This window comes from Streptomyces sp. NPDC043853 (assembly GCF_056436025.1).
Window position 1 is genome coordinate 1 of the sequence record NZ_JBWKDJ010000013.1, and the last position, 56,113, is coordinate 56,113.

The following is a 56,113-nucleotide window of genomic DNA, read 5'->3' on the forward strand; positions in this document are numbered from 1 at the left end:
GTCGAGCAGGGCGAGTTTCCCCGAGCGGTGCGGGATGCGGGGCCGGTCCTCCTTCAGGAACTGCGCGGGATGGTTGCAGATCTGCTTCAGCGAGGTGAGCAGCCTGACCACCAGGCCGCGCCGCTCCATGCCGTCCGCCGCCGCGATCGCGTCGAGGGTCTCGCGGACCACCGCCTCGTAGAGCGAGACCTGCTCCGGGGTGAGGGAGACCGGGTGGTCCGTCTCGGTCTTCGGCGGGAGCTCGGGGACGATGCCGGGGTCGGACTTCCTGCGGCGCAGCAGGAACGGCCGGACCAGCGCGGCCAGACGGGCCGCCGCCCGCGGATCGCGGCCGGATTCCGCGGCGTCGGCGTAGCGGGCACGGAAGGCGCCGAGCGGCCCGAGCAGGCCCGGAGTGGTCCAGTCGAGCACGGCCCACAGCTCGGTCAGGTTGTTCTCGACCGGGGTGCCCGTCAGCGCGATCCGGGCCGGGGCCGGGACGGCGCGCAGCGCCCGGGCGGTGCTCGACCGCGGGTTCTTGATGTGCTGCGCCTCGTCCGCGACGACCATGCCCCAGTCGGTGGCGGCGAGGGCGGGCACGTCCAGGCGCACGGTGCCGTACGTGGTGAGTACGACGGCTCCGGCGGGCAGCCCGGCCAGGTCGCGGCCGGGGCCGTGGAACCGCCGTACGGGGGTGCCCGGCGCGAACTTCCCGATCTCCCGCTGCCAGTTGCCGAGCAGCGAGGCGGGGCAGACGACGAGGGTGGGCCGCGCCGTCGCCGGGTCCTGCTGCCGGTGCAGGTGGAGGGCGATCAGGGTGACGGTCTTGCCCAGGCCCATGTCGTCGGCGAGACAGCCGCCGAGGCCGAGCGAGGTCATCCGGTCCAGCCAGGCCAGGCCGCGCAGCTGGTAGTCGCGCAGGGTGGCGGCGAGCGCGGCGGGCTGGACGAACGGCCGGGCTCCCGTCGCGGGTCCGGCCGGCTCCGGGCCCGCGGTGAGTACGGCCCGGAGCCGCTCCAGCGCGCCGGTCGCCGTGACCCCGATCCGCCGGCCGTCCACCTCCGCCGACCCGGTGAGTACGGCGGCCAGCGCGTCGGCGGCGGTGACCTTGTGATCCTGCCGGGCGCGCGCCCGGCGGGCCTCGGCGGGGTCGACCAGGACCCACCGGTCGCGGAGCCGCACCAGGGGGCGGGCGGCCTCGGCGAGGCGGTCGAGTTCGGCCGGGGTCAGGTCGGCTTCGGGGCCGGGGCGGGCGCCCGCCCCGGCGGTGTCGCCCTTCCCGCCTGTGTCCCCCGTCCCGCCCGTGTCGTCTGTGTCGCCAGTCCCGCCCGCGCCGCCAGTCCCGCCCGCGCCGCCTGTCCCGCCCGCGCCGCCTGTCCCGCCCGCGCCGCCTGTCCCGCCCGTGTCCTCCGTAACGTCATCGGCTGTCGGGCCGGCCTGGCCGCCCAGGGTGTGCCGCCAGTCGAAGGAGAGCAGGGCACCGGGGGAGAGCAGCCCCGGTTCCCCCGGTTGCCCGGGTGAGGACCCGGAGGAGCGGGCGCTGCCGCCGATCACGGCCCGCGGGGTCAGGCCCAGGGCCAGGTCGCGCGGCCAGTGCACCCGTACGCCGTCGGCGGCCAGCGCCCGGCCGGGTTCGCCGAGCAGCTCGACCACCTCTTCGTCGGCCAGGTCGACGGCGTGCGGCACGGCGGCCGTGAGCAGCGGTGTCAGCGGCGGCCACAGGCGGGCGGCCCGGCGCAGCGCGAGCAGCGCGTCCATCCGGGCGCGCGGGGTGAATCCGGCTGCTCCGGGCCCGGTCCCGGCCCACACCGCGGCGGCGCCGGCGACCAGCGCCGGGTCGGCCACGCCGTGCAGCTGGAGCACGGCGCGGAATCCCGGGGCCCCGGGTGCGCCGGGCCGGTCGGTCAGTTCCACGCGCAGGGAGATCCGTACGCCGGCGTCGTGGCCAGCGGCGACCTCGGCGGCCCAGTTCCGCAGGGCGGGATACCGGGCCGGCTCCTCGGCGGCGAAGGCGGGTCCGCCCGCGGCGGTAGGTGCGGCGGGGGTGCGGGGGAGGACGTCGGCCACGGCGTCCAGGAAGCGGCGCAGCAGGGCTTCGGGGTCGGGCAGCCGCAGGGGTTCCCCGTCCACCGGTACGCAGTGCGCGGCCGGCGGCATCGCGGCGGCCAGGGCGCGCACCCGGTCGAGGTCGGCCGCGTCGAGCGGGCCGATCCGCCAGGCGTCGTGGCCGTCGGCGGTCAGGCCGGGCAGCAGCAGGCCGCGGGCGGCGAGCTGGAGTGCCAGGAGGGCGGCGGCACCCCAGAAGGCGGCCGCGGGGGAGGGCGAGGGGGTGCCGTCCGGGCCGGTTGCCCGCGCGGTGGCCGGCGCGGGACCGGGGGCGTGCGCCCCCGCCGGGTGCGGTCCGTCACCACACCGGACCCGGGCCCGGACCAGCACCGGCAGCGCGTCGCGGAGGGGCAGCACCAGGGCGGTGACCGGGACCGGCCGGAGACCGGGGCCCACCACGACCAGCAGCTCGGGCGAACCGGCCCCGCCGGGGAGGGACAGCGGCCCGTCCTCCGGAGGCCCGTCCTCTGTCTGCAGGAAGGCCACCCGACCGGTCCGTCCGGGGTCGGCGGGCAGGAAGACGGCGGGGCGGCGGACAAGGTCGTCGATCTTGGGGAGCACGCATTCCTCAAATTTGACTACCGGAGACTGGGCGGCCGAGGGTACTCCACGATCGGGCCCCGCGGGCGGGCCCCGACTGTGACCCGAGTCACTTTCCGAAGCCGGGAACGACGGACCCGCCGGGTACGTTGGAGGAAGTGCCGTCCGGCGCTGCGGGACGGCGACGGGCGCCGCAGGACGGTCCAGGAGGAGGTGCCGAGGCATGTCGACGAGCGGAAAGGTCGCCACCGCGGGTGTGGTGGCGGCGATCGTGTTGTTCTGGACGGTCGGGTTCTGGCCGGGTCTGCTGGTGCTCATCGGAGTTCCCGCGGCCGCCTACCTGTTGCTGGACTCCTCGCAACGGCGTCGGCTCAGGCACGTCACGCGCAAGCAGATAGGCCGCTGAGCGCGGCCTCGGACAGGCCGTCGGCGGCGGCCTCGGACGGGCCGCCAGGGGCGGCCGGGGGAAGGGCATGGGCATGGCGATCGTGGCTGCGGTCAGCAGCAACGCGGAGTACTCCTTCAGCAAGCCCAACCGGGACAGCATCACGCTGCTCGCCGGACTGGGGGTGGCGGGCGACGTGCACGCCGGGGTCACGGTCAAACACCGCTCCCGGGTGGCCGTGGACCCGACGCAGCCCAACCTCCGCCAGGTCCACCTGATCCACCGGGAGCTCTTCGACGAGGTGGCGCGGGCGGGCTTCGAGGTCAGTGCGGGCCGGCTCGGGGAGAACGTGACCACGGAGGGCATCGACCTGCACGCCCTGCCCCGGGGAGCCGTGCTGCGGCTGGGTGACGAGGCGGAGGTCGAGATCACCGGTCTGCGCAACCCCTGCCTGCAGATCGACCACTTCCAGGACGGACTGCTCAAGCAGGTGGTCGGCCGGGACGCCGACGGCGCCATCGTGCGGAAGGCCGGGATCATGGGCGTCGTCCGGCGGGGCGGCACCGTCCGCCCGGGCGACACCATCACGGTCACCCTGCCCGCCGAGCCGCACGAGCCGCTCGAACGGGTCTGACCCGGGCCGGTCTGACCTGGGCAGGTCTGACCCGGGCCGGTCTGACCTGGGCAGGTCTGACCCGGGCCGGCCCCGGCCACCCGGAGTCCGTGGCTCCGGGAGCCGCCGCCGGCCGGGTCGTCGGGCTACACCGTCCCCGGCGGCAGGTCAGTAGTACTCGCGCATCAGGACCGTGGCCCAGTCCGGCTGCCGGAGCGGGCCGCGCGGCCCGAACTCGGCCAGGTACGGCTTGAGGTCCAGCACCGGAGTGCCGTCCACTGCGTCCAGCCCCTCCACGTGGACGTCCAGCCCGTCCACCTCCAGCAGCTGGCAGCGTGACACCCCCAGCCGGTTCGGCCGGTTCTTGCCGCGCTGCGCGAAGATCCCGACCAGCGGCCAGTCCGGGTTGCCCCGGGGGTGCCGGGCGCCCGTCTCGATCCGCTCCACCGGCACCCGGTCGAAGTGGAAGACGACCTCCAGGTGGGAGAAGTCCTCCAGTCCGTACAGCGACTCCGGCCCGAACCGGGAGGCGTCCAGCCGGATCACCGCCCGCTCGGGACCCCACTCGTCGTCCCGGACCTCCGCCCGGCCGCCCACCACCGTGCCGACCGGCTCGATCTCCACCCGCATGCGTTCCCCCTCGACGCCGTTCCGTTCTGTTCTGTTCCGTTCCGTTCCGGTTTTCCGCCCGTTCGTTCAGGACGGCCGTACGGCCACCCGGTCCAGGCCCTCCAGCAGCCCGGGCAGTTCCGCGTCGCGGGGCACCGGAATGACCCCGCTCGGTTCCTCGTCCAGCAGCACGAAGGCGATGTCGTCGGTCCGGGCCACCAGCGACCAGCCGGGCCCGTCCGCCCGGAGCATCCGGGCCTCGCCGGCCGCGAAGGAGGACCGCACCCGTCCGGGCGGCGGCGGGCTCTCGGCGTAGCCGCGCGCCTCGGTCAGGGCCCGGTCCAGCCCCTTGTGCGCCACCCGGTTCTCCCCGCCGGACTGGAACCTCTCCCGCCAGTCCGCCCACTGCAGCGCGATCTGGTCCGCGCCCATCCGCCGCTGCGCCGGACCCCACACCTCCGCGGACGGTGGGGCCAGCGGCACCCGCCCGGTGCCGTCCGCGCCCTGCTCCGGGTCGTGCGGGTCCGGCAGCCCCGGCGCCGCCACCGCCAGGTCCAGCGGCCAGCCGGCCAGCGAGACCACGATGGTGCGCTCGTCGGGGGACAGGTCGTACTCCATCCCGCAGTCCCAGGAGGCGATGGCCGTCGCCACCAGCGACACGTCGTCGACGACCACGGTCCACCGGGCGCCGTCCTCGTCCTGGCCGAGCACCAGCCCGTACCCGTCCACCACCGGCGCGACCCCGAGCAGTGCGCACGCCTGCGGGTAGTCGTCGCCCAGGATGCTCGGGAACTGCGCCGGGGTCAGCAACACGGCGGTCAGTACGTACAGCGACCCGCCACCGGTGTCCTCGGCCTCCGCCGGCACCGCAGACTCCTCCGACACATCGCCTCCCGGTCGCTCTCTCGTCGGCGCACCCTAACTACTCGGTAACCCGCGCGTCGAGAGCCCGCGGGCGGCGATTTCCAAGGCCGCTACCTGCACGTAGAGTTGGACCTCCGCCACAGAAAGGCAGACCCCGGTGCAGCGTTACGACCGGCTGAAGGAGATCCTCCGCCTGGATGCCGACCAGGATTTCCTCGCCATCTACCGGATGACCGCCACCTACGAGTTCCCCTGGGACTTCACCCGGGCCCTGGAGCTCGCCCTCTACCGCACCTACGCGGTCCCCGGCATCGGCCGCCTGCTCGCCGAGACCGCCGAGTTCACCGACCGGCCGCAGCGCCGCTACGACGACACCGCGCTGCTGCTCGACGCGGTGGTGGAGCACGGCTTCGAGAGCGACACCGGGCGCACCGCGATCCGCCGCATCAACCAGATGCACCGCAGCTACGACATCAGCAACGAGGACATGCGCTACGTCCTGTGCACCTTTGTCGTGATTCCCAAGCGCTGGCTGGACGAGTACGGTTGGCGCCCGCTGACCGCCCACGAGCGGCGGGCCTCCGCGAACTACTACACCGCGCTCGGCCGCCACATGGGCATCACGGACATTCCGGGCTCCTACGAGGAGTTCGAAGCCACCCTGGACGCCTACGAGAAGGAGCACTTCGGCTGGGACGAGGGCGGCCGCGCCGTGGCCGACGCCACCCTCGACCTGATGGCCTCCTGGTACCCGGCCCCGCTCGCCCCGCTGCTGCGCACCGCGAGCCTGGCCCTGCTCGACGAACCGCTGCTGCACGCCTTCCGGTACGAGCAGCCGGGTCCGGCGGTCCGGAAGCTGGTCCGCGGCGCCCTGAAGCTGCGCGGCCGGGCCGTCCGGCTGCTGCCGCCGCGCAGCGCCCCGCACTACGCCCGCCAGAATCCGGAGATCAAGAGCTACGCGAGCGGCTACGACGTCGGTGAGCTGGGCACCCACCCGGTGCCGGGCCGGGGAGGCTGCCCGGTCCCGCACCAGCGCCGAGCCACGGGCGCCGACGCACAGCCGCCCGCCGGGGGCTGAACCCCCGCGTACGGCCCCGGCCGCGTGTCAGAGAGCCCTACGGCCTGCCTCGCGCGTCAGGACGACCGTACGGCCAGCGCGAGGAAGCGGGCGTCCTCGTCGGCGTACGAGGTCATCCGCCATCCCGAACCGGCCAGCAGCGGGCCGAGGTTCCGTTCGGCCCTCAGGTCCTCGGGGGACGGCTCACGGCCGTGCCGGGCCGCCAGGGCCGCTCGCCCGATCGGGTGAAAAAGGGCGAGCCGGCCGCCGGGCCGCACCACCCGGGCCAGCTCGCGCAGGTTCTCCGCCGGATCGGGCAGGTGCGCGATCAGGCCCGCCGCGAACACCGCGTCCAGGCAACCGTCGCGCAGTGGCAGCCGCGCCACGTCGGCGCGCAGCAGCACCCCTTCCGCGTCCCGCCCGGCACGGGCCGCCTCGGCCAGCATCTCGGGGGTCAGGTCCGCCCCGATGACCGTCCCGGACGGACCGACGGCGGCCCGCAGCGCGGGCAGGGCGCGCCCGGTGCCGCAGCCGGCGTCCAGCACCCGGTCCCCGGACCGCAGCCCGAACTCGGCGACGGCGGTGGCGAAGGCCGGCCCGTCGCCGGGGAACTTCGCGTCCCAGCCGGCGGCGCGCACGCCGAAGAACTCCTGCACGTGTGTGTGGTCCTCGCTCATGCGCACATGATCCCGCACCGTTCCGGGCCGTTGCGCGCCGTTGCGCGCCGTCCCGCGCCCGAGACGCCGGCCGCGCGGTCCGCTGTGCGCGGACCGTGCTCAGAGTGACACCCGGCACGGTCCGAGGTGAACGTATCTCTGTCATATTCCGGCAGTTCCAGCAGCTTTTGAAATGCTCCCCTTGTTCGTGCCGTCACCCGGACTAGCGTCCCCGGGTCATGGGACACCTGGACCACGCCGCCTACGGCTGGCTGACCCCCGTTCTCTCCTATGCGATGGCCTCGCTCGGCGCGGCCCTCGGGCTCCGCTGCACCGTCCGCGCGCTCGCCGCCACCGGACGTTCCCGCCGCAACTGGCTGCTCACCGCGGCCTCCGCCATCGGCACCGGCATCTGGACCATGCACTTCGTGGCGATGCTCGGTTTCAGCGTCACCGGCACCGAGATCCACTACAACGTGCCGCTGACCGTCCTCAGCCTGCTCGTGGCCGTGGCCGTGGTGGGCGCCGGGGTCTTCGCCGTCGGCTACGGGCAGGGCCGCAGCCGCGCCCTCGTCCTGGGCGGCCTCACCACCGGCCTCGGCGTCGCCAGCATGCACTACCTCGGCATGGCCGCCCTGCGCCTGCACGGCAGCATCGGCTACGACCCGGTCACCGTCGGCCTCTCCGTCGCCATCGCGGTCGTCGCCGCCACCGCCGCCCTGTGGGCCGCCCTCAACATCAAGTCCCCGGCGGCCGTCGCCGTCGCCTCCCTGGTCATGGGAGCCGCCGTCAGCAGCATGCACTACACCGGCATGGCGGCCGTCTCCGTCACCGTCGCCCCCTCCGACACGGCCCTTCCCGGCGCCACCGCCATGCAGTTCATCTTCCCCCTCGCGGTCGGCCTCGGTTCCTACCTCTTCCTCACCTCCGCCTTCGTCGCGCTCTCCCCGACCGCCGGCGAACGCGCCGCGTCCGCCCACGCCCGGAGCCTGGGCGGGCAGGCGCCCGCCCACTGACACCGTCCCCTCCCGTCGGCGCAGCCCCCTCGCGTCGGCGCCTCCCCTCTCCCTCCCGCTGACACCGGCCGCCGCCGCAACCGGCACCGCGACCGACGCCACCACCGGGCCCACCGACACCACGACCGGACCGACCGGAACGAGGAGCCCATGCGCAGACCCCGCAGGACACCGGACGCGGAACGGGCGTCCCGGCTGCCCGCGCCCCCGGCGCGCGGGCGCCGGGCCCACGCCGGGCCGCCCGCCGACGAGCAGTCGGCCGGGCGGTACCGGGCCGGCTCGTACCAGGCCGGGGCGTACGAGGAGGGGGAACGGCCCTCGGGCGGCCTCCCGCCGACGGGCCGCCCGGCCGGCCGCGGCGCCGTCGCGCGGCTGCGACTGCGGCTGCGCACCGGGACGGTCCGCGCGAAGATCATCGCGCTGCTGATGGTGCCCGTCCTGTCCCTCCTCGCCCTCTGGGCCTTCGCCACCGTCAACACCGCCCAGGACATCGCCCGGCTGAGCCGCGTCCAGCGAGTGGACGAGCAGATCAGCACCCCGCTCGCCCGGGCCGTCACCGAACTCCAGGCCGAGCGCCGCACGGCCGTCCGCTTCCTCGCCGAGGCCGGAGCGGGCACCGGCGGCGGAAACGGCGGCGGGCAGAGCGGCGCCGACAGCACAGGCGCCGGCAGCACAGGCACCGGCAGCACCGACCCCGCCCGGGCCGCCGACCTCGAACAGCAGGGCCGCCGCACCGAGACCGCTGTCCGAGCGCTCCGCCTCGGCGACCGCCACACCGTCGCCGACTCCGGCGACCACCCGGCGGACACGGCCCGGCGGCTGCGCTCCTTCGTCGAGGCCGCCGAGGCCCTCGGCCCCGCCCGCGCCGACATCGCCGCCCGCAGGACCACCCCGGACGCGGCCTACACGGGGTACACCGAGGTCATCGACCTGGCCCTGAGCGCCGACGGAGCGGCCACCGCCCTCCCGGACGCCGGGCACGGCGCCGACGCCCGCGTCCTGCTCGAATTCACCCGCGCCGCCGAGTTCCTGGCCCGCGAGGACGCCCTGCTCGCCGTCCCCGGCCAGCGCAGCGCCGAAACCCTGCGCCGGTTCGCCGGTACGGTGGAGGCCCGCCGCACCCTCACCGCTGCCGCGGCCCGCGACCTCCCCGCCGCGCAGGCCGCCGCATGGCAGGCCGTCCTGGGAGGCTCCGCGCACGCCGGCCTCACCGCCGCCGAGGACCGGGTGTTCGCCGCCGGCACCGGCCGCGAGGCCCACGGCGCCCCCGCCGGCTGGGAGACCGCCCACGCCGAAGTCGCCGCGGCGATGCGGGACATCGGCACCGCCGCCCGGCACGGTGCCGCCGACCGCGCCGACCCCTTCGCCCAGGGCGTCCTCAGCCCCGCCGGTGCCGCCGTCCTGCTCGGCCTCGCCGCCGTCGCCGCCTCGCTGTTCATCTCCGTCCGGATCGGCCGCGCCCTGGTCGTCGAACTGGTCTCGCTGCGCAACGGCGCCCTGGAGATCGCCCACCGCAAACTCCCGCACGCCATGGACCGCCTGCGGGCCGGCCAGGACATCGACGTCCTCGCCGAAGCCCCGCCCGGCACCCCCGCCGATGACGAGATCGCGCAGGTCAGCGAGGCCCTGTCCACCGTCCACCGGGCCGCGCTCAGTGCCGCCGTGGAACGTGCCGAACTCGCCGACGGGATCTCCGGAGTCTTCGTCAACCTCGCCCGCCGAAGCCAGGTCCTCGTCCACCGCCAGCTCTCCCTGCTCGACTCCATGGAACGCCGCGCCGACGACCCCGGGGAACTCGGCGACCTGTTCCGCCTCGACCACCTCACTACCCGTATGCGCCGCCACGCCGAGAGCCTGATCATCCTGTCCGGCGCCGCCCCCGGCCGCGCCTGGCGGACACCCGTCCCGCTCACCAACGTCGTCCGCGCCGCCGTCTCCGAGATCGAGGACTATCCGCGGGTCGAGGTCGGCCGGCTCGCCGAGGCAGCGGTGACCGGCGCCGCCGTCGCCGACCTCACCCATCTGATGGCCGAACTCATCGAGAACGCCACCCAGTTCTCCCCGCCCCACACCAAGGTCCGGGTCACCGGCGAACCCGTCGGCACCGGATACGTCCTGGAGGTCGAGGACCGCGGCCTCGGCATGGGCCGCGAGACCCTCGCCCGGGCCAACCGCCGCATCGAGCAGTCCGAGGCCCTCGACCTGTTCGACAGCGACCGGCTCGGACTCTTCGTGGTCAGCCGGCTCGCCGCCCGCCACGGGGTCAAGGTGCACCTGCGCACCTCGCCGTACGGCGGGACGACCGCCGTGGTGCTGCTGCCCAGCGCCCTGCTGCAGAGCGCGATACCCGCGGGTCCGGCCGGCCGCCCGCAGGAGGCCGCGTCCCCCGCCCCGGCGCCGGTTCCGGTCCCCGAGCCGGAGCCGGAGCCGGCCCGTGCCCCCGGGCGCGGCTCCGGTGGGTCCGTACGCCGGGCCGACCCGCGCCCGCGCCCCGTCCCGACTCCGGCCCGCGTCCCCACTCCAGCCCCCGTATCCACTCCGGCCCCCGTACCCCGGACGGTACGGCCCGCGCCGGTGGCCGCCCTCCGGTTGCGCGGACCCGCCGCCGTCCCGGACACCCCCCGTACCCCCGCCGGCCCTGGCACTCCCCCCGCACCCGGGGCGAAGGCCGTCCTCGCGGAGGTGACCGAACTGCCGCGGCGGGTCCGGCAGGCCAGTCTCGTGCCGCAGCTCCGCCAAGCCCCCTCCGAGACCGCCGCGGGTCAGGGCTCCGCGGGCCCTCGTACTCCGCAACACCCGCCCGGCCGCAGCCCCGAGGAGGCCCGGGACCGGATGACGGCCTATCGCGCCGGCTGGGTCCGGGGCACGGAAGACGCCACACACGCCGCACGGGCAGATCAGGCAGGCCCGGTGAGCCCGGCCCGCCCGGCCGGCTCCGCAGGCAGCAGCGAAGGAGGACAGCGATGATCGACCAGAACAGATTCGACCAGAACAGATTCGACCGGAGCGGATTCGACCAGAACGGATACGGATTCGACCAGCACGGATTCGGCCCCGGCGACGACGAAGCCCGCCGCACGGGCGAACTGGACTGGCTGCTGGACGACCTGGTGCACCGGGTGCGCGAGGTCCGGCACGCCGTCGTGCTCTCCACCGACGGGCTCGCCGTCGGGTCCTCCAGTGCTCTCAGCCGCGAGGACGCCGAGCACCTGGCGGCCGTGGCCTCCGGCTTCCACAGCCTCGCCAAGGGCGCGGGACGGCACTTCCACGCCGGGGGCGTACGCCAGACCATGGTGGAGATGGACGACGGGTTCCTGTTCGTCGCGGCCGCCGGGGACGGTTCCTGCCTGGCCGTGCTCAGTTCCGCCGCCGCCGACATCGGCCTGATCGCCTACGAGATGGCCCGGCTGGTCAAGCGGGTCGGCGAGCACCTGTACACCCCGCCGCGGTCCGCGGCGCGTCCCCCGGCCGCGGGCTGAGGGCGGCCCGGCGGATGAACGGTCTGTGGTACGACGCCGAGGCGGGCCCGCTCGTCCGTCCGTACGCGATGACCGGCGGGCGTACCCGGCCGGGACCCCACGGGGTGCGCTTCGACCTGATCGCCCTGGTCGCCGTGGAACCCGGCGGCACGGACGCCGACGAAGCGCTCCTGGGGCCCGAACACCGGGCCCTGCTCGGCCTGTGCCGGGCCGAAACCCAGTCGGTCGCGGAGCTCGCCGCCGACGCCGACCTGCCCGTCGGCGTGGTGCGCGTCCTCCTGGGCGATCTGCTGGAGTCCGGACACGTCCGGGTCAGCCGCCCCGTACCGCCGGCCCAGCTGCCGGACGAGCGGATTCTGCGGGAAGTCATCGAGGGATTGCGAGCGTTGTGATGGGACTGGACGAGGGGCGGCTCGGCGGGGGCGACACCGAACTGGCCTCGCTCGCGCTGAAGATCCTGGTGGCGGGAGGCTTCGGGGTCGGCAAGACGACCATGGTCGGAGCGGTCAGCGAGATCCGCCCGCTGCGCACCGAGGAACTGCTGAGCGAGGCGGGCGAACGGATCGACGACACGGGCGGGGTGGACCAGAAGACCACCACGACCGTGGCCATGGACTTCGGGCGGATCACCATCCGGTCGGGCCTCTCCCTGTACCTGTTCGGCACCCCGGGCCAGGACCGGTTCTGGTTCCTGTGGGACGAGCTGTCGCAGGGAGCGCTCGGCGCCGTGGTGCTTGCCGACACCCGCCGCCTGGAGGACTGCTTCCCGGCGGTGGACTACTTCGAGCACCGGCGCATCCCGTTCGTGGTGGCCGTCAACTGCTTCGCGGGAGCGCGGACGTACGGGGCGCACGAGGTGTCCCGGGCCCTGGACCTGGAGGGCGGGACTCCGGTGGTCCTGTGCGACGCGCGGGACAAGGACTCGGGCAAGGAGGTGCTGATCCGCCTGGTCGAGTACGCCGGGCGCGTGCACACCGCCCGGCTGCTGGACTCGGTGGAGGCCCAGACCGACCCCGCGTGAGTGCGCACGCCGGGGGTGTCCCCGGCCGCGAAGGCGCAACCGACCCGGGTGCGCCCCGTCCGCGCGGCCCGCCCGGGTCGGGGTCCTCCAGCCACGGCCACGGGATGCGGTGCACCGCGGGATCGGCGAGGCCCACCGACGGCTCGCAGCCCGGCGAGGCGCCCGGCGCGCTCGCCACGACCAGCTCCCGCGCCCCGCCCGTGGCGAGCGCGAGGTGCGTGCGGCCCGGTCCGGCCAGGCCCGACGCCTGGGAGTCACCGGCCGAGACGGCGCACGCCACGACGGCGGAGGACGAGGGACAGCCGAGCGGCACGGTCACCGTGGTTCCGGGCGAGCGATACGGGCTCGGGCATGCTCTTGCCGACGAGGACGGTCCTCACCGCGTCGAAGGTCATGTCGAGGGTCGGGTACTTCGGTCCCTGTGACACCGCGCGCCCCTGGCGGACAGGGCCGGAGGGCCGACGGCGGTCGGCCGGGTCCCGAGGACCGGGTCTAGTCGGCGATCCCCGACTCCGCGACCACCTTCTCGATGGTGACCCGGACCAGCAGTTCACCGGGGACCGCGTTGCGGCTGCCGTACGCTTCCGCCTTCTCCTCGCCCATGTACCGGGCGGCGATACGGGTGGCCCAGTGCAGCAACTCGTCCTCGTTCCCGTCGTGGCCGAGGACCTCGGCGCGGCCCTGCAGCACGACGTAGGAGAACGGCGGACAGCCGTCGTCCACGCACAGGGCGACCCGGCCGTCGCGGACCAGGTTGCGGCCCTTGACGGTGTCTTTCCCGGTGGTGAAGAGGAACGTGTCGCCGTCGAGCACGAACCAGACGGGGGCGGTGTGCGGGCTGCCGTCGGCCCGCACCGTCGCCAGTTTGCCGGTCCTGGTGGAGTGCGAGACGAATGCCCGCCATTCCTCTTCGGTCATCTTCTTCGTCATGGGGACATCCTCCTTGCCGGAAAGCCGCTGGTGGGGAAGGCTGGCGAAACGACGACACGGGGCGCGACCGGCCGCGTGCACGGGGAGGGGCTCGAATGGCACTGGACAAGCAGCTCGACTGGCTGTTGGACGATCTGACGCGCAGGGTTCCGCGGGTCCGGCACGCGGTGGTGCTCTCCAACGACGGCCTGGTCACCGGCGCGAGCGCCGGACTGGCCCGGGAGGACGCGGAACACCTGGCGGCGGTGGCCGCCGGACTGCAGAGCCTGGCGAAGGGATCGGGACGGCACTTCCGGGCCGGCGAGGTCCGGCAGACGATGGTGGAGTACGACGAGGGCGTGCTGTTCGTGATGGGCGCGGGCGCCGGCAGCTGCCTGTGCGTGCTCAGCGGCGCCGAGGCCGACATCGGGCAGGTGGCGTACGAGATGACCCTGCTGGTGAACCGGGTCGGAGAGCACCTGGGTGTCGCGGAGCGGCGGATCACCGGGGGCTGACCGGTCCGGCGTACCGGCCGGTCACGGGAGCGGCCGGTGAGGACACCGGTCGGCGATGGCACCGGTCGGGGGACGGCACAGGTCGGCGACGGCACCGGGCGGGGCCGGTGCCCCGCCCCCGGCCGGGCACGTGCCGGCGGGGGACCGGCGGCGACCGGCGCAGAGCGCCGACAGGGTCGGTGGTGGGGTTCAGCGGCGGAGTTCCGCGACCACCAGGGCCCCGCACCCGGGGAAGGTCAGCCGCTCCAGCGGCGCCCGGTACGGCCAGTCCTCGGCGCGGTGGAAGGACACATCGCTCGGGATGGGGGCGGTCCGCAGGTCGACCGCGTGCGTCCCGGCGGGCAGCCCGGCGGCGGCCGCCCGCAGCGGATCCGGCTCGCCCGCCCACTCCCCGACCGGCACCGGACGGGGCCACGCCTCGCCCGTGTTCGGGAACATCCAGCCCCCGCCGATCCGCCAGTCCCCGTTCGTCCGCCGCCGTTCCGCGGCCTCCCGCGCCAGCCGCGCGTACGTCAGCAGCAGGTCCTCCAGGGACTCGCCGATCAGCGTGAGGTCCGGGAACTCGCGCAGCGTGTCCGGATCGGCCATCACGGACACCGCGCAGCCCCACGCGCCGGTCTCCGGGTCCAGGCGGATCTGCGCGAGCGCACGGTACGGGCCGTACCTGACCACGGCCACCGGCCAGTAGGTGCCGTCACCGCCCAGCATCCGGTGCACCTCCGGGTCGACGGTGAAGTCCACCGCTCCGGGGCGCAGCCGGAGTTCGGGGAGCCCGTTGACGCGGACCGAGCCGATCTCGCGCAGCACCGCGCGCACGCCGGGCGGAACCGGCACGGGCCAGGTGTCCAGCTCGGCCTCCGGGCAGCCCCCGCCCAGCGAGACGTCCTCGGGCAGTTCGGCGGCCAGGGCGCGCAGTTCGGCCACCGCCCGGGCGGCGGCATCGGCGGGCACGGTGTGCCGGCGAACCGGGCGGCCCAGGAAGTCCCCGCTCACCTCGCTGCGCAGCAGCAGGGCCTGCCCGCCGCCGACGATCGCGGTGTGGGTCTCGCTGGAGCCGGTGTCCGCCGTGTTGAACTCCGTCGAGTAGTACGGCTCCCAGACGACCCGGCAGGGATAGCCCGGCAGCGCCCGCAGGTCCACCACGTCGGTCAGCGAGTCACCGCGGCCGACCAGTTCGGCCAGGACCGGGTCGCTGCCCTCGGCCGCGGCGACACTGGGCACGGCGTGAACGGTGTGAACGGCCGTCTGGCCGGTGGTCCCGTCGGCCGGGGAGCCGGCGGCGAGCCCGGCCAGCCACTCGGTGAAGGAAGGGGCCAGCACGGTGAGCTGCCCGTCCTCCCCGGTGGCGGCGGCGACCACCGGACCCCAGTCGGTGCGGCCCCCGCCGTCGACGCCCACGATCAGCGGGGCCTCCGCCTCGTTCAGGTAGCCGAGTTCCCACGTGCCCTGGCGGAAGGGACTGGTCCGGTGGGTCCGGCGGGGCCCGAACGCGTACCGCTCCCCACCGGCCTCGATACCGCCGGTCTCCCGCAGGATCCGGCGGACCGCCATCGGCAGGTCCAGCGGCCAGCCGTCCAGTTCGTCCGCGCCGAAACCGTCCAGCAGGCGTACCGCGCCGTTCTCCCGCAGTGCGCGCAGGACCTCGTCCGCCCGTGACTGTGCCTGTTCCGACGCCTGTTCCGATGCCTGGTCCGTCGCCTGGTCCGTCGCCTCGCCGTTCACTGCCGTCCCGCTCCCGTTCCCGTGTGCCTGCCGTTCGCCACGAGACCGAGCCTACTGACGTCGGCGCGTCAGGGTGAACTGTCCCGGGCGATCCGCATGCCGTCGGGCAGAGGTGGGAATAGCCCGGGTACTCGTGTCCACAGAGTGAGCAATCCTGGGGGAAATCATGACGGGTGACCGTCACGACGCGGCCGGCCCGGCTCGCCGCATCCGGCGCGAGAAGATGACGGCTTGGTGGGGCCGCAATGCGCTGTGGGTCGCCATAGGCGGCTTTTTGCTGATGGTGGCGGTGTTCTTCCTGATTGCGCTCACCACCGAACCCGGCGGTGGCAGGCCGTGCCCGCCCGCCAATGTCTGTGGTTTCGTCCGTTGAGCTTGCCGAACCGGCCAGGCGAACCCGACCAGCTTGCTCGGCCCCTCCGTGACCTCGTGTCCCGGCCCAACGAGCACGCGCCTCCCCGTACCGGGCGGGACACCGCTCCGACTGGCTCAAGTACCGCGTGAAGCAGGTTCGAGCGGCTACTGACTTGGCTTGTCAGGGTGACGTTGGGGTGTCGAGGGTCAGGCCGGTGCCGGCTATGAAGCCGTCGAGGGTGTCGGGTCGGTACTGCAGGCGTTTGAGCCGGTTGCGTACGAGGGCCTCGAGTCGGTCGAGGGCCATGACCGCGAGGTTGGCCAGGCTGCGTTTGACGTGTGCCCAGACCCACTCCACGGGGTTGAGGTTGGGCGAGTAGGCGGGCAGCAGGAACACCTTCAGCCAGGCGCGCTCGGCGATCAACTCGCGCATGGCGTGGGAGACGTGGGTGTTCAGACGGTCCCAGACCAGCACGATCGGCGCCTGTACGAGCTGGTGGACGCCGTCGATCAGTGCGATGAAGTCGCGCTCGCCCATGCTGCGGCGTGTGCCTTTGCCCGCAGGGTGGGTGCGCAGGCGGTGGCACAGCCGGGTGCGTGAGCAGGGCCGCATGGCGATGAGCCCGGCCACCGACAGGCGTCCCGAGCGGCGGCCGCTGACCGTCACGACCGGGGTGCGGCCACGCCGACCCCAGGTGCGTCCTTTCGGCGGACGGCGGGTGAAGCCTGCCTCGTCCTTGAAGCAGATGTAACCTCCGCAGGCCGCCCGCGCTCTTTTACCTCCGTCCAGGTCGCCTCCTTCCACACCGTCACAGCCTCCTCGTTGCGCTCGGCCACCCGCCGAGCGGGGACCTGCGGGCTGAAGCCGAGCCGGTGCATCAGCCTCGTCGCCCCGGAGACGCTGTAGGAGACGTGGAACTTCCGGCCGATCAGCGTGGCCACCCGCGCCGCGGTCCACACCTGGTCCTCCACCCAACCGTGCACGGCCGGACCCTGCTCCAGATAGGTAGCAAGTTACTCCAGACACCGCGGGGACAGACGGCACCGCGACCCGCCCGGCCCGCGGGAGGCCAGAGCCCGCACACCATCGTCCCGCCACAACTCATGCCAGTAGTAAGCCGATTTCCGGCTCACCCGCAGGCGCCGTGCCACTTCCGACGGCTTGATCCCCTGCTCGAACAGCTCAGCCGCCTGCATCCGCACCGACTCCCGGCGCAGCCGACCCTCAGCTGTCAGCCCGCCCCCATCCGCATACCTCACACACCATCAGATACAGCCACCACACCACGCCCATCAGGGACTTCGGGACAGTTCACCCTGACGCGCCGAAGTCAGTAACGGCGTCAGATCACGGTGCCGCGCGTGGAGAGGAGTCCGGCGAACCGGGCGGGGTCGATGTTGCCGCCGCTGACGAGGACGCCGACGCGCAGCCCGCCCAGGTCGTGCAGCTCCCGCAGGGCCGCGGCGTGGGTGCGGAGGGCGGCCAGACCCAGACAGCCGGTGGGCTCGACGACCAGCTTCATGTAGGTGGCGAACGTCCGCATGGCCTCGACGAGTCCGGCGTCGGTGGCGGTGACCGCGGTGACCGTCGCGGGGCCGGCCGCGCGCAGGATCCGGAAGTTCAGTTCGCCGATGTGGGTGGTCTGGGCGCCGTCGGCGAGGGTCTGCGGGGTCTCGATGCGCACGATCCGGCCCTCGGCCAGGGACCGCCGGCCGTCGTCACCCGCCTCCGGCTCCACCCCGTACAGGCGGCAGTCCGGGGAGAGCGCGCCGGCCGCGAGGACGGACCCGGCCAGCAGGCCGCCGCCGCCGAACGGTACGAACAGCGCGTCGAGCGGGCCGGTCTCCTCGAACAGTTCCTTCGCCGCGGTGCCCTGACCGGCGATGACGTCCGGATGGTCGTACGGCGGGACCAGGGTGAGGCCGTAGCGCTCCACCAGGGCCTGGCCGATCTCCTCGCGGTCCTCCGCGTACCGGTCGTATGTGACCACCTGGCCGCCGTAGCCCTTGGTGGCGGCCACCTTCACCGCCGGGGCGTCGTGGGGCATGACGATGGTCGCCGGGATGTCCAGCAGCCGGGCACTCAGCGCGACGGCCTGGGCGTGGTTGCCGGAGGAGTACGCGACCACGCCCGCGCGGCGCTGGCCGGGGGTGAACCGGGACAGCGCGTGGTAGGCGCCGCGGAACTTGAAGGCGCCCATCCGCTGGAGGTTCTCGCACTTGAAGACGGCCTGGACGCCGAGCTGTTCGTCGATCAGCCGGGAGTGCAGGACGGGGGTGCGGTGGGCCCGGCCGGCGATGCGCGCGGCCGCCGCGGCGACGTCCTCGTAGCTGGGCGGTGAGGTCGGCATGGAGCGCAGCATAGGCGGCGCCTCCGGGTTGTCCACAGGGCTCGCGGGGTGTCGTGGCACGGGGTTACGGTCTTCACTCAGAGTGATCGACCGGGTGGTTTCGGTGAGGGAGGACTTCATGAAGGCAGAGCAGGCCGGCGGGCAGGTCATGGGAGCCGTTGTCGGACGGAACGTGGGATGCGGTGTGGGAGAGAGTGGCGAACAGGGCGTGGGGCGGAGTGTGGGACAGGGCGTGGGGCGGAGCGTGGGCCGGGCCGTCCGGCGGGCGCACCCGATGGTGGGCGGTGAACGGGCTGCGGCGGAACTGGGGCTCCGGAGGGCGGAGTTCGCCCGGGCCGTGCAGCTGGGGATCGTCCGGGCCGGGGCTTCCGGGCCCGGCGGGGCGACCCGGTTCGCCCGCGCGGAGCTCGACCGGATCAGGTCCGACGAGGGGTTCCCGCACGCACTCCGGGGCCGGGTGGAGACCCTCGGTGCCGCGGGCGCGGCCGGGCTGCTGGGGGTGAGCGCCGCCCGGTTCACCCGGCTCGCCCGGTGTGGCCATGTCACTCCGGTCGGGTACCGGATCAACCGCTACCGGGCCGTCGTATGGCTCTATCTCGCCGAGGAACTCAAGGAGTTCGCCGACCTCAGGCCCGATCTGCTGCGGGGCGGAGCCCTCGCGGAGGACCGGGAGCGGATCGTGAGCGGGGAGGACCAGCGGCCCCGCCGCTGGCGCGGCCGGCACGTGGGGCTGTTGCTGAGGCGGACCGCCGACCCCTGGGAGCGGGCGGCCGTCCTCGCCTCGGTGCTGCCCGAGGGAGAGGTGGCCGATGCCGTTCCCGATCCGGCGGAACGCACCCGGCTGGCCGGGCTGGCACCGCCCGCGCCCTACGGGCACCCGCAGGCGCAGACCGCCGCGGCCGTCGCCCTCCGGCTGCTCCGGGCGGAGCAGCCGGAGGAGGTCCTCTGGTACCGGACCAGTCTGGACTTCGCCCTGACGGGGGCGAGGGCTCAGTCGAAGACGACGGGGGAGAGCGGGCCGACGTAGACCCAGGCACCGTCCTCCCGGGTGAAGCTGCTGTTCTCCTGCAGCGAGCCGGCGTGCCGGCCCTCCCGGTAGTGCGCCCGGAACTCCACGGCGCCCTCCGTCTCGAACATCCCGCCGCGCTCGGTGCCCAGGATCTCCAGCCGCTCCCAGCGCTGCGCCGGATCCAGCTCCAGCCCGTCCGGGCGGGTCGAGGAGTGCCAGGACCGCAGCAGGTAGGCGGTGTCGCCGACGGCGAACGCACTGAAGCGGGAACGCATCAGCAGCTCGGCGGTGGGTGCCTGCTGCGCGCCGGAGTGGAAGCGGCCGCAGCATTCCGGGTAGGCGGCGGGCAGTCCGCAGGGGCAGGGACGAGGGGACGGCGTGGGCACGGGAGCGATCAGCCCTTCAGGGAGGCGTACGGACGGAACAGGCCCTCCTGGACCACGGAGACGAGGAGCCGGCCCTCGGTGTCGTAGATCCGGCCGCGGGCCAGGCCGCGGCCGCCGTGGGCGATGGGGGACTCCTGGTCGTAGAGGAACCACTCGTCCGCCCGGAAGGGCCGGTGGAACCACATGGCGTGGTCGAGGCTGGCCATGTCGAACCCGCGCACGCCCCACAGGGGTTCCACGGGGATGCGCACGGCGTCGAGGAGGGTCATGTCACTGGCGTAGGTGAGGGCACAGGTGTGCACCAGCTGGTCGTCGCCCAGCGGGCCGACCGCGCGCATCCACACCGCGCTGCGCGGATCGGCGTCCTTGATCTCCTCGGGCGTCCAGCGCAGCCGGTCCACGTAGCGGATGTCGAAGGGCTGGCGGCGCGCCATCCGCTCCAGCGCCTCGGGCAGCTCGCCCAGGTGCTCGCGGATCTCGTCCACGACCTTGGGCAGCGTGTCCGGGTGCGGGAAGTCCAGCCGGGGAGGCAGCTGGTGCTCGATGCTGCCCTGCTCCGGCTGGTGGAAGGAGGCGGTGAGGTTGAAGATCGTACGGCCCTGCTGGACCGCGGTGACCCGGCGCGTGGTGAAGGAACGCCCGTCGCGCACCCGCTCCACCTGGTACACGATCGGCACCCCGGGGATGCCGGGGCGGAGGAAGTACGCGTGCAGGGAGTGCACGGGGCGGTCGCCCGAGGTGGTCCGACCGGCCGCGACCAGGGCCTGGCCGGCCACCTGCCCGCCGAAGACACGTTGCAAGGACTCCTGCGGGCTGCGGCCGCGGAAGATGTTGACCTCGATCTGCTCCAGGTCGAGCAGGTCGACGAGTCTTTCGGCGGGGTTCGTCATCAGAGGTTCTCCACTGCTGTCGGTGCCGTCAGGAACGCGGGGCGGCGGCGCCGCCGGGTCAGAGCTGCCCGACCGAGGTCACCCGGACGACCGCCCGGCCCTCCTCGTCGGAGGCCGCCAGGTCGACCTCGGCGCTGATGCCCCAGTCATGGTCGCCGTTGGGGTCGGCGAAGGTCTGGCGGACGCGCCACAGGCCGTGCTCCGGGTCCTCCTCGATCATCAGCAGCTTCGGGCCGCGGGCGTCAGGGCCGGTGCCCAGGTCCTCGTACTCGTCCCAGTAGGCGTCCATCGCCTCGCCCCAGGCGTCCGCGTCCCAGCCGGACTCGCCGTCGAGCTCGCCCAGCTCCTCGACGTGGTCGAGGGCGGCCAGCTCCACCCGGCGGAACATCGCGTTGCGGACCAGTACCCGGAACGCGCGCGCGTTGGAGGTGACCGGCTTGACCTGGTCGGCCTTCTCCTGGGCCTGCTCGGCCGTCTCCACCTCGGGGTTGGCCAGCTGCTCCCACTCGTCCAGCAGGCTGGAGTCGACCTGGCGCACCATCTCGCCCAGCCATTCGATCAGGTCCACCAGGTCCTCGGACTTCAGGTCGTCCGGGATGGTGTGGTCCAGCGCCTTGTACGCGCTGGCCAGGTAGCGCAGCACGATGCCCTCGGTACGGGCCAGCTCGTAGAAAGAGGTGAACTCGGTGAAGGACAGCGCCCGCTCGTACATGTCACGGATGATCGACTTCGGCGAGACCGGGTGGTCGCCGACCCACGGGTGGCTCTTGCGGTACACGTTGTAGGCGTGCAGCAGGAGCTCTTCCAGCGGCTTGGGATAGGTGACGTCCTGCAGCCGCTCCATCCGCTCCTCGTACTCGACCCCGTCCGCCTTCATCGCGTTCACGGCCTCGCCCCGGGCCTTGTTCTGCTGGGCGGCGAGGATCTGGCGCGGGTCGTCGAGGGTGGACTCCACCACCGAGACCATGTCCAGCGCGTAGGAGGGGGACTCGGGGTCCAGCAGGTCGAAGGAGGCCAGTGCGAAGGTGGACAGCGGCTGGTTCAGCGCGAAGTCCTGCTGCAGGTCGACGGTGAGCCGGATGGTGCGGCCCTCCGCGTCCGGGGTGTCCAGCTGTTCCACCACGCCGCCGTCCAGCAGGGAGCGGTAGATGGCGATGGCGCGGCGGATGTGCCGCAGCTGGTTCTTGCGCGGCTCGTGGTTATCCTCCAGCAGCCGGCGCATCGCCTCGAAGGCGTTGCCGGGCCGGGCGATCACCGAGAGCAGCATGATGTTGCTGACCTTGAAGCGGGAGGTGAGCGGCTCGGGGTCGGCGGCGATGAGCTTCTCGAAGGTGCCGTCGGTCCAGCCGACGAAGCCCTCGGGGGCCTTCTTGCGGACCACCTTCCGGCGCTTCTTCGGGTCGTCGCCCGCCTTCGCCAGGGCCTTCTCGTTCTCGATCACGTGCTCCGGCGCCTGCGCCACCACGTAGCCCGCGGTGTCGAAGCCGGCCCGGCCGGCCCGGCCGGCGATCTGGTGGAACTCGCGTGCCCGCAGGGTGCGGACCCGGTTGCCGTCGTACTTGGTCAGCGCGGTGAACAGCACCGTGCGGATGGGGACGTTCACGCCGACGCCGAGGGTGTCGGTGCCGCAGATCACCTTCAGCAGACCGGCCTGGGCCAGCTTCTCCACGAGCCGCCGGTACTTCGGGAGCATGCCGGCGTGGTGCACGCCGATGCCGTGCCGGACGTAGCGGGAGAGGTTCTTGCCGAACTTGGTGGTGAACCGGAAGTTGCCGATGAGCTCGGCGATCTGGTCCTTCTCCTCGCGGGAGCACATGTTGATGCTCATCAGCGACTGGGCCCGCTCCACCGCCTGCGCCTGGGTGAAGTGGACGATGTAGACGGGAGCCTGCCTGGTCTGCAGCAGCTCGGTGAGGGTGTCGGTGATCGGGGTCGTGACGTACTCGTACGACAGCGGGACCGGGCGGGTCGCGGAGCGGACCACGGAGGTGGGCCGGCCGGTGCGCCGGGTCAGGTCCTCCTCGAACCGGGACACGTCACCGAGGGTCGCCGACATCAGGACGAACTGCGCCTGCGGCAGCTCCAGCAGCGGGATCTGCCAGGCCCAGCCGCGGTCCGGCTCGGCATAGAAGTGGAATTCGTCCATCACGACCTGGCCGATGTCGGCGTCCTTACCGTCGCGCAGGGCGATGGAGGCCAGCACCTCGGCGGTGCAGCAGATCACCGGGGCGTCCGCGTTCACCGAGGCGTCGCCGGTGAGCATGCCGACGTTCTCCGTGCCGAACAGCTTGCACAGGTCGAAGAACTTCTCCGACACCAGCGCCTTGATCGGGGCGGTGTAGAAGGTGACCTTGTCCTGGGCCAGCGCGGTGAAGTGGGCCCCCGCCGCCACCAGGCTCTTCCCGGAGCCGGTCGGGGTGGACAGGATCACGTTCGCCCCGGAGACCACCTCGATCAGCGCTTCCTCCTGCGCCGGGTACAGGGCGATGCCCTGGCCCTCCGCCCACGAGGAGAAGGCTTCGAAGAGGGCGTCGGGGTCGGCGGTCGGCGGCAGCTGATCAATGAGGGTCACGCCCCCATCTTGCCTGGCTTCCGCCCGGATCAGGGAACCGGCCGGGAATCGAAGATCGACAAAGGTACTCTGGGCCGTCGAGGATCACCACGGGACTGGGGCGGGAACGAACATGATGGGTCCGGCGCACTCGCTCTCCGGCGCGGCCGCTTGGCTGGGGGTGGGGGCGGCCGTCGCGGCCGCCGGGCACCCGATGCCCTGGCCGGTCCTGCTGACCGGGTCCCTGATCTGCGCGGGCGCGGCCCTGGCCCCCGACCTCGACCACAAGTCCGCGACCATCTCGCGTGCCTTCGGGCCGCTCTCGCGCGGCCTGTGCGAAGTGGTCGACAAGCTCTCCTACGCCGTCTACAAGGCGACCCGGTCCGCCCGCGACGCCCGCCGTTCCGGGGGCCACCGCACCCTGACCCACACCTGGCTCTGGGCGGCGCTGATCGGGGCCGGTTCCTCCGTGCTCGCGGTGACCGCCGGTCGCTGGGGTGTCCTCGCCCTGCTCTTCGTGCACCTGGTCCTGGCGGTGGAGGGCCTGCTGTGGCGGGCCGCCAGGATGTCCAGTGACATCCTGGTCTGGTTGCTCGGCGCGACCAGCGCCTGGATCCTGGCCGGCGTCCTTGACCAGCCAGGCAACGGCTGGCTGTTCACCAGCCCAGGCCAGGAGTACCTCTGGCTGGGCCTGCCCGTCGTCCTCGGCGCCCTGGTCCACGACATCGGGGACGCCCTGACCGTCTCCGGCTGCCCGATCCTGTGGCCCATCCCGATAGCGGGCAAGCGCTGGTACCCCGTCGGCCCGCCGAAGGTGATGCGCTTCCGGGCCGGCAGCTGGGTCGAACTCAAGCTGCTCATGCCGGTGTTCATGCTGCTCGGCGGCATAGGCGGCGCGTCCGCCCTGGGATTGGTCTAGGGACGCGCCGAAAGGCCGGCGTCCGTCGGGGGGTCCTTCTTCGGCGCCTTGGGCCACAGCAGGCGGCCGACCTCCGCGGCCGTCACCGCCGTGACGATGGTCCGGATCCACCAGATGTCGGTCATCAGCGCTGTGACCTCTGACACGAGCACCGCGCAGAAGAGTGCCACGAGAATGGCGGCCGCGGCCACGAGGACGCGCTTGGCCACGGCAGTGGCCCGGTGATCTTTGACTCGCACAGGATGTCCGTTCCTTCCGGGAGCTTGCGGCCTGGGCGCCGCCTCCTGACCTCTCCACAGTGAAGGCGGAGAGCCTGCCGGCCCATCTCCGAAAGTCCGTGACTTGACACCGGCGCCCATGTACGGGCGTGAAGCCATGCGTGCCGGGCCTAGTCCCCTCGCCGCCGCCATGCTTGGCTGCGGCGCCGGGCCCTAGTTCCACCGCGGCACGCCGCAAGGGAACGACGATTTGGCGCCACGATGGCGCATTTATGGCGCGTTTATATCGCTGCGTGGATCCCTTTTGACACATCGCCCCTACCTAGGGCGACGCGATGCCCGTCAGGGTGTGACCCTGCTGAAGGGTGCACTCCGGAAAGCCTGGATGGCGCCGCCTTGGTGCCGGATCTGGCGCCATGGTCTTGCATTGGCGCCACTATGGCGTCATAGTGATGCCATGCGGTCGAGGCGGGCATGCCTCCCGGACCCGTTGCTGCGCGCATCGACAAGCGATGCGTGAACCCCACACCGCCGATCCGACAGGAGCCTGTTCGTCGTGGCCACATTCCTCTACAAGCTGGGCCGCTTCGCCTTCCGCCGACGCTGGCTGACCCTCCTGATATGGGTGCTGATCTTCGGCGGGGTGGGCGCCGCCGCCTCGTCCGCGCCACCACCCCCAGCCGACACCTTCACCATGCCGGGCACCGAATCGCAGAAGGCGTTCGACCTGCTCAAGGAGAAGTTCCCGGCCGCGAGCGCCGACGGGGCGACCGCCCGGGTGGTCGTCCGTGCGCCCAAGGGCGAGAAGATCTCCGGCGCGGATCGCAAGGCCGCGGTCTCCGCCCTGGTCGCCGAGATGACCAAGGCCCCCGGGGTCGTCGCGGTCACCGACCCGTACCAGGCGGGTGCCATCAGCAAGGACGGCACCACCGCCTACACCGTCGCCACCTACAAGACGGCCGCCACCGCGCTCACCGACAAGGAGCACGAGGGGCTCACCAAAGCCCTGGACAAGGCCCGTGACACCGGCCTGACCGTCGAGGCCGGCGGTGACGCCATCGAGATCGAAGCGGCGATGGGCGGCGCCGAGGGCATCGGCATCCTCATCTCCGCCGTGGTCCTGCTGATCACCTTCGGTTCGATGATCGCCGCGGGCATGCCCCTGCTCACCGCCCTCATCGGCGTCGGCGTCGGCCTCAGCGGCATCCTCGCCCTCGCGAGCTCCTTCGGCCTGTCCGCCACCACGTCCACCCTGGCCATGATGATCGGGCTCGCCGTCGGCATCGACTACGCCCTGTTCGTCATCTCCCGCTACCGGTCCGAGGTCACCGAGGGCCGCACCCCGCAGGAAGCCGCCGGACGTGCCGTCGGCACCGCCGGATCGGCCGTGGTCTTCGCCGGGCTCACCGTCATCATCGCCCTGGCCGGCCTGGCCGTGGTGAACATCCCGATGCTCACCAAGATGGGCATGGCCGCGGCCGGAACGGTCGCCGTGGCCGTCCTGATCGCGATCACCCTCGTCCCGGCCCTGCTCGGCTTCGCCCCGGTCCGCACCCTGCGCCGCGTCGACCGCACGGCGGTCAACGGCAAGCAGCCCTCCGCCCGCCGACTGCGCAAGATGGCCAAGGAGGCCGTCCGCCAGAAGCCCAACATGGGCACCCGCTGGGCCCGGTACGTGCTCCGCCACCCGGTCTCGGTCCTGCTCGTCGGCGTCGTGGGCCTGGGCGCGATCGCGCTGCCCGCCGCCAGCCTGGAACTGGGCCTGCCGGGTGAGGGCACCATGGCGCCCGAGACCACCCAGCGCAAGGCGTACGACATGCTGTCGGAGTCCTTCGGTCCGGGCTTCAACGGGCCCCTCACCATCACCGTGGGCTCCAAGGACGCCGCGGCCGCGGCCGGTTCGGCCGCCCAGTCGCTGGTCAAGGTGAAGGGTGTCGAATCCGTCTCGCCGGCCACGGCGAACCCGGCCAACGACACCGCGATCCTGACCCTCGTCCCCTCCACCGGCCCCAACGACCACGACACCGAGGTGCTCGTCCGGTCCATCCGCGACAGCGTGGGCGGCATCGAGAGCGCCAGCGGTGCCGACGAGATCCTCGTGACCGGTCAGACCGCCGCGTTCATCGACTTCTCGAAGACCCTGGACGACGCGCTGGTCCCGTACCTGGCCCTGGTGGTCGGCCTGGCCTTCCTGCTCCTGGTCCTGGTCTTCCGGTCCATCCTGGTGCCGCTCAAGGCCGCCCTCGGCTTCCTGCTCTCCGTCAGCGCGGCCCTCGGCGCCGTCGTGGCGATCTTCCAGTGGGGCTGGCTGGCCGACGTGTTCGGCGTCAAGGCGACCGGACCGGTGATCAGCACGATGCCGATCTTCATGATCGGTGTGGTGTTCGGCCTCGCGATGGACTACGAGGTGTTCCTCGTCAGCCGCATGCGGGAGGCCTTCAGCCACGGTCAGGAGCCCCGTGAAGCGGTGGTCACCGGCTTCCGGTACGGCGGACGGGTGGTCAGCGCGGCCGCCGTCATCATGATCAGCGTGTTCTCCGGGTTCATCACCGAGAACAACGACCTGATCAAGATGATCGGTTTCGCCCTCGCGTCGGCCGTCCTCTTCGACGCCTTCGTCGTCCGGATGGCCATCGTGCCGGCCCTCCTCGCCCTCCTCGGCAAGTCCGCCTGGTGGCTGCCGAGGTGGCTGGACCGGCTGCTGCCCAACGTGGACGTGGAAGGCGCCAAGCTGGACCGGCACGCGCCGGAGAGCGCCGCGGACCGGTGGGGCCGCACGGGCCGCAAGACCGCGGAGCGGTACTACGCGAACCACCGCTGACGGCGGGACCGCGCGGAGGGGCCGGCCCGGCTGTGACAACAGCCGGGCCGGCCCCTCCCGTTCATGGAAAGTGCCCCCGGCCGCCATCTGTTCAGTCCCGGCCGGGACGGACATCATGTGCACCGACGAGCCGTCGGATTCGTCGGCTCGCGCCATGACCGGGGGGACCCATGGACAGCAGCCACACCAGACACAGCAGCCACACCAGCCGCAGCAGAGGCGGCAGACGCCGTGTGCTCGCAGCCGTCGGAGGGGCCCTGCTCGCCTCGCTCGCACTCGCCGCACCGGCCGGGGCGGCGACGGAAGGCCTCGCCTGTACGCCGGCCATCAGGGTGCTGGGCTCACTGCCCGGACCGGACCCGGCCGAACCCAGCCCGTGGATCGAGGACACCCAGGTCAACGGCATCGGCCGACTGGGACTGTCGGTCGGTGCCTCGCACGGCAAGCCCGCCTGGTGGAGCGGCACCACCGTGCACGCCGTGCCGCTGCCCGCCGGATACACCGGCGGCCGCGTCGACGCCGTCAACCGGTTCGGCCTGATGGTCGGCATGGTCATGGGGCCGACCGGGCCCCGCGCCTTCCGCTACTACCCCTGGCAGGCCGCCGTGACCCTGCTGCCCGGCGGCCAGTACGCGACCGCCGTCAACGACCACGGCCGCATCGTCGGCTACCGCCACGAGGGCAGCGACACCATCGGAGTCGAATGGCAGGGTGCCGCGGTCCGCCGCGTGCTCGCCGAGCCCGCCGGCTTCGACCTGCGGGCCGTCACCGGCATCAACAACGCCGGCCGGATCGTCGGTTACGGCTGGGGGACCGGCAGCGACCCCGACGGCTGGAGCACCGCCCCCGGGATCGTGTGGAGCGGCAGCATCGCAGCCCCGCCCGTGTACACCCAGCCGCTCGGCAGCGCCTACGAGATCTCCATGCCCGAGGCCATCGACGAGTCCGGCCGCCTCGTGGGCATCGTCGCCGGCAACCGCGACGAGACCAACATCCTGGCGACATGGGCCCCGCCGTACGCCGCCCGGACCGGCCCCGGCACCCTGGCGGGCCGCACCAGCGGCAGCTTCGAGGACATCAGCCCGACCAGCAAGGTGACCGTCGGCACCGCCTACGACTCGCCCTACGACTGGCCGCCGGAGCCCATGCCGCCGGTCCAGGCGCAGTACTGGCCCGGCAGCGGCCCGGTGCTCGCCCTGCCGCGGCTGGCGCCCACCGGCTTCTCGGCCGCCTTCGCCGTGACCGACCGGGACCAGGTCGGCGGCGTGGCCGTGGACGGTTCCGGCATCGAACGCCCCGTCATCTGGACCTGTGCCGGCAAGCAGGCCTACCACCCCGACCTGCCGCTGCGCACCGTGCAGCGGCGGCCCGGTGCGGGCATCAACCCGCACAGTCCCTCGGCCGGAGCCCCCGAAACCACCCGCCCGCACCGCTGACGGCGGGCCGGTCGGGCAGCCCGGCACGCCGGCGCCGGACCGGGGCCCGCACCAACACGACGGGGCCCGGCCTCCCCTCCGAGGGGAAGCCGGGCCCCGCCCCGCCCGGGGTCCGACCCCGTGCCACCCAGGGCCGGCCGCGCCCGTGCCGTGCGGGTCAGCCGTGCCAGGACCGCCACAGCGCCGCGTACGCGCCGCCCGCCGCGACCAGCTCGTCATGGCTGCCCAGCTCGCTGATCCGGCCGTCCTCCACCACCGCGATCACGTCCGCGTCGTGCGCCGTGTGCAGCCGGTGCGCGATCGCGATCACCGTACGCCCGTCCAGCACCCGGCCCAGCGAACGCTCCAGATGGCGCGCCGCCCGCGGGTCCAGCAGCGAGGTCGCCTCGTCCAGCACCAGCGTGTGCGGATCGGCCAGCACCAGCCGGGCCAGCGCGATCTGCTGCGCCTGCGCCGGGGTCAGCGCCGTACCGCCCGAACCCACCTCGGCGTCCAGGCCGAGCTCCAGCGCCCGGGCCCAGCCGTCCGCGTCCACCGCGCCGAGTGCCGCCCACAGCTCCGCGTCCCCGGCACCCGTACGGGCCAGCAGCAGGTTGTCCCGCAGCGTGCCCACGAACACGTGGTGCTCCTGGTTGACCTGCGCCACGTGCTCGCGCACCCGCTCCGCCGGCATCTCCGACAGCCGGGCCCCACCCAGCGTCACCTCGCCCGTCCGGGGCGCGTAGATCCCCGCCAGCAGCCGGCCCAGCGTGGACTTCCCCGCCCCGGACGGTCCGACCAGCGCCATCCGCGTGCCCGGCGGCACCGCCATCGACACCTCGTGCAGCACGTCCACCCCCTCGCGGTAGCCGAACCGCACCCCGTCGGCCCGGACGTCCCGGCCGGCCGGGGAGACCCCGGCATCACCGGCGTCCGGTTCGATGTCCCGCACCCCGACCAGCCGCGCCAGCGACACCTGGGCGATCTGCAGCTCGTCGTACCAGCGCAGGATGAGCCCGATGGGGTCGACCATCATCTGGGCCAGCAGCGCACCCGTGGTCAGCTGACCCACCGACAGCCAGCCCTGCAGCACGCACCAGCCGCCGATGAGCAGCACCGCGGCCAGGATGGTCACGAAGGTGACGTTGATGACCGGGAACAGCACCGACCGCAGGAACAGCGTGTACCGCTCCCAGGCCGTCCACTCCTTGATCCGCTGCTCGGACAGCGCGATCCGGCGTCGGCCCAGCCGGTGCGCCTCCACCGTGCGGCCCGCGTCCACCGTCTCGGTCAAGGCGGCCGCGACCGCCGCGTACCCGGCGGCCTCCGAACGGTACGCCGAGGGCGCCCGCCTGAAGTACCAGCGACAGCCCCACACCAGGACCGGCAGTGCCAGCAGCGCCGCCAGTGCCAGTGGCGGCGCGGTCACCGCGAGCGCGCCGAACAGGAGTCCTGCCCACACCACGCCGATGGCCAGCTGCGGCACGGCCTCCCGCATCGCGTTCGCCAGCCGGTCGACGTCGGTGGTGATCCGCGACAGCAGGTCACCGGTGCCGGCCCGCTCCAGCACACCCGGGGGCAGACCCACCGACCGGACCAGGAAGTCCTCCCGCAGGTCGGCCAGCATCTCCTCGCCGAGCATCGCCCCGCGCAGCCGCGTCATCCGTACGAACACCGTCTGCACGACCAGGGCCAGCGCGAACAGCAGCCCGACCCGCCCCAGGTGGAGCTCGCGCGATCCGGCCGCCAGATCGTCCACCACCTGCCCCAGCAGGTACGGGCCGGCCATGGAGGCCGCCACCGCGATCGCGTTGGCCAGCACCAGCAGGGTGAACGCCCGCCGGTGCCGGCGCAGCAGTCCGCCCACGTACGCGCGGACCGTGGCCGGTGTCCCCACCGGCAGGGTGGCCGCCGTCTCCGGGGCCGCCGGATCGTACTCCGGCGCTGCCACGCCGATCATGCCGACTCCTCGATTTCCCTCAGTTCCACGGCGATGCCCTCGCCGAGCCCGTTCCCGACCCCGTCGCGGAGCCCGTCCTCGAGGCGGGCGAGCTTCCGCGCCTCGTTCGCCTCGTTCGCCGCGTTTTCTTCGTCCGTCTCCCGCGTGACCACCGCCCGGTAGCGCGGCTCCGAGCGCAGCAGCTCCCGGTGCGTGCCGACCGCCGCCACGGTGCCGCCGTCGATCAGCACGACCCGGTCCGCGCGGTCCAGCAGCAGCGGGGACGAGGCCAGCACCACCGTGGTGCGCCCGGCCCGCAGCGCCGACACCCCCTCCGCGATCCGCGCCTCGGTGTGCGAGTCGACCGCGGAGGTCGGTTCGTCCAGCACCAGCACCTCCGGGTCGGTGACCAGCGAACGCGCCAGCGCCAGCCGCTGCCGCTGCCCGCCGGACAGGGACCGGCCGCGCTCGGTGAGCCGGGCCTCCATCGGGTCGGTGACCCCGTCCGGCGCGGACTGCAGCAGCGAGGCCAGGACGTCCCCGCACCGGGCCGCGGCCAGCGCCTCCGGGGGGTCCACCGCCCCCGAGGCCGGTACGTCGAACAGGGCACGCAGGGTCCCGGAGAGCAGCACCGGATCCTTGTCCTGCACGAGCACCAACGTGCGCGCGGTGTCCAGCTCCAGATCGTCCAGCGCGACCCCGCCCAGCAGGACCGACGGAGTGCCTTCCGGAGCCTCGGCGGGGTGCCCGCCGAGCCGCTCGGCCAGCCGGCCCGCCAGGTCCGGGTCGCCGCACACCACGGCGGTGAGCACACCCGCCGGCGCCAGCAGCCCGGTCTCCGGGTCGTACAGGTCTCCGCCCGGCGCGGGAGCCCGGACCGGTGCAGCGGCCCCGGTGGGTCCCGGAGAGCCCGCCCGGGACAGCGACAGCACCCGCGCGGCCCGTTTCGCCGACGGCCGCGAGAAGGAGTACGCCATCGCGATCTCCTCGAAGTGCCGCAGTGGATACAGCATCGTGGCCACCGCGCTGAACACCGCGACGAGTTCACCCACGGCGATCCGCCCGTCGCGCGCGAGCCCGGCGCCGTACCAGATCACCGTCACCATCAGCACGCCCGGCAGCAGCACCTGCACGGCCGAGATCAGCGCCCACATCCGGGCGCTGCGCACGGCGGCGCGGCGGACCTCCTGCGAGGCCTCGCGGTAGCGGCCGAGGAAGAGCTCCTCACCGCCGATGCCGCGCAGCACCCGCAGTCCGGCGACCGTGTCCGAGGCCAGCTCGGTGGCCTTGCCGGCCTTCTCGCGCTGGATGTCGGCGCGCTTGGTGGCCAGCGGGAGCAGCGGCAGGACGGCCAGGGCGAGCACGGGCACGCCGACCGCCACGACCACGCCCAGCGAGGGGGAGTACACCAGGAGCCCCGCGCAGATCAGCACCACCGAGAAGGCGGCCGCCAGGAACCGGGAGACCGCCTCCACGAACCAGCCGATCTTCTCGACGTCGCCGGTGGAAACGGCCACCACCTCACCGGCCGCGACCCGCCGGGTGAGCGCGGAGCCCAGCTCGGCGGTCTTCCGGGCGAGCAGCTGCTGCACCCGGGCCGCGGCGGTGATCCAGTTGGTGACGGCGGTCCGGTGGAGCATGGTGTCGCCGACCGCGATGGCGGCGCCGACCAGGAAGAGCAGTGCGCCGTCGAGCAGCAGCCGGGTGCCGTCGCGGTCGACGACCGCCTCGACGCCCAGGCCGACCGTGAACGGCAGTCCGGCGATGCCGGCGAAGTGGAGCAGGCCCCAGCACAGGCTCTTGGCCTGTCCGCCGAGTTGCCGACGCCCGAGCCAGAGCAGGAAGCGGGGGCCCGAACGGGTGTCCGGTACCCCTGGGTCCGGATGCGGAAGATCGCTGATCTGCATGACGCCCCATGCCTCGGTGGGTGGACCAAACCGTGCAAGGTTCCCCTTTTTCGCCCCCTCCGGGCAATCAATTTTCCGGTGCGGGCCCCGCGTTCCGGCCGGGAGCTCCCCGCCTACCGCTCCGCCAGCACCGGGTCGATCATCGAGCGCAGCAGGTCGTCGTCGATGTCGCCGAGCGCCCGGGCGGCGACCTTGCCGTCCCTGTCCAGGACGACGGTGGACGGTATGGACTTGATGGCGAGGGTGCCCGCGGGGAAGCGGAGCAGGAGATCGCCGTCGGGGTCGAACAGGCTCGGGTAGGCGATTTCGTAGTCCCGTTCGAACTCGGCGGCGTGCTGCTCCTTGTCGCTGGTGTTGATCCCCACGAACGCGACGGGCTCCCCGGCGGTCCTGAGCTCCTTCGACACCTCGGCGAAGTGCGGCGCCTCCTGGTTGCAGGGTCCGCACCAGGAGGCCCATACGTTCACCACGACGACCTTCCCCGTCAGGGCCGACGGGTCCAGGTCGGGGCCGTCGACGGTCTCGCCCTCCAGCGCGGGGGCGGTCGCACGGTCCGGCTTCGGGAACCGGGTGACCGTGCTGCTGTCCGCGCCGCCCCTGCGTTCCAGGACCCGACAGCCCGTGAGGGGGAGGGCGGCCACCAGGACGGCGAGGGTGAGGAGCGCGGTGGCGCCACGGGTCCGGCGGCGCGGCGGCCCGCTGGGGCGAAGGATCATGCGAGAGAGTTTCGCATGCGCGTTCGGTGCCCCCGCCGGATTTTCCCCGCGGGCCTACGGCCTGGTGGCGCGTTCCAGTTCCAGCAGGACGGAGTGGTAGCGGCGGCCGGTGGCGCGGTCCATGCCCACTTCGCACATCCGGTTGGCGCAGAGGTGGGCGTCGAACGCGCGGGAGGTGACCTCGGCGGCCTCGCGGGCGGTGGCGGCGTCCGCCAGTTCGGGATGGAGCATCCCGCGGTCGCCGGCGAAACCGCAGCAGCCCGCGTCCTGGGGCACCACGACCTCCTCCGCGCAGGCCTCGGCGACGGCCCGGAACCGCTCCTCGTCGCCGAGGTGGCGCATCGAACAGGTGGGGTGCAGCACCGCGGACCGGACCGTGCGGAGCACCTCCAGGTGCGGCAGCAGCTCGTCGGCGGCCCACACCACCGAGTCCAGGACGGTCAGTTCCGCGTGCAGGGCGCGGTTGTCCTCGGTCAGGAACGGCACCACCTCGTGGGCGAGGCCCAGGGCGCAGGACGAGGCGTCCACCACCAGCGGCAGCCGCCCACCGGCCGTCCAGCCCCAGGCCGCCTCCACGATCCGGTTGGCCATCAGCCGGTTCCCGGCCTCGTACCCCTTGGAGTGCCAGATCGTGGCGCAGCAGGTGCCCGTCACGTCGCCGGGGATCCACACGGGCTTTCCGGCCCGCGCCGACACCGCGACCACCGCCTCGGGGAGGGTGGGCCCGCCCGGCCCGTCGGGCGTGCCGAAGATGCGGTTGACGCAGGCCGGGTAGTACACGGCCGCCGCGCCGGAGCGGCTGGTGGCGGGCAGTTCGTGTGCCGGGGCGCCCGGGATCTGCGGCAGCCACTCCGGCACCAGGTCCGGCCGTACCGCCTTGCGGACGGCACCGGTGAGGGACCGCAGGGGCCGGTCGCCGATCCGGTGGGAGATCCGGTCGGCGGCGGCCACCGTGAACCGGGCCGCCCGCTCCACGGCCTTGAAGTGGTGTGCGGCCAGCTCGGCGGCGTGCTCCTCGCGGCCGCTGTGCCGGCGGTGCCGGAAGTCCCTCATCAGCGCGCCGGTGTCGATGCCGACCGGGCAGGCCAGTCTGCAGGTGGAGTCGCCGGCGCAGGTGTCCACGGCCTCGTACCCGTAGGCCGCCAGCAGTCCGTCCAGCACGGCCGAGCCCGGCGGCTGCCGCAGCATCTCGCGGCGCAGCAGGATCCGCTGCCGCGGCGTGGTGGTCAGGTCCTTGCTGGGACAGGTCGGTTCGCAGAACCCGCACTCGATGCAGGGGTCGCCGATCGCCTCGATCCGCGGAATGGTCTTGAGGCCGCGCAGGTGCGCCCGCGGGTCCCGGTCCAGCACGATCCGCGGGGCGAGCACCCCGCCGGGGTCGAGGATCTGCTTGGTGCGCCACATCAGTTCGGTGGCCTGCGGCCCCCATTCCAGTTCGAGGAACGGGGCGATGTTCCGGCCGGTGGCGTGCTCGGCCTTCAGCGCGCCGTCGAACCGTTCGACGGTGAGCCGGCAGAAGGCGCCCATGAAGGCCTCGTACCGGGCCACGTCGGCCGGTTTCGCCGCGTCGAAGGCGAGCAGGAAGTGCAGGTTGCCGTGGGCGGCATGGCCGGCGACGGCCGCGTCGAACCCGTGCTCCGCCTGCAGCTCCAGCAGGGCCGCACAGGCCTCCGCGAGCCGGGCCGGCGGCACCGCGAAGTCCTCGGTGATCAGCGTGGTGCCGGGGGGCCGGGCGCCGCCCACCGCGGGGATGAACGCCTTGCGGGCCTTCCAGTACCCGGCGATGGTCCCCGGGTCCGAGGTGAAGGTGTTGGTGACGGACGGGACCGGGGCGACCAGCTCCAGGCCGGCCAGCAGCGCGGTCGCGCGCCGCCAGCACTCCTCCCGCCCCGCCTCGTCGGGGGCCCGGAACTCCACGAGCAGCGCGGTGGTGTCGCGGGGCAGCCCGGCCCAGTCCGCCGGGACGCCGTCGACGGCCACCGAGGCGCGCAGGGTGTTGCCGTCCATCAGCTCGACGGCGAGGGCGCCGGCTTCGCCGAAGCGCGGTACGGCGGCCGCCGCGGCGGGCAGCGAAGGGAAGAAGAGCAGCGCGCTCACGGCGTACCGGTCCAGCGGCAGGGTGTCGAACACGGTCTCGGCGATGAAGCCGAAGGTGCCCTCGGAGCCGACCATCAGGCCGCGGAGGATCTCGACCGGGGTGTCCCCGTCGAGGTAGGCGTCCAGCCGGTAGCCGTTGGTGTTCTTGATGGAGTGTTTGGCGCGGATCCGGGCCACCAGCTCCGGCTCGGACTCGATCTCCGCCTTCACCGCCAGCAGGCCGTGGCACAGGGCCGGTTCGGCCCGCAGCAGCTCCTCGTCGGCGAGCGGGTCGGCGGTGTCCACCACGGTGCCCGAGGGCAGGACGAGGGTGAGGGAGGACAGGGTGCGGTAGGCGTTGCGGGTGGTGCCGGCGGTCATGCCGGAGGAGTTGTTGGCGACCACTCCGCCGAGGGTGCAGGCGATGGCGCTGGCCGGGTCGGGGCCGAGCACCCGGCCGTGCCGGGCCAGCGCGGCGTTGGCGCGGGCGACGGTGGTCCCGGGGCGGATCCGGGCCCGGCGGCCGTCCTCGAGCACCTCGATCCCGGCCCAGTGGCGGCGTACGTCGACCAGGATGTCCTCGCCCTGGGCCTGTCCGTTGAGGGAGGTCCCGGCCGAGCGGAACACCACCTCCCGCTGCCGGCCGTGGGCGTACGACAGCACGGCGGAGATGTCGTCGATGTCCTCGGCGACCACCACGACCTGGGGCACGAACCGGTAGGGGGAGGCGTCCGAGGCGTAGCGGACCAGGTCGGAGATCTTCCAGAGCACCTTGTCGGCGCCGAGCAGCTCGGTCAGTTCGGAGCGCAGCGGCTCGGGGGTGCCGCCCGCCCGGTGCGGGGGCACGCGGTCGGGTGCGGGGCCGCTGACGGTGCGCGGTCGGAGGGCTCCGGGCCCGGGCTCCAGCAGCGGCATGCGCGACTCCTCGCTCCCGTCAGCAGGGGCGCTCCGCGGGGACGTCCGCAAGAGCGTTCAGCAGGCCGCCGAGCACCTCGCGCTGTTCGGCGGTCAACGGAGCCAGGATCTCCTCCGCGGCGTCGGTTCGCGCGTTGCGCAGCCTGCGCAGCGTGGCGCGGCCGGTCTCGGTGAGCTCGATCCGGGTCACCCGGCGGTTGGCGGGATCGGGCACCCGGAGCACGCAGTCGGCCGTCTCCAGGCCGTCGACGAGCGTGGTCACCTGGCGCGGCACCACCTCCAGCCGGGCCGCGATGTCCGCCATCCGGGGCGGGGCGTCCGCCGGATAGTGGGCGACCACCCGCAGCAGCCGCCCCTGCGCGGGGGTGATGCCCACGGGCTCCAGATGGCGCTTCTGGATGCGGTGGAGGCGTCGGGTCAGACGGAGCAGCTGCTCGGCGAGCAGGCGGTCGGTGCCTGCGTCGGTGCCGGTGGCTGCGCCGGTGCCTGCGTCGCTGCCGGTGCCGACACCGGCGCCGGCACCGGTGTCGGGGGACGAGGTGCTCATACCGGGAACCCTATCAGGACCTTGTTCATTGTGAGTATAGGTAACAATGAGCTATGCTCCAATGGATCCGATGGGCACGAGTCCGCGCACGATCCGGCGGCCCCGTGTCCTCCCGACACCTCCCGAGGGAGCCCATGCACCCAGCAGAACCCACCTGGACGCCGTCCGAGCGTCCCCTCGACCCCAGCCGGCCCGCTCCGGAGGAGCAGTCGCGCGAGCTCCGCCGCATCGTGCGCCTGTTCCGCCCGTACCGCGGCCGACTCGCCCTGGTCGGCCTGCTCGTCTGCGCCTCCTCGCTGGTCGGCGTCGCCTCGCCGTTCCTGCTGAAGGAGATCCTGGACACCGCCATCCCGGAGGGCCGGACCGGGCTGCTCAGCCTGCTCGCCTTCGGCATGATCCTGATCGCCGTGATCACCAGCGTGTTCGGCGTCCTGCAGACGCTGATCTCCACCACGGTCGGCCAGCGGGTCATGCACGACCTCCGGACGGCCGTCTACGCACAGCTCCAGCGCATGCCGCTGGCCTTCTTCACCCGGACCCGCACCGGCGAGGTGCAGTCCCGGATCGCCAACGACATCGGAGGGATGCAGGCGACGGTCACCTCCACCGCGACCTCCCTGGTGTCGAACCTGACCTCGGTCGTCGCCACCGTCGTCGCCATGCTCGCCCTGGACTGGCGGCTCACCCTGGTCTCGCTGCTCCTGCTGCCGGTCTTCGTCTGGATCAGCCGCCGGGTCGGCCGCGAGCGCAAGAGGATCACCACCCAGCGCCAGCGGCAGATGGCCGCGATGGCCGCCACCGTCACCGAGTCCCTCTCGGTCAGCGGCATCCTGCTCGGCCGCACCATGGGCCGGGCCGACTCCCTCACCAGCGCCTTCGCCGAGGAGTCCGAGAAGCTCGTCGGGCTGGAGGTCCGGTCCAGCATGGCCGGGCGCTGGCGGATGTCCACCATCGGCATCGTCATGGCCGCCATGCCCGCGCTGATCTACTGGGCCGCCGGCCTCGCCCTGCAGTCGGGCGCGCCCTCGCTGTCCGTCGGCACCCTGGTCGCCTTCGTCACCCTCCAGCAGGGACTCTTCCGCCCGGCGGTCAGCCTGCTGTCGACCGGCGTCCAGATCCAGACCTCGCTCGCCCTCTTCGCCCGGATCTTCGAGTACCTCGACCTCCCCGTGGAGATCACCGAGCGGCCCGACCCCGTGCGGCTCGACCAGGCCAAGGGCGAGCTCCGCCTGGAGGAGGTCGACTTCTCCTACGACGGCGGTGACGCCGACCGGCGCACCCTCACCGGCATCGACATCACCGTCCCCGCCGGGACCTCCCTCGCCGTGGTCGGCCCGACCGGCTCCGGCAAGAGCACCCTCAGCTATCTGGTGCCCCGGCTCTACGACGTGACCGGCGGGCGGGTCACCCTCGACGGGGTCGACGTGCGGGACCTGGACTTCGACTCGCTGGCCCGGTCCATCGGCGTGGTCTCCCAGGAGACGTACCTCTTCCACGCCTCCGTCGCGGACAACCTGCGCTTCGCCAAGCCGGACGCCACCGACGAGGAGATCGCCGAGGCGGCCCGCGCGGCGCAGATCCACGACCACATCTCCTCCCTGCCGGACGGGTACGACACGCTCGTCGGCGAGCGCGGCTACCGCTTCTCCGGCGGCGAGAAGCAGCGCCTGGCCATCGCCCGGACGATCCTGCGCGACCCGCCGGTGCTGATCCTGGACGAGGCGACGAGCGCCCTGGACACCCGCACCGAGCACGCCGTGCAGCAGGCCATCGACGCCCTCTCGGCCGGGCGCACCACCATCACGATCGCGCACCGGCTGTCCACCGTCCGCGACGCGGACCAGATCGTGGTGCTGGACGCGGGGCGGATCGCCGAGCGGGGCACCCACGAGGAGCTGCTGGAAGCGGACGGCCGGTACGCCGCACTCGTGCGCCGGGACGCCCGGCTGGAAACCGCTCCGCAGTGACCGGGCGACCGTGATCCCGTGATCGTGTGACGATCGGACCGGATCGCGGCATGGGTGCCCGGATTCCGGCGGTCCACGGGTTAGCGTCCCGGTATGCGTCCTGAGCAGCGGCCGCCACGAGGCCCGACCACCCGCCTCGCCCGCCTCACCCGCCGCGGCCGACTGGCGATCTTCTTCGCCCTGGTGCTCGCGACCGCAGCAGCACTACTCCTCCCGAAGCTGCTGCCCGGAGAGGAGTCCGAGCAGCCGCGCCGTCTGCTGATCCCCGAGGGCTGGCGGGCCGCCCAGGTCTACGCCGCCGTCGACCGCGAACTCCGGCTGCCGCCCGGCAGCACCCGCAAGGAGGCCGGCAAGGCGGCACTGCCCCTGCCGGCGGAGGCCAAGGGGAACCCCGAGGGCTACCTCTTCCCGGCCACCTATCCGGTGACCTCGAAGACCACCCCGGCCGACCTGCTGCACTACATGGTGCGGACGGCCACCGAGAAGCTCGCCACCAAAGCCGTGGCGGACGGCAGCCGGGTGCACGGCATGACCCCGTACCAGACGGCGACCCTGGCCAGCGTCGTCCAGGCCGAGGCCGAGACCCCCGCCGACATGGGGAAGGTGGCCCGGGTGGTGCACAACCGGCTGGCCCGGTCGATGCCGCTGCAGATGGACTCCACCCTCAACTACGCGCTGAACCGCAGCACGGTGGACACCACCCTCGCCGACACCCGGATCGACAGTCCCTTCAACACCTACGAACGCCAGGGCCTGCCGCCCACCCCGATCGACAGCCCCGGGCTGCCCGCCATGGAGGCGGCAGTCGCGCCCACCCCCGGCAACTGGCTGTTCTTCGTCACCGTCAAACCGGGCGACACCCGCTTCTCGGCGACCTATGAGGAGCACCAGCGGCACGTGGCCGAGTTCAACCGGGTCCGCGCCGCCGCCCGGGCGGGCAACGGCCCCGCCTGACCGGGGCCGCCTGACCGGGGCCGCCTGACCGGGGCCGCCCGACCGGGTCCGCCTGACCGGCCCGGCCGCAGGCAGCCGCGCCGGCCGGAGCCGGCTCAGCCGCCCGTGCCCGCCAGGGCCGGTTCGCGGGCCAGGAGCCGGCGGATCTCGCGCACCGCCGCACCGCCGGCGCGGTTCGCGCCGATGGTGCTCGCCGAGGGGCCGTACCCGACCAGGTGCACCCGTGGGTCCCGGACCGCCCGGGTGCCGTCCAGTCGGATCCCGCCGCCCGGCTCGCGCAGCCGCAGCGGAGCCAGGTGGTCGATCGCCGCCCGGAAACCGGTGGCCCAAAGGATCACGTCCGCCGCGACCGTGCTGCCGTCCGCCCAGACCACACCCTCTGGGGTGATCCGCTCGAACACCGGCCTACGGGCCAGCACCCCGGATGCCAGCCCCGCCCGGACCGCCTCGTTCAGCGGCAGTCCGGTCACGCTCACCACGCTCTGCGGCGGCAGCCCGCGGCGGACCCGCGCGTCCACCAGTGCCACGGCCGCGCGCCCCTCGGCCTCCCCGAAGCCTCCGTCCCGGAACACCGGCGGCCGCCGCGTCACCCAGGTCGTCTCCGCCGCCACCGAGGCGATCTCCAGCAGGTGCTGTACTCCCGAGGTGCCGCCGCCCACCACGACCACCCGGGCCCCGGCGAACGCCTGCGGCCCCGGATAGTCCGCGGTGTGCAGCTGCCGCCCGCGGAAGGTCTCCTGCCCCGGGTAGCGGGGCCAGAAGGGGCGGTCCCAGGTGCCCGTGGCATTGATCAGCGCCCGCGCCGCCCATGGTCCCGCCGAGGACTCGACCAGCAGCCGGCCCCCCTCGCCCTCGCGAACGGCCGTCACGTCCACCGGCCGTCGTACCGACAGCCCGAAGGTGCGCTCGTAGGAGTCGAAGTACTCGCCGATCACCTCGGACGAGGGGCGCCCGGGATCCGCACCGGTGAGCTCCATGCCGGGCAGCGCGTGCATGCCGTGCACCCGGCCGTAGGTCAGGGTCGGCCACCGGTACTGCCAGGCCCCGCCCGGACGCGGAGCATGGTCCAGCACCACGTGCTCCAGCCCGGCGCGCCCCAGGTGGTAGGCGCTCGACAGGCCGGCCTGGCCCGCGCCGATGACCACCACGTCCACGGCTCCGCCCTCAGCGAATTCGTTCACGGTTCCACTAACTCGCGGGGGTGTCGGGATCTTCCCGGATCAGGCGCCCCGGGCGCGCAGCCAGTCGTACGCCTCCTCGGCCCGGAACGAGCCCTGCCCGCCCCGGAAGACCAGTCCGGCCGTCGTGAAGGCGGGATCATCGGCGGTCGCCGCCACGTACGGGACCGCCACGCAGGCCATCCCGGCCGCGTGCGCGGCCAGGGCACCCGGGGCGGCGTCCTCCATCACCACGCAGTCCGCCGGCCCGGCACCGAGCCGACGGGCCGCCTCCAGGAACACGTCCGGTGCCGGCTTGCCGTGCGCGACCTCCTCCGCCGAGACCGCCCGATCCCGATGAACGCCGCGTGCTCCTCCCAGGTGAAGCCCCTGACGCCGTGGCGTTCCAGGGTGCGGAGCCCCGACCCGAAGTAGTTGGGCTCGCTGTCCACCAGGGTGCCGTCGAGATCGAATATCACGGAGATCGTCCGCTCGGCCCGTTCCACCGGTCGCATCGCTCTCCCTCCCGTCCCGTCAGGATGTGCGGGCGGCCCGTCCCACCGCCTCCACCAGCGGCAGCAGCCGGTGCGGCACGCGCTCGCGCAACGCCACCTCGGTGCGGGTCCGCACCACGCCCGGCAACCGGATCAGCCGCTGGATCACGTCCTCCAGATGGGCGTTGTCCCGGGCGGCGACCCGGGTGAGCAGGTCACCACCGCCGGTGATCGAGAACGCCTCGATGATCTCGGGTACGGCGGCCAGCGCGTCCCCCACCTCGTCCAGACGGCCCTGGGTGACCTCGATGTGCACGAAGGCCAGTACCGGGTGCCCGAGTGCGGCGGGGGAGAGGACGGGCCCGGTCCCGGTGATCACGCCGGTCCGTTCCAGCCGGTCCAGCCGGGCCTGCAGGGTGCCGCGCGCGATGCCGAGCAGCCGGGCGTACTCGCGCACGCTGGTGCGCGGCTGCTCGATGAGCAGCCGGAGGATGCGGGTGTCGAGCTCATCCACCGTCATGTCCGCCATCATGGCAGCCGCCCGGAAGCGCTGCGGTATGCGGAGCGGTCCGCGATCATGAGCCACTGGCCTGCCGGTGGCCGACGGGATCGGCTCGGAACCGGGCCAATGGCCCAGTGAAACCGACCCGAGTTGAGCCGACTGCCTTCACCTCCTTATTGTTGCCCTATCCATGTATCTACGGCGCCGCAGCGCCGGGCCGGCGACGAGGCCGGACCGGACCGCGGTGCCTTCGTCGTGCCCGAGCCCCGCCCACCACCCCCGGGCGGCCGCCGGGCACGGCGCGCAACACCTGCAAGGGGGGCGGCACACCGCCGTGAAGAGGATGTTCGTGGCTCCGGACCCGGGGCTCGCAAGGCTCCGCAACTCGTCCCGCGCCGTCGTCGGCGTCGCGCTGGCCGTCGCCCTGGCGGAACTCGCCGGGCTCTCCCTCACCGCCTCGATCACCGGCGGCCTGGCGGCCCTGCTCGCCCTCTTCACCGTCACCGACGCCACCGTCCGCGCCCAGCGGATCACCACCGCCCTGCTCCCCGCGGTGGGATTCCCGGTGCTCGCCCTGGCGGCCACCCTCCACGGCGTGCCGCTGCTGCGCGACACCGCGTTCCTCGCCGTCGTGTTCGGCGGGGTCTACGCCCGCCGCTTCGGCCCGCGCGGCCACGCGCTCGGCATCTTCGCCTTCATGCAGTTCTTCGTGACGCAGTTCCTGCACGCCGCGCCCGCCCAGCTCCCCGAGCTCTACGCCGCCGTCACCCTCGCGCTGGTCGCCGTCGGCACGGTCCGGTTCGTCCTGTGGCCCATCGAGCGGCGCACCCCGCCCGCCCCGGCCCCGCCGCCGCTGCCCGGCACCGGCCTCGCCCGCCCCACCACCCGGCAGGCCTTCCAGGCCACCGCGGCCTGCGCCTTCGCGCTGACCGTCGGCCAGATCGTCTCCCACGACCGCTGGTACTGGGCCGTCGGCACCGCCTGGTGGATCTTCGTCAACACCGCCTCCCGCGGCGAGACCCTGGTCCGAGGCTTCCGCCGGGTCGTCGGGACCGTCACCGGCATCGCCGCCGGCCTCCTCGTCGCCGTTCCGCTGCACGGCGCCCCCACGCCCACCGCCGCCCTGGTCGCGGTCTGCGTCTTCGGCATCTTCTACACGGCCGCCCCCTCGTACTCCTGGATGATGTTCTTCGTCACCGTGATGGCCGGCCTGCTCTACGGGCTGCTCGGAGTCCTCCATCCCGGCCTGCTGCTCCTGCGCTTCGAGGAGACCGCCCTCGGCGCCCTGGGCGCCGCCCTCGCCGTGACCCTGATCCTCCCCGTCACCACCCACGCCGCCAACGACGCCTGGATCCAGCGGGCCCTGCACTGTGTCCGGGCCGCCACCGCCGCCGCCAGCCGGCGCCTGGCCGGCGACCCGGAGGCCGACCCGGCCCCGCACGCCGCCGAGCTGGAGCTGCTGATCTCCCGGGTCCGGATGGCCCTGGCCCCGCTGGTGCACCCGCTCAGCCCGTTCCGCGCCCGCAAGGCCCGGGCCCGCCAGGTGCTCGCCCTGCTCGACGACTGCGCCCGCGAGGTCCGCGGCCTGGCGGCCGTCGCCGCCGACCCGCAGGCCTCGCACGACGCCCGCCTCGCCGCCGCCTGCTGGCGCGTGGAAGCCGCCGTCGAGGCCCTCACCGGCCCCGGCGAGGACACCCCCGACCTCCCGCTGCCCGGCCGCGATGCCGACGCGCCCGCGCTGGCCCACCTCCACGGTCTGGAGCATGCCCTCGCCGCCCTGGCCACACCGCTGCGCACCGACCCGAAGGCACCCCTGGTCAACGCCTGAGTCCGGCCCGCGGCCGGGCGGACCCCGCCCGGCCGCGCTCTGGAGAAGGGGGCCCCGAGCGCCTGCCGTCAGGCCCCCAGCCCGGCCGGCAGCCGCCCCGTGTGCAGCACGCCCAGCCGCTGGGTGGCCCGGGTGAGGGCGACGTACAGGTCGCTCGGCTGCTGGCCGGCCGGCTCCACCACGATCACCGTGTCGAACTCCAGGCCCTTGGACTGCCGCGGGTCCAGCAGCACCACGCTCCGAGTGAGGTCCGGGTCCGCGCCCGCCTCCACCTCCGGCAGCACCTCCGCCAGTACGCCGTGCAGGTCGCGCGGGGCGATCACCGCCAGCCGCCCCTCGGCCGGGATCCCCTCCGCCACGGCCTTCGCCACCGCCGCCGGAAGGTCCCGGGCGGCCCGCACCCACGGCCGCACCCCGGTCGAGCGCACCGAGCGCGGCGGCTCGAAACCGGGCAGGCCGGCCCGCAGCACCCCCGCCGCCAGGTCCATGATCTCCGCGGGCGTCCGGTAGTTCACGCCCAGCCGGACCAGCTCCCAGCGGTCCCCGACGTAGGGGCCGAGGATCCGCTCCCACGAGCCCAGCCCCGCCTCGTCCCCGGTCTGCGCCGGATCCCCGACCAGGGTCATCGACCGGGTCGGACAGCGCCGCATCAGCATCCGCCAGGCCATCGCCGACAGCTCCTGCGCCTCGTCGACGATCACGTGCCCGAAGGCCCAGGTGCGGTCGGCGGCCGCCCGCTCGGCAGTGCTCCGGTGGTCGGCCTCCTCCTGCCGCTCCGCCATCCGTTCGGCGTCGATGATGTCGTGCGCGGCCAGGTACTCGCTCTCCATGTCCTCGAACTCGTACGACTTCGATCCCTCGGACAGGTCCAGCACGCCCTGCGCGTACGCGATCCGCTCCTGCCGCTCCCGCTCGGCCGCCGCCCGTTCCGCGCTGTCGTCGTGGCCGAGGAGCTCGGCGGCCTCGTCGAGCAGCGGGACGTCGGCCGCGGTCCAGCCGCCGCCGGTCCGGCGGATCAGCGCGGCGTCAGCCCCGGGCAGGTGCGTCGGGTCCGCGAGGAAGTCCGCGACCAGCCGCTGCGGGGTCAGCTCGGGCCACAGGGAGTCGATCGCGGAGTGCACCGCCGCGCTGGTGGCGATCTCCTTGCCCAGCTGGGCGGTGTCGTCCGGGCCCAGCAGGTTCGGGCCGCCGTACGGGTCCGCGCCGAGCCGGTCGACGAGCTGCTCGGTCAGCGCGTCGATGATCCGGAAGGCGAAGAAGGGGCGGGCCAGGTTGTGCGGCAACCCGGTGGAGCGCGCCCGGTCCCGGGCCTCGTGGGCCATCGTGCGGTCCAGGAACAGCGTTCCGTAGTCGTCGTGATCGATCTCCAGCGCCGGTTCCGGCAGTACCGCGCTGTCCTCGCCGGCCCCCGCCGGAACCGTCTCCGGCAGGGTCTGCCGGTCCCGGACCACCGCGGCCAGCACCTCCGCCATCCCGGCGCGGCCTTTGACGGCCGCGGCCCCGGGCCGGTCGGTGCCGGTGGCGCGTACGCCGGGGAACAGCTCGCCCACGGTCGCCAGCAGCACCCCGGTCTCGCCGAGGGCCGGCAGCACCTCGCCGATGTAGCCCAGGAAGGCCGGGTTGGGGCCGACGATCAGCACTCCGCGCCGGGCCAGCAACTCCCGCTGCGCGTACAGCAGGTAGGCTGCCCGGTGCAGGGCGACGGCGGTCTTGCCGGTGCCCGGACCGCCCTCCACCACGAGCACCCCGCGGTGCGGGGAACGGATGATCCGGTCCTGGTCGGCCTGGATGGTCCGCACGATGTCGTGCATCCGGCCGGTCCGGGCCGCGTCGAGGGCGGCGAGCAGCACGGCGTCCGCGTCGGCCCCCTCGTGGCCGGTGCGCTCGGCGTCGGTGAGGTCGAGGATCTCGTCGTGCAGGGCGGTGACCTCACGGCCCCGGGTGGTGAGGTGCCGGCGGCGGCGCAGCCCCATCGGGTGGTAGCCGGTGGCGAGGTAGAAGGGGCGGGCGACGTTCGCGCGCCAGTCCACCACCAGCGGGGTGCGCTCGCCGTCGTCCTGCCGGATTCCGATCCGGCCGATGTGGTGGTCGTGTCCGTCGGAGTACGTCACCCGGCCAAAACAGAGCCCGTTCTCGCCCGCGTTCAGTGCCGAAAGCAGACCGGATTGCTCGGCGACGAGGACATCGCGCTCAAGACGGGCCTGAAAACTTTCGCCTTCGCTCCGCAAGGCCTCCCGCACGGCACGTTCGGCCTGGTCACGCAGGTCGTCCAGGCGTTCGTAGAGCCGGTCGACGAAACGCTGCTCATTCCGGAATTCCTCGGTTGACAATTCCACTCCCGCCGCGATATGCTGCCCTCGTAACTTTTCTTCATGTCTTCCTTTTTCGGAAGGCATGAAACAACGAATATACGTGCAATGACGCCCTGGCAGTCAATATACGCCGGGGCATTTTTGTGCCGCGAGCCCGGGAGCAGTCGATGGCGACGCACGTCCACCAGCCTCGGGAGGACGCCGAATTCGACTTCGTCCTGGGCCTCGCCTCGGGCGCCCCGGTCCTCGCGTACTTCATCGGCACCTGGCCCAAGGCCGTCGCCGCCTGCCGCGCCATGGACCTCGTGGTCCGCGACACCGCACGGGACCGCGCCGGGCGGCTCACCGTCGTCCGCGCCGACATGACCCGCTGCCCGGAGGCGACCCGGCACTGGGCCGTGGCCTCCGCGCCCACCGTCGTGCTCATCGAGGACGGCCGACCGGTCGCCGCCCACGAGGGCCCCCTGGACCACGCCGGACTCGCCGCGTTCCTCGACGGACCCCGCTGACCCGGCGGCCGCGTTACGGTCGTACCCGTGACCACCGCAGCAGGCATCACCTACCGGCTCGCCCGCCCCGAGGACGCCCCCGCCATCGAGGCCCTCGACAGCTCCTTCAGCACCGCCACGGTCTTCGAGGCGACCGCCACGGACACCGGCTTCGCCCTCCGTGAGGTGCCCGTCGACCCGCCCCTGCGCAAGGTCTTCCCCTCGGAGGAGCACGACGAGCAGGAGATCGGCGAGGACGCCGACACCGACCGGCGCACCTTCGTCGCCCTGGCCGGCGGGGAACTGTGCGGTTTCGCCGCCGTCGGCTACTCCTCCTGGAACCGCCGGCTGACGGTCGAGGACATCGAGATCGCCCCCGCGCACCGCGGCCACGGCATCGGCCGCGCCCTGATGGAACGCGCCGGCGCCTTCGCCCGTGAACGCGGGGCCGGCCACCTCTGGCTGGAGGTCTCCAGCGTCAACGCCCCCGCCGTGCACGCCTACCGGCGGATGGGCTTCGTCTTTTGCGGACTCGACACCACCCTCTACGAGGGCACCCCCGCAGCGGGTGAACAGGCCCTGTTCATGAGCCGCCCCGTCGACTGAGTTCGACCGGCTTCGGCTGACTCTGGCCGACTTCGCCGACCGCTTTCACTCGAAGGAGTGTTCCCGGACCGATCGGCTGACGGCTCCGAACTTCCGCATGTACAACGGGTGATTGTCTGAAGCACATTCATACGGCATGTACAGGGTGGATCTGGCCGGACAGGGGGTAACCGCCCGGAATGGAAACGCTGCAGCAGCTCTCGACGACCGAACGGGTACGGTCGGAGGCGGAGGAGTTCATCCGCCTCTTCCATCTGGAGAACCCGGCGGCAGGCGATCCGCGCGACCGGCTCGCCGCCGTACGGAGAGAGATCGAGGACACCGGCACCTACCGGCACACCCCCGAGGAGCTCGAACACGGTGCCCGCGTCGCCTGGCGCAACAGCAACCGCTGCATAGGCAGGCTCTATTGGAACTCCCTGCGGGTGCGCGACCGCCGGGAGCTCGTCGGCGGGGACGAGATCGCCGCCGAATGCTTCGAGCACCTGCGCGAGGCCACCAACGGCGGCCGGATCCGGCCCACCATCACGGTGTTCGCCCCGGACACCCCGCACCGCCCGGGCCCGATCGTCTGGAACGAGCAGCTCGTCCGCTACGCCGGATACGGCGACCACCCCTCGGTCACCGTGGGGGACCCGCGCAACCGCGAACTCACCCAGGCGCTCCGGGAGATCGGCTGGTCCGGCGGCCCCGGCACCCCCTTCGACCTGCTGCCGCTCGTGGTGCAGGGCTGTGACGACAAGCCCCGCTGGTTCGAACTCCCCGCCGACGCCGTCCTCGAAGTGCCCATCGAGCACCCGGACGGCGACGACTGGTCGGACTGGGGACTGCGCTGGCACGCCGTCCCGGCCATCTCCAACATGTGCCTGCAGATCGGCGGGGTCCGCTACCCCGCCGCCCCCTTCAACGGCTGGTACATGGGCACCGAGATCGGCGCCCGCAACCTCGGTGACAGCGACCGCTACAACCTGCTGCCCGTGGTCGCCCGCCGGCTCGGCATGAACACCACCAGCGACCGCTCGCTGTGGAAGGACCGGGCCCTGGTCGAGCTCAACCGGGCCGTGCTGCACTCCTTCGACCGGGCCGGGGTCACCATCGCCGACCACCACACCGAGTCCCGCCGCTTCCTCACCCACCTGCAGCGCGAGGAGCGCAAGGGACGAGAGGTCGGAGCCGACTGGTCCTGGATCGTGCCCCCCATTTCCGGGTCCGCCACCCCCGTCTTCCACCGCACCTACGAGGACCGCGCACAGACCCCGGCCTACGTGCACCTCCCCGGGGCGCAGGACCGGGCCCGGGGGATCGATCTGGTCTAGACCTTCTGTTACCGTCGGCTGTCCACACCGAACGGTGAAGAGGGGTACAGCGTGACGGAGCGCCAAGACCGCACCCGTGGAGACCGCACCCGTGGGGACCGTACGCATCGGGGCCGGGCGGACGGCGGCCGGGCCGATGGTGGCCGGGCAGGTGAAGTCCGGGCGTACATCGGCTCGTTCACGTCGGCGGGCGGCCATGGCATCACCACCGCGGCCGTGGATGCGCGCACCGGCGCCCTCACCGTCCTCGGGGTCACCGGCGCGGTCCCCGATCCCTCGTACCTGGCCGTGGGGCCGGACGGGCTCCGCCTCTACGCGGTCAGCGAGACGGAGCGGGGCGCCGTACGGGCCTTCGCGCTGGACGGGCAGGGCCTGCCCCGGCCCGCGGCCCCGGCCGTCCCGGTCGGCGCGGCCGGCCCCACCCACCTCGCCGTCGCGGGGAAGTGGCTGCTCACCGCCAACTACGCCGCGGGCAGCGTCAGCGTGCTGCCCGCCGCCGGAGCCGCCGCGGGCCCCGTCGCCGTCCTGCGGCACGAGGGCTCCGGGCCGGACCGCGAACGGCAGGCCGGGCCGCACGCCCACCAGGTCGTGCCCGACCCCTCCGGCCGCTGGTTCCTCAGCGTCGACCTCGGCACCGACTCGGTACGGGTCTGCACCCTCGATCCGGACACCGGAGCGGTGACCCCGCACACCGAGACCGTGCTGCGCCCCGGCAGCGGGCCGCGCCACCTGGCCTTCCACCCCGGCGGGGGAGTGGTCTACGTGCTGCACGAGCTGGAGCCGCTGCTGACCGTCTGCCGGTGGAACGCGACCCGGGGGCAACTGGAACCGGTCGAGGAGGTTCCGCTGGCCGCAGAAGGCGCCTCAGGGGCCGTGCGGCCCTACCCCTCGGCGATCGTGGCCTCGCCCGACGGGCGGTTCCTCTGGGCGGCCGTGCGCGGGACCGACACCATCGCCGTCTTCTCCCTCGAAGCCCCCGGCTCGGGCCCGGAGCGGCCGGAGCCCGTCGGCAGCGTGTCCTGCGGCGGCCGCTGGCCGCGCGACCTCGCCCTCGACCCGTCCGGCCGCCGCCTCTACGCGGCCAACGAGCGATCCGGGGACGTCACCTGGTTCGAGGTGGACCCGCTCACCGGGCTCCTGCGGCCGGCCGGCTCGGTGGCGGTACCGGCCGCCACCTGCGTGGTCTTCGGCTGACCGGCCGGGCCGGGCCGGGCCGGGCCGGCCCGGTCCGGCCCGCCGAGGGGTCCCGGAAACGCGGCGTGGGCCCGCGGCCGGAACGGAATCCGGCCGCGGGCCCACGTGCGTACGGCAGGGCGGCTCCCGAGGGGCCCTCGCGAGCCGTTACCGCCCCGTCAGGGCGTCAGCGCGCGGCGGCGGCCTGCGGGAGGCCGAGCGCGGCGGCGTACTGGGCGACCGCCAGCTTGCCGAGCGCCGGGTAGGCGCCGAGCACCTCGGCGGCCGCGCAGTCCGCCTCCTTGCAGGCGGTGTCCAGCAGCCCGTCGGCGGCCTCCGGGCCGACCAGGTACGGGGCCAGCGCCAGCTGCACCGAACCGGAACCGCGCAGCTGCTCGGCGACCGAGGCCACCGAACCCTCCTGGTCCAGGGCGGCGGCGATCACCGGTACGGCGAGCCGGGCGGCCAGCAGCATGCCGGTGATCCCGGCGGCCTGCACGGCCTCCTCACCGCCGGTGGTGGCCAGGATGATGCCGTCGGCCGCGGTGGCCACGGTGAACAGCCGGGCGCGGTCGGCGCGCGCCAGACCGGCCTCGGACAGCCGCACGTGCAGGCCCTCGGCGAGCAGCGGGTGCGGACCGAGGACGTCGGCCAGCTCGGCGGCGGCGGTCGAGTCCATCAGGGCCTGGCGGGTCCGGCGCAGCAGGTCGCCGTCGGGTCCGGCCAGCAGCGGTACCACCACGGCGTCGGGGCCGGTGGGCGCGGGAACCTCGTGGCCGGCGGCCCGGGCGAACTCGGCGCGGGCGGCACGGTCGGCGACGACCGCGTTCAGCACGGAGGACAGCGAGGGGAACTCGGGCGTGTTGTCCCCGTCCGGGGTCTCACCCTCGAGGTAGCCGATGCGGGCGTCCAGGCCGGGCAGCTCGGAGCGGCCGATGCTGAGAATCTCCTCCGCGAGGCCCCGGGAGGCGGCCGACGGGACACCGGGCACGGCGAGCACCAGCGCGGGCGCGTTCTCCGGAGCCACCGCGGGCTCGGGGCGGCGGTGCCGTCCGCTCGGGCGGGGTCGCGGCATTCGTACGGGCAGGCCGTTCGCGGGGCCAGTCGGTGTGCTCATGGCGCCGCATGCTACTGGCTTTACCGTACCGACTGTTCGGCCAGGGGGCGCCTCTACGGCTTCTGTCCGTATTTTTCCGTTGAATATCCCATACCGTCAAACGCTCAACTGACGGACGGCAAGCGCCAGTCCACGGGCTGTGCACCCTGCGCCACCAGCAGGTCGTTGGTCCTGCTGAACGGCCTGGAGCCGAAGAACCCGTAGTCGGCCGACTTCGGAGAGGGGTGCGAGGACTCCACCACGGGCAGGTCGCCGAGCAGCGGCCGCAGGTTGCGGGCGGCCCGGCCCCACAGGACGGAGACCAGCGGTTTCCCGCGGGCGGCCAGGGCCCGGATCGCCTGGTCGGTCACGGCCTCCCAGCCCTTGCCCTGGTGAGCGTTGGAGCGGCGCGGAGCGGTGGTGAGCGAGCGGTTCAGCAGCAGCACGCCCTGCCGGGTCCAGGGGGTCAGGTCCCCGTTCGCGGGGCGCCCGGTGCCGATGTCCCGGTGCATCTCCAGGAAGATGTTGTCCAGGCTGGGCGGAACGGGGCGGACGTCGGGAGCCACCGAGAAGGACAGGCCGACGGCGTGCCCGGGCGTGGGGTAGGGGTCCTGGCCGACGATCAGCACCTTGACCTCGTCAAAGGGCTGTTGGAACGCGCGCAGGACGTTGGCCCCGGAGGGGACGTAGGTCCTGCCCGCCGCTATCTCGGCGCGCAGGAAGTCGCCCATCGCGGCGATCTGCCCGGCCACCGGTTCGAGGGCCTTCGCCCAGCCCGCTTCGATGATTTCGTTCAGAGGTCGTGGTGCCACGGTCCGTCACTCTAGTGGCCGATCACCGCGGCTCGCACACACAGGACGTCGGGCAGGTGGGAGGCCAGCAGGACCCAGCTGTCCCCGTCGTCCGCACTCGCGTAGAGCTCGCCATTGCGGTTGCCGAAGTAGACCCCGGCCGGGTCGGCGTCGTCCGTGCACAGGGCGTCGCGCAGCACCGTGCCGTAGTGGTCCTGCTCCGGCAGGCCGCGGGAGAGGGGTTCCCAGGTGGTGCCCGCGTCCCCGGTGCGGAAGACCCGGCAGCGGTGGCCGGCCGGGACCCGGTCGGAGTCGGCGTTCAGCGGGAAGACGTACGCGGTGTCCGGGCGGCGGGGGTGGGTGGCGACGGCGAAGCCGAAGTCGGAGGGGAGGCCGCCGCCGATGTCGGTCCACGTCCGGCCGGCGTCGTCGCTGCGGTAGACGCCCCAGTGGTTCTGGAGGTAGAGGCGGTCGGGGTTCCCGGCGTCCCGGGCGATCTTGTGCACGCACTGGCCGAACTCCGGGTTCGGGTCGGGCAGGAAGACCGCCGAGATCCCGCTGTTGGAGGGGGTCCACGCGGCTCCGCCGTCGGTGGTGCGGAACACCCCGGCGGCGGAGACGGCGACGGTCACCGCGTCCGGGTCGGCGGGGTCGGTGAGCACCGTGTGCAGTCCCTCACCCCCGCCGCCGGGCATCCAGTCCGTCCGGCTGGGGTGCTCCCACAGCGGCCGGACCATCTCGAAGCTCTCGCCGCGGTCGGCCGAGCGGAACAGGGCGGCGGGCTCGGTGCCCGCGTAGACCACGTCCGGGGCCTCGGGTCCGGCCGGGTGCAGCTGCCAGACGCGCTCCAGGGAGGCCCCGGTGTCCTGCGGGAACCTCACGGCCGGCTTGGCCGGTTCCTGCCAGCTCGCGCCGAGGTCGTCGGAGGTGAACACGGACGGGCCCCAGTGCGAGCTGTCCCCGCCGACGAGCAGCCGGGGCGTGCTTCCGCGCCGGTCGACGGCGGCGGCGTAGACGGCCTGGGCGTTGAAGTGGGGGCCGTCGAACTCCCACGCGCCGCCGTCCCCGCGGCGGCGCCCGATGAAGAGCCCCTTGCGGGTCCCCGCGAGCAGCAGTACGTCGGTCATGGCCGGACACCTCCGGGCGTCGCTGTCCCAAGGGGTCATCTTTCTGCAACTCGGACCAGTACGAGAACACTCGTACTACGAGAGTGCTCGTACTACGAGGGAACTCGTAGTACGGTTGATCTCGTACTTGATCCCGGTGCCGCCGGCCCGGGGTCCGGCCGTCCCATGACCTGGAGAGCCCGCGATGAGCGCTGCCCTGTTCGAGCCGTACACCCTGCGTTCCGTCACCGTTCCCAACCGGATCTGGATGGCCCCGATGTGCCAGTACAGCGCCGAGCCCACCGGGCCGAACGCGGGCGTGGCCGGCGACTGGCACTTCTCGCACTACGCGGCGCGCGCGGCCGGCGGCACCGGCCTCATCCTGCTGGAGGCCACCGCAGTCTCCCCGGAGGGGCGGATCTCCCCGTACGACCTCGGGCTCTGGAACGACACCCAGACCGAGGCGCTGCGCCGGATCACCGGGTTCCTCAAGGGGCGGGGCACGATTCCGGGTGTCCAGATCGCTCATGCCGGGCGAAAGGCCTCCACCGACCGGCCGTGGCGCGGCGGTGCCCCGGTCGGCCCCGAGGAGCACGGCTGGCGGCCCAGCGCCCCCAGCCCGGTGGCGTTCGCCGAGGGACACCCGGTCCCGCACGAGCTGACGGTCGACGAGATCCACGAGATCACCGGGCAGTTCGCGGCGGCCGCCGAACGGGCGCTGGCGGCGGGCTTCCAGGTCGTCGAGATCCACGGGGCGCACGGCTACTTGATCGGGGAGTTCCTCTCCCCGCACAGCAACCGGCGCACCGACGCGTACGGCGGCTCCTTCGAGAACCGGACCCGGTTCGCGCTGGAGGTCGTCGACGCGGTGCGGGCCGTGTGGCCCGCCGAACTGCCGCTGCTCTTCCGGATCTCCGCCACCGACTGGCTGGACGAGGGGGGCTGGACCGCCGAGGAGACCGTCGAGCTGGCCCGGCTGCTGCGGGAGCACGGCGTGGACCTGCTGGACGTGTCCACCGGCGGCAACGCCGCGGGCGTCCGGATCCCGGTCGAGCCCGGCTACCAGGTGCCGTTCGCGGCGAAGGTCAAGGCCGGGACGGACCTGCCGGTGGCGGCCGTGGGCCTGATCACCGAGCCCGCCCAGGCGGCGAAGATCCTCGCCAACGGCGAGGCGGACGCGGTCCTGCTCGGCCGTGAGCTGCTCCGCGACCCCTACTGGGCCCGGCGGGCGGCGCGCGAGCTCGGCGGGGAGGTCGCGACGCCGGACCAGTACCACCGCGCCTGAGGGCCCGGCGCGGCCTCGTACGATGGGTGGGTCGGGAGCGGCGCGGACAGTGAACGGAGCACGGGAGATGAACGATGACCGACCGTGAGACCGGCCGTGCCCTGGCCCACCCGGAGCCGGCGGAGATCCGGCTGGAGGGAGTGCTGCACGCGCTCTCGGACCCGGTCCGGCTGTCCATCGTGCGGGACCTGGCCGAGGCGGAGAGCGAGGGCGGGGCGAACGGGGCGAGCGGCCCCGAGCTGGCGTGCTCGTCCTTCGACCTGCCGGTGACCAAGTCGACCACCACGCACCACTTCCGGGTGCTCCGGGAGAGCGGCGTGGTCCGCCAGACGTACCGCGGCACGGCCAAACTGAACGGGCTGCGCCGGGCGGAACTCGAAGAGCTCTTCCCCGGGTTGCTGGACGGCGTCCTGACCGCGGCGGCCGCGGAGGCGGCCCGCCTGGCGGGCGCCCGTGGCGGCGTCCGGTCCTGACGTCCCCGGGCCGCGGCGGCGTCAGGGCCCGGGGCCGCCTGGGCCGTCTCTTTCGGATCTTGCCGGGCGGCGCGGGTCAGGCAAGATCCGAAAGAGACGGTCTAAGGCGCGGGCGGGCCGCCGCCCGAGCGGTGCAGGGCGATCAGCAGGCGCCAGACCTGGGCGGCCGGCTGAGCGGGGGCGCCGGGAACCAGGCCGTGCAGCCAGTCGGCCAGGACGCCCGTGAAGGCACCCGCGACCGCGGAGGCGATCAGCTCGGGGAACGGGGCCCCGGCGGCCCGGCGTTCGGCGGCGGCGCGGGCCCGCAGCTCGCGGTGGAGACTTTCGCCCAACGGGCCCCCGCCGCCCGGCGGCAGCAGGGCCCGGTACAGGCCGGCGTGCCGGTCCGCCTCCTCGAAGAAGCCGGTCAGCGCGGGTGGCGGCGCGTCCGGTTCGGGGAATCCGCGCCAGGAGTGCAGGGCTTCCACGGCCTCCGTGACGATCCCGGTGCACGTGTCGACGGCCAGGCCGGTCACATCGGGATAGTGGAGGTAGAAGGTGGCCCGGGCCACTCCCGCGCGGCGCACCACCATCGCCGCGGAGATGTCCCGCAGGGAGTGTTCGGCGCACTCCTCCAGCAAGGCCTGCCTCAGCCTGGCCCGGGTGCGGGCGGCCCGGGGGTCCGCCGCCGGGTCGCCGGCCCGCGGGCTCATCCGGCTGCCAGTACGGCGGCCAGCGCGAGCGCGCCGGGCAGTGCCTGGACCAGGAGGATGCGGCGGTTGGCGGTGAGCCCCCCGTACACCCCGGCGACGACCACGCACGCCAGGAAGAACACCTGCACCCGGAAGCCGGTCGGGTCCGCCGCGATCAGCCCCCAGACCAGGCCCGCGGCCAGGAAGCCGTTGTAGAGACCCTGGTTGGCGGCGAGCGGCGCCGTGGCCCGGGCCAGCTCCGGGTCGAACCCGTGCAGGGCGCGTCCCGGCGCGCGTTCCCACAGGAACATCTCCAGCACGAGGACGTAGACGTGGAACAGGGCCACCAGTCCCACCAGCACGTTCGACACGATCTCCATCGGACCCCAACCCCATCTGCGCATACTTCCTGGACAGGTGTCCAGAATACATGGACAGGTGTCCAGGAAGTAGGGGGTCCCGTGCCGGGTGGACGCCGCCGTGCGGGTGCGGCCGCCGCTGCCCGGCCGTCACCCGGCGCCGGCGGCGGCCAGCAGGCCGGGCCAGTCCGGGATCTTCACCGAGCGGCGGCCGAGGGAGGCGCCGAGGGCCTCCTCGGCCTGCTCGATGGCCAGCCAGCCGGGCCATTCCACCGGGTGGAGCCCGGCCGCGCGGAGGGCGGCGAGGGGGTCGTCCGGCAGGTCCCGGCCGGCCAGCGCGCCCGCGTCCTGGAGCAGCGAGGACGCCGTCTCCTTCGCGCAGGGCCGGTTGGTGCCGATCACCCCCGTCGGGCCGCGCTTGATCCACCCGGCCACGTACTCGCCGACCGAGGCCCGGCCCTCCCGCAGCACCCGCCCCGCCGCGTGCGGGACGGTGCCACGGGCGGGGTCGAAGGGAAGGCCCGGCAGCGGCACGCCCCGGTACCCCACGGACCGCAGCACCAGCTGTGCCTCGATCTCCTCGTACGTACCGCTGCCGGTCACCCCGCCCCGCCCGTCCGGCAGGGTGCGCTCCAGCCGTACCGCCCGGACCCGGCCGTCCGGCCCGCCCAGCAGTTCCACCGGCCGGAGGAAGAAGCGGAGCGCGATGCGCCGTCCGGGGACCGCACCCGCACCCGCAACGGCACCCGCTTCGGTGTCCGCGGCCGCCGGCCCGGGCTGCGGCTCCGCCCAGCCCCGCAGCACCTCCACGTTGCGCCGGTTCACCGTCGGCAGCCCGGTCGCGCCCGCCGGGTCCGCATAGGCGGGGTCCAAGGCGAGTTCGGCACGGTCCAGGGCGACCGCGACCCCGGGCAGGGTGCCCAGTTCGCGCAGTTCCTTGGTGGTGAACTTGCCCTGAGCGGGCCCCCGCCGGGCGACCATCGCCACGTCGCGCACCCCGCTCCCGGCCAGCGCCCCGAGGGCCGGCTGCGGCATGTCGGTGGGCCGTAG

At 73.6% G+C, this 56,113-nt stretch carries 50 protein-coding genes and 2 pseudogenes (1 of these 52 cut by a window edge); 24 read left to right on the forward strand and 28 right to left on the reverse strand.

The window, feature by feature from the left end:
* The coding region (locus AC067U_RS28465) for a DEAD/DEAH box helicase (RefSeq protein WP_478832648.1) at positions 1 to 2,646 on the reverse strand (2,646 nt) is incomplete at its 3' end.
* Between the two features lie 202 nt (positions 2,647 to 2,848).
* On the opposite strand from AC067U_RS28465, the gene AC067U_RS28470 reads away from it, so the two are divergent.
* The gene (locus tag AC067U_RS28470; RefSeq protein ID WP_478832649.1) at positions 2,849 to 3,031 is read left to right on the forward strand and encodes a hypothetical protein; all 183 of its coding nucleotides are present in this window, start codon (positions 2,849 to 2,851) and stop codon (positions 3,029 to 3,031) included.
* Positions 3,032 to 3,098: 67 nt separating this feature from the next.
* Positions 3,099 to 3,644, forward strand: coding sequence for an MOSC domain-containing protein (locus AC067U_RS28475; RefSeq protein ID WP_478832650.1), 546 nt, complete (start codon positions 3,099 to 3,101; stop codon positions 3,642 to 3,644).
* A gap of 147 nt (positions 3,645 to 3,791) precedes the next feature.
* On the opposite strand, the gene AC067U_RS28480 is transcribed toward AC067U_RS28475, so the two are convergent.
* On the reverse strand, positions 3,792 to 4,253 hold the full coding sequence (locus tag AC067U_RS28480) for an SAM-dependent methyltransferase (protein ID WP_478832651.1): 462 nt from the start codon (positions 4,251 to 4,253) through the stop codon (positions 3,792 to 3,794).
* A 66-nt stretch (positions 4,254 to 4,319) separates the two neighbouring features.
* Positions 4,320 to 5,117, reverse strand: coding sequence for a hypothetical protein (locus AC067U_RS28485; protein WP_478832652.1), 798 nt, complete (start codon positions 5,115 to 5,117; stop codon positions 4,320 to 4,322).
* Positions 5,118 to 5,253: 136 nt separating this feature from the next.
* Between AC067U_RS28485 and AC067U_RS28490 the strand changes: the two genes are divergently transcribed.
* Entirely contained in the window at positions 5,254 to 6,174 is a 921-nt protein-coding gene (locus AC067U_RS28490; RefSeq protein WP_478832653.1) for an oxygenase MpaB family protein, read from the forward strand.
* 56 nt (positions 6,175 to 6,230) lie between these two features.
* Here the strand turns inward: AC067U_RS28490 and AC067U_RS28495 are convergent, their stop codons facing one another.
* Positions 6,231 to 6,830, reverse strand: coding sequence for a class I SAM-dependent methyltransferase (locus AC067U_RS28495; protein WP_478832654.1), 600 nt, complete (start codon positions 6,828 to 6,830; stop codon positions 6,231 to 6,233).
* A 218-nt stretch (positions 6,831 to 7,048) separates the two neighbouring features.
* On the opposite strand from AC067U_RS28495, the gene AC067U_RS28500 reads away from it, so the two are divergent.
* The 5 genes from AC067U_RS28500 to AC067U_RS28520 all read left to right on the forward strand — a co-directional run bounded on the left by AC067U_RS28500 (position 7,049) and on the right by AC067U_RS28520 (position 12,325).
* The gene (locus tag AC067U_RS28500; RefSeq protein WP_478832655.1) at positions 7,049 to 7,825 is read left to right on the forward strand and encodes an MHYT domain-containing protein; all 777 of its coding nucleotides are present in this window, start codon (positions 7,049 to 7,051) and stop codon (positions 7,823 to 7,825) included.
* Between the two features lie 150 nt (positions 7,826 to 7,975).
* Positions 7,976 to 10,792 (forward strand): sensor histidine kinase, encoded by a 2,817-nt coding sequence (locus AC067U_RS28505; RefSeq protein WP_478832656.1) that lies wholly within the window; start codon positions 7,976 to 7,978, stop codon positions 10,790 to 10,792.
* Complete coding sequence (locus AC067U_RS28510; RefSeq protein ID WP_478832657.1) at positions 10,789 to 11,304, forward strand: roadblock/LC7 domain-containing protein; 516 nt, start codon at positions 10,789 to 10,791, stop codon at positions 11,302 to 11,304. The genes AC067U_RS28505 and AC067U_RS28510 overlap by 4 nt, the downstream gene beginning before the upstream one ends.
* A gap of 14 nt (positions 11,305 to 11,318) precedes the next feature.
* A complete protein-coding gene (locus AC067U_RS28515; RefSeq protein WP_478832658.1) occupies positions 11,319 to 11,696 on the forward strand; it encodes a DUF742 domain-containing protein in 378 nt (125 codons plus the stop codon).
* Positions 11,696 to 12,325 carry a GTP-binding protein gene (locus AC067U_RS28520; protein WP_478832659.1) on the forward strand — a complete coding sequence of 210 codons (630 nt, stop codon included), beginning with the start codon at positions 11,696 to 11,698 and terminating at the stop codon, positions 12,323 to 12,325. Before AC067U_RS28515 ends, AC067U_RS28520 begins: the two co-directional genes overlap by 1 nt.
* A 254-nt stretch (positions 12,326 to 12,579) precedes the next feature.
* Here the strand turns inward: AC067U_RS28520 and AC067U_RS28525 are convergent, their stop codons facing one another.
* Both AC067U_RS28525 and AC067U_RS28530 read right to left on the reverse strand, forming a co-directional pair.
* A complete protein-coding gene (locus tag AC067U_RS28525; protein WP_478832660.1) occupies positions 12,580 to 12,753 on the reverse strand; it encodes a hypothetical protein in 174 nt (57 codons plus the stop codon).
* Positions 12,754 to 12,817: 64 nt separating this feature from the next.
* Positions 12,818 to 13,255, reverse strand: coding sequence for a PPOX class F420-dependent oxidoreductase (locus AC067U_RS28530; protein ID WP_478832661.1), 438 nt, complete (start codon positions 13,253 to 13,255; stop codon positions 12,818 to 12,820).
* Positions 13,256 to 13,350: 95 nt separating this feature from the next.
* Between AC067U_RS28530 and AC067U_RS28535 the strand changes: the two genes are divergently transcribed.
* Positions 13,351 to 13,749, forward strand: a complete 399-nt coding sequence (locus tag AC067U_RS28535) for a roadblock/LC7 domain-containing protein (RefSeq protein ID WP_478832662.1) — start codon at positions 13,351 to 13,353, stop codon at positions 13,747 to 13,749.
* Between the two features lie 189 nt (positions 13,750 to 13,938).
* On the opposite strand, the gene AC067U_RS28540 is transcribed toward AC067U_RS28535, so the two are convergent.
* A complete protein-coding gene (locus AC067U_RS28540; protein ID WP_478832663.1) occupies positions 13,939 to 15,471 on the reverse strand; it encodes an SMI1/KNR4 family protein in 1,533 nt (510 codons plus the stop codon).
* A gap of 166 nt (positions 15,472 to 15,637) precedes the next feature.
* Between AC067U_RS28540 and AC067U_RS28545 the strand changes: the two genes are divergently transcribed.
* Positions 15,638 to 15,844: a hypothetical protein gene (locus AC067U_RS28545; RefSeq protein ID WP_478832664.1), complete on the forward strand. Its 207-nt coding sequence runs from the start codon at positions 15,638 to 15,640 to the stop codon at positions 15,842 to 15,844.
* A 162-nt stretch (positions 15,845 to 16,006) separates the two neighbouring features.
* On the opposite strand, the pseudogene AC067U_RS28550 reads toward AC067U_RS28545, so the two are convergent.
* Positions 16,007 to 17,085, reverse strand: a pseudogene (locus tag AC067U_RS28550) (IS630 family transposase).
* Positions 17,086 to 17,168: 83 nt separating this feature from the next.
* The gene (locus tag AC067U_RS28555; protein ID WP_478832665.1) at positions 17,169 to 18,176 is read right to left on the reverse strand and encodes a threo-3-hydroxy-L-aspartate ammonia-lyase; all 1,008 of its coding nucleotides are present in this window, start codon (positions 18,174 to 18,176) and stop codon (positions 17,169 to 17,171) included.
* Positions 18,177 to 18,294: 118 nt separating this feature from the next.
* Between AC067U_RS28555 and AC067U_RS28560 the strand changes: the two genes are divergently transcribed.
* Positions 18,295 to 19,203: a DUF6397 family protein gene (locus AC067U_RS28560; RefSeq protein WP_478832666.1), complete on the forward strand. Its 909-nt coding sequence runs from the start codon at positions 18,295 to 18,297 to the stop codon at positions 19,201 to 19,203.
* Here the strand turns inward: AC067U_RS28560 and AC067U_RS28565 are convergent.
* From AC067U_RS28565 to AC067U_RS28575, 3 genes are read right to left on the reverse strand one after another with little or no spacing between them, the layout of a single operon-like run.
* Positions 19,167 to 19,571: a YchJ family protein gene (locus AC067U_RS28565; RefSeq protein ID WP_478832667.1), complete on the reverse strand. Its 405-nt coding sequence runs from the start codon at positions 19,569 to 19,571 to the stop codon at positions 19,167 to 19,169. The two genes, AC067U_RS28560 and AC067U_RS28565, sit on opposite strands and share 37 nt — an antisense overlap.
* 8 nt (positions 19,572 to 19,579) lie before the next feature.
* A complete protein-coding gene (locus AC067U_RS28570; RefSeq protein ID WP_478832668.1) occupies positions 19,580 to 20,461 on the reverse strand; it encodes an acyl-CoA thioesterase in 882 nt (293 codons plus the stop codon).
* Between the two features lie 58 nt (positions 20,462 to 20,519).
* On the reverse strand, positions 20,520 to 23,033 hold the full coding sequence (locus AC067U_RS28575) for a DEAD/DEAH box helicase (protein ID WP_478832669.1): 2,514 nt from the start codon (positions 23,031 to 23,033) through the stop codon (positions 20,520 to 20,522).
* A 112-nt stretch (positions 23,034 to 23,145) separates the two neighbouring features.
* On the opposite strand from AC067U_RS28575, the gene AC067U_RS28580 reads away from it, so the two are divergent.
* Positions 23,146 to 23,931: a metal-dependent hydrolase gene (locus tag AC067U_RS28580; RefSeq protein ID WP_478832670.1), complete on the forward strand. Its 786-nt coding sequence runs from the start codon at positions 23,146 to 23,148 to the stop codon at positions 23,929 to 23,931.
* On the opposite strand, the gene AC067U_RS28585 is transcribed toward AC067U_RS28580, so the two are convergent.
* The gene (locus tag AC067U_RS28585; RefSeq protein WP_478832671.1) at positions 23,928 to 24,170 is read right to left on the reverse strand and encodes a hypothetical protein; all 243 of its coding nucleotides are present in this window, start codon (positions 24,168 to 24,170) and stop codon (positions 23,928 to 23,930) included. The two genes, AC067U_RS28580 and AC067U_RS28585, sit on opposite strands and share 4 nt — an antisense overlap.
* A 535-nt stretch (positions 24,171 to 24,705) precedes the next feature.
* On the opposite strand from AC067U_RS28585, the gene AC067U_RS28590 reads away from it, so the two are divergent.
* Positions 24,706 to 26,970 (forward strand): MMPL family transporter, encoded by a 2,265-nt coding sequence (locus tag AC067U_RS28590; protein WP_478832672.1) that lies wholly within the window; start codon positions 24,706 to 24,708, stop codon positions 26,968 to 26,970.
* 233 nt (positions 26,971 to 27,203) lie between these two features.
* Positions 27,204 to 28,406 (forward strand): hypothetical protein, encoded by a 1,203-nt coding sequence (locus AC067U_RS28595; protein ID WP_478832673.1) that lies wholly within the window; start codon positions 27,204 to 27,206, stop codon positions 28,404 to 28,406.
* A gap of 157 nt (positions 28,407 to 28,563) precedes the next feature.
* Here the strand turns inward: AC067U_RS28595 and AC067U_RS28600 are convergent, their stop codons facing one another.
* The 5 genes from AC067U_RS28600 to AC067U_RS28620 form a co-directional block, all read right to left on the reverse strand.
* Complete coding sequence (locus tag AC067U_RS28600; protein WP_478832674.1) at positions 28,564 to 30,345, reverse strand: ABC transporter ATP-binding protein; 1,782 nt, start codon at positions 30,343 to 30,345, stop codon at positions 28,564 to 28,566.
* Positions 30,342 to 32,231, reverse strand: coding sequence for an ABC transporter transmembrane domain-containing protein (locus AC067U_RS28605; protein WP_478832675.1), 1,890 nt, complete (start codon positions 32,229 to 32,231; stop codon positions 30,342 to 30,344). The genes AC067U_RS28600 and AC067U_RS28605 overlap by 4 nt, the downstream gene beginning before the upstream one ends.
* A gap of 113 nt (positions 32,232 to 32,344) precedes the next feature.
* Complete coding sequence (locus AC067U_RS28610; RefSeq protein WP_478832676.1) at positions 32,345 to 32,947, reverse strand: TlpA family protein disulfide reductase; 603 nt, start codon at positions 32,945 to 32,947, stop codon at positions 32,345 to 32,347.
* A 54-nt stretch (positions 32,948 to 33,001) separates the two neighbouring features.
* Positions 33,002 to 35,938 (reverse strand): FAD-binding and (Fe-S)-binding domain-containing protein, encoded by a 2,937-nt coding sequence (locus AC067U_RS28615; RefSeq protein ID WP_478832677.1) that lies wholly within the window; start codon positions 35,936 to 35,938, stop codon positions 33,002 to 33,004.
* Between the two features lie 19 nt (positions 35,939 to 35,957).
* Entirely contained in the window at positions 35,958 to 36,485 is a 528-nt protein-coding gene (locus AC067U_RS28620; RefSeq protein ID WP_478832678.1) for a MarR family winged helix-turn-helix transcriptional regulator, read from the reverse strand.
* A 134-nt stretch (positions 36,486 to 36,619) separates the two neighbouring features.
* On the opposite strand from AC067U_RS28620, the gene AC067U_RS28625 reads away from it, so the two are divergent.
* Together AC067U_RS28625 and mltG are read left to right on the forward strand one after the other, a co-directional pair.
* On the forward strand, positions 36,620 to 38,452 hold the full coding sequence (locus AC067U_RS28625) for an ABC transporter ATP-binding protein (RefSeq protein WP_478832679.1): 1,833 nt from the start codon (positions 36,620 to 36,622) through the stop codon (positions 38,450 to 38,452).
* A gap of 93 nt (positions 38,453 to 38,545) precedes the next feature.
* Positions 38,546 to 39,406: an endolytic transglycosylase MltG gene (mltG, locus tag AC067U_RS28630; protein ID WP_478832680.1), complete on the forward strand. Its 861-nt coding sequence runs from the start codon at positions 38,546 to 38,548 to the stop codon at positions 39,404 to 39,406.
* Positions 39,407 to 39,501: 95 nt separating this feature from the next.
* On the opposite strand, the gene AC067U_RS28635 is transcribed toward mltG, so the two are convergent.
* From AC067U_RS28635 to AC067U_RS28645, 3 genes and pseudogenes are all read right to left on the reverse strand, one after another.
* Entirely contained in the window at positions 39,502 to 40,587 is a 1,086-nt protein-coding gene (locus tag AC067U_RS28635; RefSeq protein ID WP_478832681.1) for an FAD-dependent oxidoreductase, read from the reverse strand.
* Between the two features lie 39 nt (positions 40,588 to 40,626).
* Positions 40,627 to 41,078, reverse strand: a pseudogene (locus tag AC067U_RS28640) (HAD-IA family hydrolase).
* Between the two features lie 19 nt (positions 41,079 to 41,097).
* Entirely contained in the window at positions 41,098 to 41,577 is a 480-nt protein-coding gene (locus AC067U_RS28645; protein WP_478832682.1) for an Lrp/AsnC family transcriptional regulator, read from the reverse strand.
* Positions 41,578 to 41,902: 325 nt separating this feature from the next.
* Here AC067U_RS28645 and AC067U_RS28650 point away from each other — a divergent pair, with 325 nt between their 5' ends.
* Complete coding sequence (locus AC067U_RS28650; RefSeq protein ID WP_478832831.1) at positions 41,903 to 43,387, forward strand: FUSC family protein; 1,485 nt, start codon at positions 41,903 to 41,905, stop codon at positions 43,385 to 43,387.
* A gap of 68 nt (positions 43,388 to 43,455) precedes the next feature.
* Here AC067U_RS28650 and AC067U_RS28655 read toward each other — a convergent pair whose 3' ends face one another.
* Entirely contained in the window at positions 43,456 to 45,498 is a 2,043-nt protein-coding gene (locus tag AC067U_RS28655) for a HelD family protein (RefSeq protein WP_478832683.1), read from the reverse strand.
* A gap of 54 nt (positions 45,499 to 45,552) precedes the next feature.
* Here AC067U_RS28655 and AC067U_RS28660 point away from each other — a divergent pair, with 54 nt between their 5' ends.
* The 5 genes from AC067U_RS28660 (at position 45,553) to AC067U_RS28680 (ending at position 49,303) form a co-directional block, all read left to right on the forward strand.
* Entirely contained in the window at positions 45,553 to 45,714 is a 162-nt protein-coding gene (locus tag AC067U_RS28660; RefSeq protein ID WP_478832684.1) for a hypothetical protein, read from the forward strand.
* A 152-nt stretch (positions 45,715 to 45,866) separates the two neighbouring features.
* Positions 45,867 to 46,208 carry a thioredoxin family protein gene (locus tag AC067U_RS28665; RefSeq protein ID WP_478832685.1) on the forward strand — a complete coding sequence of 114 codons (342 nt, stop codon included), beginning with the start codon at positions 45,867 to 45,869 and terminating at the stop codon, positions 46,206 to 46,208.
* Between the two features lie 27 nt (positions 46,209 to 46,235).
* On the forward strand, positions 46,236 to 46,793 hold the full coding sequence (locus AC067U_RS28670; protein ID WP_478832686.1) for an N-acetyltransferase family protein: 558 nt from the start codon (positions 46,236 to 46,238) through the stop codon (positions 46,791 to 46,793).
* Between the two features lie 179 nt (positions 46,794 to 46,972).
* On the forward strand, positions 46,973 to 48,109 hold the full coding sequence (locus AC067U_RS28675; protein WP_478832687.1) for a nitric oxide synthase oxygenase: 1,137 nt from the start codon (positions 46,973 to 46,975) through the stop codon (positions 48,107 to 48,109).
* 168 nt (positions 48,110 to 48,277) lie between these two features.
* Entirely contained in the window at positions 48,278 to 49,303 is a 1,026-nt protein-coding gene (locus tag AC067U_RS28680) for a lactonase family protein (RefSeq protein ID WP_478832832.1), read from the forward strand.
* Between the two features lie 166 nt (positions 49,304 to 49,469).
* On the opposite strand, the gene AC067U_RS28685 is transcribed toward AC067U_RS28680, so the two are convergent.
* The 3 genes from AC067U_RS28685 to AC067U_RS28695 form a co-directional block, all read right to left on the reverse strand.
* A complete protein-coding gene (locus AC067U_RS28685; RefSeq protein WP_478832688.1) occupies positions 49,470 to 50,399 on the reverse strand; it encodes a sirohydrochlorin chelatase family protein in 930 nt (309 codons plus the stop codon).
* A 104-nt stretch (positions 50,400 to 50,503) separates the two neighbouring features.
* Positions 50,504 to 51,190 carry a uracil-DNA glycosylase gene (locus AC067U_RS28690; protein ID WP_478832689.1) on the reverse strand — a complete coding sequence of 229 codons (687 nt, stop codon included), beginning with the start codon at positions 51,188 to 51,190 and terminating at the stop codon, positions 50,504 to 50,506.
* A gap of 11 nt (positions 51,191 to 51,201) precedes the next feature.
* Complete coding sequence (locus AC067U_RS28695; RefSeq protein WP_478832690.1) at positions 51,202 to 52,296, reverse strand: WD40/YVTN/BNR-like repeat-containing protein; 1,095 nt, start codon at positions 52,294 to 52,296, stop codon at positions 51,202 to 51,204.
* Between the two features lie 184 nt (positions 52,297 to 52,480).
* Here AC067U_RS28695 and AC067U_RS28700 point away from each other — a divergent pair, with 184 nt between their 5' ends.
* Positions 52,481 to 53,560 (forward strand): NADH:flavin oxidoreductase/NADH oxidase, encoded by a 1,080-nt coding sequence (locus AC067U_RS28700; protein ID WP_478832691.1) that lies wholly within the window; start codon positions 52,481 to 52,483, stop codon positions 53,558 to 53,560.
* A 74-nt stretch (positions 53,561 to 53,634) separates the two neighbouring features.
* Positions 53,635 to 54,033, forward strand: a complete 399-nt coding sequence (locus AC067U_RS28705; protein WP_478832692.1) for an ArsR/SmtB family transcription factor — start codon at positions 53,635 to 53,637, stop codon at positions 54,031 to 54,033.
* A gap of 101 nt (positions 54,034 to 54,134) precedes the next feature.
* Here AC067U_RS28705 and AC067U_RS28710 read toward each other — a convergent pair whose 3' ends face one another.
* The 3 genes from AC067U_RS28710 to AC067U_RS28720 form a co-directional block, all read right to left on the reverse strand.
* Positions 54,135 to 54,725, reverse strand: coding sequence for a TetR/AcrR family transcriptional regulator (locus tag AC067U_RS28710; protein ID WP_478832693.1), 591 nt, complete (start codon positions 54,723 to 54,725; stop codon positions 54,135 to 54,137).
* The gene (locus AC067U_RS28715; protein WP_478832694.1) at positions 54,722 to 55,084 is read right to left on the reverse strand and encodes a DUF1304 domain-containing protein; all 363 of its coding nucleotides are present in this window, start codon (positions 55,082 to 55,084) and stop codon (positions 54,722 to 54,724) included. Before AC067U_RS28715 ends, AC067U_RS28710 begins: the two co-directional genes overlap by 4 nt.
* A gap of 129 nt (positions 55,085 to 55,213) precedes the next feature.
* Positions 55,214 to 56,113: the 3' portion of an FAD-dependent oxidoreductase gene (locus AC067U_RS28720; RefSeq protein ID WP_478832695.1), read on the reverse strand. 507 nt of this gene lie beyond the right edge of the window; 900 of the gene's 1,407 nt are visible here — the last part of the coding sequence; the start codon falls outside the window, past its right edge; it ends in the stop codon at positions 55,214 to 55,216.

Coding starts and splice junctions, on each gene's coding strand:
- mltG (WP_478832680.1), top strand. CDS start 38,546: ATGCGTCCTGAGCAGCGGCCGCCACGAGGCCCGACCACCCGCCTCGCC.
- AC067U_RS28530 (WP_478832661.1), bottom strand. CDS start 13,255: ATGACGAAGAAGATGACCGAAGAGGAATGGCGGGCATTCGTCTCGCAC.
- AC067U_RS28480 (WP_478832651.1), bottom strand. CDS start 4,253: ATGCGGGTGGAGATCGAGCCGGTCGGCACGGTGGTGGGCGGCCGGGCG.
- AC067U_RS28580 (WP_478832670.1), top strand. CDS start 23,146: ATGATGGGTCCGGCGCACTCGCTCTCCGGCGCGGCCGCTTGGCTGGGG.
- AC067U_RS28675 (WP_478832687.1), top strand. CDS start 46,973: ATGGAAACGCTGCAGCAGCTCTCGACGACCGAACGGGTACGGTCGGAG.
- AC067U_RS28520 (WP_478832659.1), top strand. CDS start 11,696: ATGGGACTGGACGAGGGGCGGCTCGGCGGGGGCGACACCGAACTGGCC.
- AC067U_RS28605 (WP_478832675.1), bottom strand. CDS start 32,231: ATGCAGATCAGCGATCTTCCGCATCCGGACCCAGGGGTACCGGACACC.
- AC067U_RS28500 (WP_478832655.1), top strand. CDS start 7,049: ATGGGACACCTGGACCACGCCGCCTACGGCTGGCTGACCCCCGTTCTC.
- AC067U_RS28645 (WP_478832682.1), bottom strand. CDS start 41,577: ATGACGGTGGATGAGCTCGACACCCGCATCCTCCGGCTGCTCATCGAG.
- AC067U_RS28610 (WP_478832676.1), bottom strand. CDS start 32,947: ATGATCCTTCGCCCCAGCGGGCCGCCGCGCCGCCGGACCCGTGGCGCC.
- AC067U_RS28705 (WP_478832692.1), top strand. CDS start 53,635: ATGACCGACCGTGAGACCGGCCGTGCCCTGGCCCACCCGGAGCCGGCG.
- AC067U_RS28620 (WP_478832678.1), bottom strand. CDS start 36,485: ATGAGCACCTCGTCCCCCGACACCGGTGCCGGCGCCGGTGTCGGCACC.
- AC067U_RS28555 (WP_478832665.1), bottom strand. CDS start 18,176: ATGCCGACCTCACCGCCCAGCTACGAGGACGTCGCCGCGGCGGCCGCG.
- AC067U_RS28710 (WP_478832693.1), bottom strand. CDS start 54,725: ATGAGCCCGCGGGCCGGCGACCCGGCGGCGGACCCCCGGGCCGCCCGC.
- AC067U_RS28495 (WP_478832654.1), bottom strand. CDS start 6,830: ATGAGCGAGGACCACACACACGTGCAGGAGTTCTTCGGCGTGCGCGCC.
- AC067U_RS28650 (WP_478832831.1), top strand. CDS start 41,903: ATGTTCGTGGCTCCGGACCCGGGGCTCGCAAGGCTCCGCAACTCGTCC.
- AC067U_RS28625 (WP_478832679.1), top strand. CDS start 36,620: ATGCACCCAGCAGAACCCACCTGGACGCCGTCCGAGCGTCCCCTCGAC.
- AC067U_RS28600 (WP_478832674.1), bottom strand. CDS start 30,345: ATGATCGGCGTGGCAGCGCCGGAGTACGATCCGGCGGCCCCGGAGACG.
- AC067U_RS28535 (WP_478832662.1), top strand. CDS start 13,351: ATGGCACTGGACAAGCAGCTCGACTGGCTGTTGGACGATCTGACGCGC.
- AC067U_RS28665 (WP_478832685.1), top strand. CDS start 45,867: ATGGCGACGCACGTCCACCAGCCTCGGGAGGACGCCGAATTCGACTTC.
- AC067U_RS28470 (WP_478832649.1), top strand. CDS start 2,849: ATGTCGACGAGCGGAAAGGTCGCCACCGCGGGTGTGGTGGCGGCGATC.
- AC067U_RS28475 (WP_478832650.1), top strand. CDS start 3,099: ATGGGCATGGCGATCGTGGCTGCGGTCAGCAGCAACGCGGAGTACTCC.
- AC067U_RS28515 (WP_478832658.1), top strand. CDS start 11,319: ATGAACGGTCTGTGGTACGACGCCGAGGCGGGCCCGCTCGTCCGTCCG.
- AC067U_RS28695 (WP_478832690.1), bottom strand. CDS start 52,296: ATGACCGACGTACTGCTGCTCGCGGGGACCCGCAAGGGGCTCTTCATC.
- AC067U_RS28545 (WP_478832664.1), top strand. CDS start 15,638: ATGACGGGTGACCGTCACGACGCGGCCGGCCCGGCTCGCCGCATCCGG.
- AC067U_RS28570 (WP_478832668.1), bottom strand. CDS start 20,461: ATGACGAACCCCGCCGAAAGACTCGTCGACCTGCTCGACCTGGAGCAG.
- AC067U_RS28560 (WP_478832666.1), top strand. CDS start 18,295: ATGAAGGCAGAGCAGGCCGGCGGGCAGGTCATGGGAGCCGTTGTCGGA.
- AC067U_RS28715 (WP_478832694.1), bottom strand. CDS start 55,084: ATGGAGATCGTGTCGAACGTGCTGGTGGGACTGGTGGCCCTGTTCCAC.
- AC067U_RS28510 (WP_478832657.1), top strand. CDS start 10,789: ATGATCGACCAGAACAGATTCGACCAGAACAGATTCGACCGGAGCGGA.
- AC067U_RS28505 (WP_478832656.1), top strand. CDS start 7,976: ATGCGCAGACCCCGCAGGACACCGGACGCGGAACGGGCGTCCCGGCTG.
- AC067U_RS28700 (WP_478832691.1), top strand. CDS start 52,481: ATGAGCGCTGCCCTGTTCGAGCCGTACACCCTGCGTTCCGTCACCGTT.
- AC067U_RS28615 (WP_478832677.1), bottom strand. CDS start 35,938: ATGCCGCTGCTGGAGCCCGGGCCCGGAGCCCTCCGACCGCGCACCGTC.
- AC067U_RS28685 (WP_478832688.1), bottom strand. CDS start 50,399: ATGAGCACACCGACTGGCCCCGCGAACGGCCTGCCCGTACGAATGCCG.